This window comes from Lunatibacter salilacus, assembly GCF_009797935.1.
In the GTDB taxonomy this organism is placed as follows: domain Bacteria; phylum Bacteroidota; class Bacteroidia; order Cytophagales; family Cyclobacteriaceae; genus Lunatibacter; species Lunatibacter salilacus.
In genome coordinates, this window is the sequence record NZ_VOLC01000004.1 from 173,015 (window position 1) to 230,685 (window position 57,671).

40 protein-coding genes (2 of these 40 running past the window's edge) are annotated in these 57,671 nt (G+C 43.1%); 17 read left to right on the forward strand and 23 right to left on the reverse strand.

Going from position 1 to position 57,671, the window contains the following annotated elements:
- The 6 genes from FQ608_RS07445 to FQ608_RS07470 all read right to left on the reverse strand — a co-directional run.
- Nucleotides 1-1,461, reverse strand: the 5' portion of a protein-coding gene (locus tag FQ608_RS07445; RefSeq protein ID WP_317168902.1) for a carboxypeptidase-like regulatory domain-containing protein. 1,305 nt of this gene lie to the left of the window's left edge; the window shows 1,461 of its 2,766 coding nt (coding positions 1-1,461); it begins with the start codon at nucleotides 1,459-1,461; its stop codon lies beyond the left edge, outside the window.
- On the reverse strand, nucleotides 1,445-2,188 hold the full coding sequence (locus FQ608_RS07450) for a hypothetical protein (protein ID WP_158857196.1): 744 nt from the start codon (nucleotides 2,186-2,188) through the stop codon (nucleotides 1,445-1,447). The genes FQ608_RS07445 and FQ608_RS07450 overlap by 17 nt, the downstream gene beginning before the upstream one ends.
- A gap of 292 nt (nucleotides 2,189-2,480) precedes the next feature.
- Entirely contained in the window at nucleotides 2,481-4,571 is a 2,091-nt protein-coding gene (locus tag FQ608_RS07455; protein ID WP_158857197.1) for a DUF4230 domain-containing protein, read from the reverse strand.
- Entirely contained in the window at nucleotides 4,568-5,194 is a 627-nt protein-coding gene (locus FQ608_RS07460; RefSeq protein WP_158857198.1) for a DUF4230 domain-containing protein, read from the reverse strand. Before FQ608_RS07460 ends, FQ608_RS07455 begins: the two co-directional genes overlap by 4 nt.
- Nucleotides 5,191-6,939, reverse strand: a complete 1,749-nt coding sequence (locus tag FQ608_RS07465) for an N-acetylmuramidase family protein (protein WP_158857199.1) — start codon at nucleotides 6,937-6,939, stop codon at nucleotides 5,191-5,193. Before FQ608_RS07465 ends, FQ608_RS07460 begins: the two co-directional genes overlap by 4 nt.
- 37 nt (nucleotides 6,940-6,976) lie before the next feature.
- Nucleotides 6,977-7,804, reverse strand: a complete 828-nt coding sequence (locus FQ608_RS07470) for a DUF5675 family protein (protein ID WP_158857200.1) — start codon at nucleotides 7,802-7,804, stop codon at nucleotides 6,977-6,979.
- A 293-nt stretch (nucleotides 7,805-8,097) separates the two neighbouring features.
- Between FQ608_RS07470 and FQ608_RS07475 the strand changes: the two genes are divergently transcribed.
- On the forward strand, nucleotides 8,098-8,556 hold the full coding sequence (locus tag FQ608_RS07475) for a (2Fe-2S)-binding protein (RefSeq protein ID WP_158857201.1): 459 nt from the start codon (nucleotides 8,098-8,100) through the stop codon (nucleotides 8,554-8,556).
- Between the two features lie 2 nt (nucleotides 8,557-8,558).
- Nucleotides 8,559-10,721, forward strand: coding sequence for a xanthine dehydrogenase family protein molybdopterin-binding subunit (locus FQ608_RS07480; protein WP_158857202.1), 2,163 nt, complete (start codon nucleotides 8,559-8,561; stop codon nucleotides 10,719-10,721).
- Nucleotides 10,722-10,785: 64 nt separating this feature from the next.
- Here FQ608_RS07480 and FQ608_RS07485 read toward each other — a convergent pair whose 3' ends face one another.
- The 3 genes from FQ608_RS07485 to FQ608_RS07495 form a co-directional block, all read right to left on the reverse strand.
- Entirely contained in the window at nucleotides 10,786-12,165 is a 1,380-nt protein-coding gene (locus FQ608_RS07485; RefSeq protein WP_158857203.1) for an amidohydrolase family protein, read from the reverse strand.
- Between the two features lie 524 nt (nucleotides 12,166-12,689).
- The gene (locus tag FQ608_RS07490; protein WP_158857204.1) at nucleotides 12,690-13,727 is read right to left on the reverse strand and encodes a branched-chain amino acid aminotransferase; all 1,038 of its coding nucleotides are present in this window, start codon (nucleotides 13,725-13,727) and stop codon (nucleotides 12,690-12,692) included.
- Nucleotides 13,728-13,740: 13 nt separating this feature from the next.
- Complete coding sequence (locus FQ608_RS07495) at nucleotides 13,741-14,277, reverse strand: YfiT family bacillithiol transferase (protein WP_158857205.1); 537 nt, start codon at nucleotides 14,275-14,277, stop codon at nucleotides 13,741-13,743.
- Between the two features lie 101 nt (nucleotides 14,278-14,378).
- Here FQ608_RS07495 and FQ608_RS07500 point away from each other — a divergent pair, with 101 nt between their 5' ends.
- Complete coding sequence (locus tag FQ608_RS07500) at nucleotides 14,379-15,788, forward strand: aminotransferase-like domain-containing protein (protein ID WP_158857206.1); 1,410 nt, start codon at nucleotides 14,379-14,381, stop codon at nucleotides 15,786-15,788.
- A 75-nt stretch (nucleotides 15,789-15,863) separates the two neighbouring features.
- Nucleotides 15,864-16,052 (forward strand): hypothetical protein, encoded by a 189-nt coding sequence (locus tag FQ608_RS07505; RefSeq protein ID WP_158857207.1) that lies wholly within the window; start codon nucleotides 15,864-15,866, stop codon nucleotides 16,050-16,052.
- A gap of 71 nt (nucleotides 16,053-16,123) precedes the next feature.
- On the opposite strand, the gene FQ608_RS07510 is transcribed toward FQ608_RS07505, so the two are convergent.
- The 4 genes from FQ608_RS07510 to FQ608_RS07525 form a co-directional block, all read right to left on the reverse strand.
- Nucleotides 16,124-16,924, reverse strand: a complete 801-nt coding sequence (locus FQ608_RS07510) for a 3-keto-disaccharide hydrolase (RefSeq protein WP_158857208.1) — start codon at nucleotides 16,922-16,924, stop codon at nucleotides 16,124-16,126.
- Between the two features lie 201 nt (nucleotides 16,925-17,125).
- Complete coding sequence (locus FQ608_RS07515) at nucleotides 17,126-20,608, reverse strand: PVC-type heme-binding CxxCH protein (RefSeq protein ID WP_158857209.1); 3,483 nt, start codon at nucleotides 20,606-20,608, stop codon at nucleotides 17,126-17,128.
- A gap of 66 nt (nucleotides 20,609-20,674) precedes the next feature.
- Nucleotides 20,675-21,883, reverse strand: coding sequence for a GDSL-type esterase/lipase family protein (locus FQ608_RS07520; RefSeq protein WP_234364111.1), 1,209 nt, complete (start codon nucleotides 21,881-21,883; stop codon nucleotides 20,675-20,677).
- Nucleotides 21,884-22,153: 270 nt separating this feature from the next.
- Nucleotides 22,154-23,029 carry a glycoside hydrolase family 16 protein gene (locus tag FQ608_RS07525; protein ID WP_158857211.1) on the reverse strand — a complete coding sequence of 292 codons (876 nt, stop codon included), beginning with the start codon at nucleotides 23,027-23,029 and terminating at the stop codon, nucleotides 22,154-22,156.
- Nucleotides 23,030-23,365: 336 nt separating this feature from the next.
- Here FQ608_RS07525 and FQ608_RS07530 point away from each other — a divergent pair, with 336 nt between their 5' ends.
- Nucleotides 23,366-24,667, forward strand: a complete 1,302-nt coding sequence (locus tag FQ608_RS07530) for an alpha/beta hydrolase family protein (RefSeq protein ID WP_158857212.1) — start codon at nucleotides 23,366-23,368, stop codon at nucleotides 24,665-24,667.
- An 18-nt stretch (nucleotides 24,668-24,685) separates the two neighbouring features.
- Here FQ608_RS07530 and FQ608_RS07535 read toward each other — a convergent pair whose 3' ends face one another.
- Entirely contained in the window at nucleotides 24,686-25,423 is a 738-nt protein-coding gene (locus tag FQ608_RS07535) for a class I SAM-dependent methyltransferase (RefSeq protein ID WP_234364112.1), read from the reverse strand.
- A 303-nt stretch (nucleotides 25,424-25,726) separates the two neighbouring features.
- Between FQ608_RS07535 and FQ608_RS07540 the strand changes: the two genes are divergently transcribed.
- The 9 genes from FQ608_RS07540 to FQ608_RS07580 all read left to right on the forward strand — a co-directional run bounded on the left by FQ608_RS07540 (nucleotide 25,727) and on the right by FQ608_RS07580 (nucleotide 38,847).
- Nucleotides 25,727-27,814: a prolyl oligopeptidase family serine peptidase gene (locus FQ608_RS07540; RefSeq protein ID WP_234364113.1), complete on the forward strand. Its 2,088-nt coding sequence runs from the start codon at nucleotides 25,727-25,729 to the stop codon at nucleotides 27,812-27,814.
- 57 nt (nucleotides 27,815-27,871) lie between these two features.
- Complete coding sequence (locus FQ608_RS07545; protein ID WP_158857214.1) at nucleotides 27,872-28,330, forward strand: SgcJ/EcaC family oxidoreductase; 459 nt, start codon at nucleotides 27,872-27,874, stop codon at nucleotides 28,328-28,330.
- A gap of 43 nt (nucleotides 28,331-28,373) precedes the next feature.
- On the forward strand, nucleotides 28,374-29,144 hold the full coding sequence (locus tag FQ608_RS07550) for a class I SAM-dependent methyltransferase (RefSeq protein WP_158857215.1): 771 nt from the start codon (nucleotides 28,374-28,376) through the stop codon (nucleotides 29,142-29,144).
- A 290-nt stretch (nucleotides 29,145-29,434) separates the two neighbouring features.
- On the forward strand, nucleotides 29,435-29,782 hold the full coding sequence (locus FQ608_RS07555; RefSeq protein ID WP_158857216.1) for a hypothetical protein: 348 nt from the start codon (nucleotides 29,435-29,437) through the stop codon (nucleotides 29,780-29,782).
- A 275-nt stretch (nucleotides 29,783-30,057) separates the two neighbouring features.
- Nucleotides 30,058-30,666: an RNA polymerase sigma factor gene (locus FQ608_RS07560; protein ID WP_158857217.1), complete on the forward strand. Its 609-nt coding sequence runs from the start codon at nucleotides 30,058-30,060 to the stop codon at nucleotides 30,664-30,666.
- Nucleotides 30,667-30,818: 152 nt separating this feature from the next.
- Entirely contained in the window at nucleotides 30,819-31,910 is a 1,092-nt protein-coding gene (locus FQ608_RS07565; RefSeq protein WP_158857218.1) for a FecR family protein, read from the forward strand.
- Between the two features lie 168 nt (nucleotides 31,911-32,078).
- Nucleotides 32,079-35,576 (forward strand): SusC/RagA family TonB-linked outer membrane protein, encoded by a 3,498-nt coding sequence (locus tag FQ608_RS07570; RefSeq protein WP_199856334.1) that lies wholly within the window; start codon nucleotides 32,079-32,081, stop codon nucleotides 35,574-35,576.
- A gap of 17 nt (nucleotides 35,577-35,593) precedes the next feature.
- Nucleotides 35,594-37,312 (forward strand): RagB/SusD family nutrient uptake outer membrane protein, encoded by a 1,719-nt coding sequence (locus tag FQ608_RS07575; protein WP_158857219.1) that lies wholly within the window; start codon nucleotides 35,594-35,596, stop codon nucleotides 37,310-37,312.
- A gap of 56 nt (nucleotides 37,313-37,368) precedes the next feature.
- Nucleotides 37,369-38,847, forward strand: a complete 1,479-nt coding sequence (locus tag FQ608_RS07580; protein ID WP_234364114.1) for a PQQ-dependent sugar dehydrogenase — start codon at nucleotides 37,369-37,371, stop codon at nucleotides 38,845-38,847.
- Between the two features lie 352 nt (nucleotides 38,848-39,199).
- Here FQ608_RS07580 and pbfA read toward each other — a convergent pair whose 3' ends face one another.
- Both pbfA and FQ608_RS07590 read right to left on the reverse strand, forming a co-directional pair.
- Nucleotides 39,200-40,531 carry a (R)-1-hydroxy-2-aminoethylphosphonate ammonia-lyase gene (pbfA, locus tag FQ608_RS07585; RefSeq protein WP_158857221.1) on the reverse strand — a complete coding sequence of 444 codons (1,332 nt, stop codon included), beginning with the start codon at nucleotides 40,529-40,531 and terminating at the stop codon, nucleotides 39,200-39,202.
- A 118-nt stretch (nucleotides 40,532-40,649) separates the two neighbouring features.
- Nucleotides 40,650-41,747, reverse strand: coding sequence for a 2-aminoethylphosphonate--pyruvate transaminase (locus FQ608_RS07590; protein WP_158857222.1), 1,098 nt, complete (start codon nucleotides 41,745-41,747; stop codon nucleotides 40,650-40,652).
- 407 nt (nucleotides 41,748-42,154) lie between these two features.
- Here FQ608_RS07590 and FQ608_RS07595 point away from each other — a divergent pair, with 407 nt between their 5' ends.
- Both FQ608_RS07595 and FQ608_RS07600 read left to right on the forward strand, forming a co-directional pair.
- A complete protein-coding gene (locus FQ608_RS07595) occupies nucleotides 42,155-43,432 on the forward strand; it encodes a Gfo/Idh/MocA family protein (protein WP_158857223.1) in 1,278 nt (425 codons plus the stop codon).
- 33 nt (nucleotides 43,433-43,465) lie between these two features.
- Complete coding sequence (locus FQ608_RS07600) at nucleotides 43,466-45,619, forward strand: glycoside hydrolase family 31 protein (protein WP_158857224.1); 2,154 nt, start codon at nucleotides 43,466-43,468, stop codon at nucleotides 45,617-45,619.
- Nucleotides 45,620-45,848: 229 nt separating this feature from the next.
- Here FQ608_RS07600 and FQ608_RS07605 read toward each other — a convergent pair whose 3' ends face one another.
- The 5 genes from FQ608_RS07605 to FQ608_RS07625 all read right to left on the reverse strand — a co-directional run bounded on the left by FQ608_RS07605 (nucleotide 45,849) and on the right by FQ608_RS07625 (nucleotide 54,643).
- Entirely contained in the window at nucleotides 45,849-50,705 is a 4,857-nt protein-coding gene (locus FQ608_RS07605) for a DNA repair ATPase (protein WP_158857225.1), read from the reverse strand.
- A gap of 85 nt (nucleotides 50,706-50,790) precedes the next feature.
- Nucleotides 50,791-52,821: a flotillin family protein gene (locus FQ608_RS07610; RefSeq protein ID WP_158857226.1), complete on the reverse strand. Its 2,031-nt coding sequence runs from the start codon at nucleotides 52,819-52,821 to the stop codon at nucleotides 50,791-50,793.
- 12 nt (nucleotides 52,822-52,833) lie between these two features.
- A complete protein-coding gene (locus tag FQ608_RS07615; protein WP_158857227.1) occupies nucleotides 52,834-53,457 on the reverse strand; it encodes a hypothetical protein in 624 nt (207 codons plus the stop codon).
- Nucleotides 53,458-53,541: 84 nt separating this feature from the next.
- A complete protein-coding gene (locus FQ608_RS07620; RefSeq protein WP_158857228.1) occupies nucleotides 53,542-54,237 on the reverse strand; it encodes a PspA/IM30 family protein in 696 nt (231 codons plus the stop codon).
- A gap of 16 nt (nucleotides 54,238-54,253) precedes the next feature.
- Nucleotides 54,254-54,643 carry a type III secretion system chaperone family protein gene (locus FQ608_RS07625; RefSeq protein WP_158857229.1) on the reverse strand — a complete coding sequence of 130 codons (390 nt, stop codon included), beginning with the start codon at nucleotides 54,641-54,643 and terminating at the stop codon, nucleotides 54,254-54,256.
- A gap of 152 nt (nucleotides 54,644-54,795) precedes the next feature.
- Here FQ608_RS07625 and FQ608_RS07630 point away from each other — a divergent pair, with 152 nt between their 5' ends.
- Complete coding sequence (locus tag FQ608_RS07630; RefSeq protein ID WP_158857230.1) at nucleotides 54,796-55,431, forward strand: helix-turn-helix domain-containing protein; 636 nt, start codon at nucleotides 54,796-54,798, stop codon at nucleotides 55,429-55,431.
- Nucleotides 55,432-55,479: 48 nt separating this feature from the next.
- On the opposite strand, the gene FQ608_RS07635 is transcribed toward FQ608_RS07630, so the two are convergent.
- Together FQ608_RS07635 and FQ608_RS07640 are read right to left on the reverse strand one after the other, a co-directional pair.
- On the reverse strand, nucleotides 55,480-56,739 hold the full coding sequence (locus FQ608_RS07635; protein WP_234364115.1) for a lipase family protein: 1,260 nt from the start codon (nucleotides 56,737-56,739) through the stop codon (nucleotides 55,480-55,482).
- Nucleotides 56,740-56,756: 17 nt separating this feature from the next.
- Nucleotides 56,757-57,671 carry the 3' portion of a dipeptidase gene (locus FQ608_RS07640; RefSeq protein ID WP_158857231.1) on the reverse strand. 357 nt of this gene lie beyond the right edge of the window, so 915 of the gene's 1,272 nt are visible here — the last part of the coding sequence; its start codon lies off the right edge, out of view; the stop codon is at nucleotides 56,757-56,759.

Sequence of the window (57,671 nt, forward strand, 5' to 3'; positions counted from 1 at the left end):
TAGGGTAAACTCTCCTTCCAGACGGTCATTAAAATAATGTATCCATCGAATATTGGCATTTTGATTTTGGTAGGAAAATGAGGTATCCCGATCAAACCTGAAGAAATCCCTGCTTCCATAGAGCGAGAGTTGAAGCTCATTTTTTTCGTCTATGACGTGGCTTACATTCAGATTCAGGTCATAGAAAGATGCCCTGCTATCCCTAAATTCAGACTCTTCGTCCAAAAGCCCGAATAGCCAGTTGGAGTAAGTCGTCCTGCCTCCCATGGCAAACGAGGTCTTTTCTCCCAACGGACCTTCCAAATAAAGGCGACTGGTCATCGGCCCTATACCTCCGCCCCCTTCGATTTTTTCCTTATTGCCGTATTTTGCTTTCACATCCAGCACAGAGGACAACCTGCCCCCATATTCAACCGGAATACCGGCCTTATATAGATCCACACTCTCAATCATATCGGAGTTAAAAGCAGAAAATAGCCCGAATAAGTGGGAGGGATTGTAAATGGTTGCGTTGTTAAACAGGATAAGGTTTTGGTCGGCAGCGCCTCCGCGCACATTGAATCCCACACTTGCTTCGCCTACTGTTTTGACACCGGGAAGGGTGAGTATGGCTTTTAATACATCAACTTCACCCAACACAGCCGGAAGTTTCTTCATTGAGGTGACTGTGATGCTTTCCAGCCCCATTTCGGGTCTTTCTATGTTTGCGGATTTTTCGGAAGTGACGGTTACCTCCATCAGAGAGATGATATTGTCATCCATGGATACATCCAAGTTACCGTCACCAAGCAAATTTATTTGTCGCTGTTCCTGATACGCACCGAAGTTCTGAATAATAAGAGTATGTCGACCTTTTGATAAGCGTATGCTATAGTTGCCATTTTCATCCGTGATGCCTCTGACGTCATTTCCAGCGCTATAAACCAAGGCACCTATTATGGGATTTCCCGATTCTTCGCTAATTACTTTTCCTTGCAACAGCCCTTCCGAGGGGGACACACTCCGCTGTGGAGTGCCGATGTCCCAAAGTTTGTTTTTGGCAAAAACCCTGTCCTGAGAAAGCTGGGAGCTATCCCCGCTTGCTTGGGTAGTTTCGAAAATTTGCTGTTGGAAAAAGGATTTGGGAAACTGAACACGAAGTGGCTGGCCTTTTGTAATAAATACCCGCTTTTGGGAATCAATGCTAAATCTCAATTCCGTACCTGAGAAAATTCTCCTTAATATATCGTCAAGCGGATTACCAGTTGCGCTGATGTTGACTGTGAGACTATCCACCTCTGTGGATTTAAAATAGAACGTGAAATTGTATCTGTCTTCTATTTGCCGAGCGAACCGATCAAATGTCAGTCCAGAAAAAATTCCGCTGATTTTTTCTTCTTGAATCTCTTGTCCTAATGAAGGAAAAGCAAAACCAAAAACTAAGATCACTAAATAAAACCAGACCCTAATCAACATTGTCATAGGTTTTTAATGCGTTATTCACCACAACCTTTAAGTAAGCCTCTTTATTTTTCTTGAATTTCAAGTTGTTTCGTTTCAATTCTGGTCGAATTTCCCTCTTCGTAACCTGAAGTAGCCTAAAGGCATCTTTCTTTTTTCTGACAGGGTGGAATTCATTTTCCAATTCGATATAATATTTTTGGTTTTCAAAAAACTTGTTATAGGGAGTCATCGGTGAACTATCCTTGACAATTTCTTTATAATGCTTACAAAAGAGTCCAATATTTCCTTGGACGATTTCCCTGTAAAAACCGTTTCCGTGATAAAAAGAACTAATGTCTTTGTTAACTTTTATGAAAGTACTACTATCGCCCAATATAAACTTCTCTATTTTATCCGGATCCAAGATGGTCTTTTGGTTTTTTATTGGCGAAATGGTGATCACCAAATCATTTACTATATCATATTGTAATGGAGTCTCAGAATACCTGAATCCACTGATTGTGATTTTTCCGTTACCAAGGAGTTGATTGTTATAAAACGGGTGCCCATCCACATGCCGATCTTCTTGAATATATTGCGCGCCAACGTGGATTTCAGGAAAATAAGAGGAAATCTCCTGATAGGGAGCAACGAATTTAATTTCGCCGTCGAAAACTTGTCCGCATAGATTTGAGCCTGAACTAAAAAAAAGTAGAAAACTCGCAAACAACCACTTATTGCGTAAGAGCCAAACTATTCCATTCATTTAAATTTATTTCAAAAGTTGAATTTCCACTACTAAAAGAAATAGCAATAAACATATTTTTTTTAAAAAATCAGATTCATTTGATCAGGAATTTTTATTTTTCCCTAAACTTTTAATATTCCTTTCAGCCGCTAACCTTCCAGGTTTTGTCGATATTCTGTTATTTGTTCGAATTAAACTGTCGAAACCTAGAAGGTTTTACTTCTTTAGGAATACTTGATTACAGGAAACTAAGCATCCAGCTTCTAACGGAAAATTAAATTATCCAATTCAAATTATCCCTAATCCAAGTTTAGTCTCCAAAATTAAATTTGACAGCATTACGGGTCTGGAGTTTGGAATTGAACCATTCATTGGCCCGGGTTATTGGACTCCGATGGGTTCTTGAATATTGCTGGGAAAGCAGATGAGACAAATAACTTGTCATCTCTTCCCGTTGATCTTGGCTGAGCCAGTCTGGAAAACCCGTAATAGCTAAATCTTCCTGTAAGTTTTGACTTTCTCTGATGAGTATAAGGCTGTCCCTTTCCAGTAAAATAACGTTTTGTCCTTTGCTCAAATCCAACAAATTTTTGTTAAAAATATCCTCGAGTGTTATATCCACTTTTTTCCATGGATCATCTTCGCTGTTAATTTTTTCAAAAACCCAAAGAGCCGTAGATTCATTATTTAAAATCCGGGTTGAATCCATTCGTTGTGAAGACAGGATAATGGGACGTTTGGCCGTCAAAAAATTCCAGCGTTCGGCATTGTAGTTGAACGGAAAAAGTAATTCGTGGAGCAACTTAGCCGTGGTGTCTGTTTCCATTATGTGTTGGGCAGGCTGGATTATTTCCTCGTTTTGGCCAATTGAATCACTGGCTTCTGGGAGCGGCCTGATATTACCAACATGAATGGAAGGCTGCAAGAGTAAAGCGACACTCTGGCTAAACTGATCCATAAGACTAAGGGAATCACTGTCAGCCCAGAGAGTTAACAACGAATCTTTTGGAAGGGCCTCCAATTTCAACCAATTCCTCGTACGAGTAAGCGTGTCCAGTTCAGCCCTGCTGATCAAGGAGTCCAAACCCATTTGAAAGACCCAAGTGGAGTAATAGTTAAACTTAAGGTCATCAGATTCAAACGGGAGCTGCCGAACCTGTTTAGTCATCTGAATTAATGTTTCCCATTTTTTCCTGGCAAGTTGCTGGTTATTAAATCGGTTTTCTCTACTTCTGTTGAGCGAGTCAATAATCCTCCTTTCCTCAACTACCTGTTCTTCAAACAGCTTAGCCTCTTCGTAATTGATGAATTGGTCTTTTACGATCTGCTGGGTAAGTTGGATGATTTGATCATGGTGGAAAATCACCTTTTTTATTTCTTTTCCAGTAACAAGGGAAAATAGATGCATTAAAGTCTCTCCCCCAAATATTTCGGCATGTTTTAGTATATCTGCACGCTGTGCACTTACCTCCAATTTCTGTATGGCAATTTCTTTAACTTTCTTGGCATCCTTAAAATTTACTTTTCCGGAATAGGTCAGGATGTCAAAGCCGGGGATTCCCTTTTCCGGAATAAACCACGGATTGATATCCGTGTTGAGGATCTTTGGGGCAAGACCAAAAAAATGCAGTTCGGCAGCTTGCTCATTGATATAGAACATGCTGGGCCTGAGCTCACTTAGGTCAAAGCCAGCCTTTACGGTACCTCTTCCGATCATGGCTAATTTTTTTCTTGCCTCCTGCCTCGGAGCATCTTCTAATTTTCGCTGCCTGTAGGCGTTCTTGAAGTCTAAAGAATCCCAATGTCTATCTATCTGGTCTGGATATAATTCGAATAATAACTGTTTTGTCTGATTGTTAGATAGGTTGTTTCGGATAATTGCCGTTCCGTTATTTATTTTTTCATACAAAAAAGATAAAACCTGATCATGTAAGGGAAGCAGTTCAAAAGCCTCCCAATCCTCCCTGTAGTTGAGTTTATCCAGTATGTTATTTCTGGATACTGGGTCTAAAATAAGTCGATTTCTCTCTCTACGCTTGAGTGGAGAATCTTTTTCAAGCGTCTTTAACTTTTCCTCCCTCGTAAAGGAATCAAAATTAGCTAGACGTAACAGCATTTCTTTCAATTCCTCATAGGCGTCGATTGCCTGAAAGGTAATTTCAGGATTTTCCAATTCCTCAGTTCTTGCTTCCTGGATGGAAGAGATCACTTCTCCATAATACTCTGCGGTAATCAATTCCCCCATTTCAACGATTTCAGTTACCATATTTGCAGTGGGCTGAAGCCTCGCTTTTCCTCCGAAAATGCCTAGGGGGTTCCACCAATAAAGCAAAAAAATGGCAGCAGCTACCAAGGCAATATCAAAAATTAACCGGGCACTATGTATTATCTGACGAATCATGGTTTCTGAATAGAGTCTGGTTCATCCTGTATGATAACTTGAGGTATAAGCAGGTCGTCACTTTTGAACGTGATGTAGATCTCCTTGAAGCCAAGGGATTTAAGTAAAGTATGCATAAGCTTTCGTGTATGCTCCTGTCCACTCTTGACTAATCCCATAAAGGGCAGACTTTCTCTAATATCCATTTCAGCTTGGCGGAAAAACTCTTCCTGGTCTTCCAGCCGAATATTATTTAAAAATCGATTAGGTTGGGAAACGAGTGTATCCTCCATAAAACTTTCAGGAGGATATGAAAAATTAATAACTTCTATAGGTGGTAATTGTAGGGTAATTGTGGTCCCTTCGATTTTTATATCTTCTGCGGAAACGCTGTTCAGATCAATGCCAGTTTTGACTCTCGCTTGGGAATAAGCCAAAAAAGAAGCTTCATTGATGGGTACGAAGAAAACTTTTCGGGTTTTTTTTCCGAAGACTACCTTGTCGATTACTACCTCGGAAGTTACCAAATCATTTGCTTGTTGGATTTTTCCGACAACCAGGGCCCTTTCATCGTTAACGCATCCAGCTACAAGTATTACTAACACCGAGAGGATATAAACCCATATTTTACCAAGAAATTTCATAGGCCGTCCGCTTTGAATTTTTCGTAGGCGGCTTTCATTTTGGTGTCGTATTTATTTTGTTTGTACCCGCTTCCGTTATAGCCATAAGCAAAACTCTCCCAGTCATAATTCCCATTATTTTGCTCTGAAACAAAATCGATCAATGCTTTGCCGCGGATTTTTTTTGTTTTGATGAATTCCAAAAAATCAAGGAAATGAAAATACTCTGACTCATGCTGCTTTGCCTCAAATTCTTCGTGATCTTTATAATTTCTTCCCTTGATAAAGCCTGTTAAATTTTCACCTAAAATCTGAAACAGTCCCCAGGATGCGGAGTACACAGCTGCTTTTGGGTTTAGTTTCCGGGCTTTCTCTAGCCGTTCATATTCCCTAGCACCTCCTTTATAGTGGGCTTTTGTCCATTTTTGATATAGAATATCCTCATTTCCCTTTACAGATAGCTTGGGGTCCATTTTTTCTTTTTCCAGCCATTGCCAAAGCTTATGCCCCTCAAACAAAATTTTGGCACGACCGTCAGGTAAATGTCCCTTTCCTGCCGATTCAACGGTGACAATCGCCTTTACCACCGGAAGAGACAGATCAATGTTATCTCTGTCTTTCAATTCCTCTAAGGCAATACGGATATCCATGTCGCTTAGTACCTTTTGGAATGTGTTGTCTTTAAGCTGTACAAATTCTTCCCCAGGTGATTCAATGATTGGCTTTTCCAATGAGGTGGACAGTGTCTGCCTGACGTTGGTGATGAGGGGGGTAGCTGTAATAGATTTATTTTCTGTTAAGAAATCTCGGTCTTCTTCCATAAATTCCCGATCATCCTCATCTATGCTGTCTCCGACAATTTGCGGACTTGATGTCACTTCGCCCGACGTTGTTGTTGCGGGTCGGCCCGATGCCGTTGCTTGCTGGGCATTTGGATCGGTCCATCTTTTGCTGAGGTACTTCAACGACCGGTCCCCGAAGTAGAAAGCAATCATCATAAGGAATGCGGTTTCAAAAAATTCAAATTGCTGCCGTAATAACGCAATATCCACACCCGAATAACCTGACCCATAACTGGTGATTAAAAGAGACATTCCCCCCATTAGCAGAGTAAATGCAATCATGCCCCTGACTGTACCGGGTGGCAATCCAAATGTCTGGCTTCTGAAGGGATTGTGTTTTGGAACATCCAATTCCCCTTCTTGGGTGGATAGCCCTTCTATTTGACGGTCTTTGGCCTCGTAGATGCGGTTCCAGTCTTCATCTGTAAGACCGTAATTGATATTGTAGAAATATACAGACCACATGAAATAAACCAAAAACACGGAAATCCAGATAATTGCGGTGGCCAAACCTACGGCTTGGAACAAATTACCATGCTCCACATACACGAAAAATGAACCGAATATCCCAAATAGGGTAAGCAAACTGGTGAGGATTACAGTACCTCTAAAAAAGAAGGTGTGGTAGGGATTGTTGTATTTATTTTCATTTTTTGCCTTCGGATTCATTTGCCTGGCAGTAATCCCATAAAGAAAGGCAATTGACGTTAAAAGGATGATGGCTATTTCAAAACTTGTATTTGTAGCCTCTATACCGTTTTTTATTCCAATTAAAACAACCAGTGTAATCAAAATTACTGCCCCGAGCTGCAAAAAGAGATATCTTTTATTCTGAAAAAGGGGCGTTTTTTTCTCGGGTTCCAGGGTTGCGTAATTAGCTGCAACTTGTGTAGTTTCGGTGTTCGGTTTGTTACTTGTGGTCATAATATAAAAATTTGATAGTGCTATGGTTAAATTTTGGTCAGGTATTTATCTCGGCTACTTCTTCTAAAGGCATGAGATGGGATCTTTCAACCCAATCCTCATCCAGCAGCTGAATAGCCAACTTCCGGTTACTGTTAAGTAGGGGATGTATTGTCTTATAAAAGCGCTCAAATGCCATTCTGGAATGAGTTATCATTTTTTGTGGATCTGCTGCATTTACCCCATCAGCGATCAGGATACATCCCATGGTGTCTACATGCGTGTTTCCGATATGTATATATACAAGGTCGAAATTTGGGATTTCCTTGATCTCCACGTGAAAATCAAACCAGGAGAAGCGATTTCGATAGGTTTGGGTTAGCCCTGTCACATTCCTGTTCAGTTCGAGCGGATATACTCCCTGTGGTATTCGGGTATTACCTCTAATTTTTTCATCCTGATGGGTGTCCTCCAGAGTATATGCGAAAAATTTTCCTTGCAAAAACATCAATCCGAGAGTAGTTTGTCCATCATCTATATATCTTAATACCGTGATGTAATGGTGAGCCAGACGTGTTCCGGTAGGCCTCTGGTTTCTTATCTTCTCTTCAATTTCTTTAATTTTCTCTTCCAAATTATAAGCAGGGGTTGTTGGGACGGGAGAAGTCGGATTAGTACGTTCAATGGGAGGGGGAGAGCCAACTGTGGGGCTTTTGGAAAACAATTCTTTTAAGCCTTCGGCACCTTTACGGATTAGAAGAAGAATATATCCGATGAATCCTATCAACCAAAGCCATATTTTATCCAACAGTTGAGGTTGGCTGAAAAACAAGATTGCGAGAACCACTAGTAGTATAATTCCAAAAATTACTAAATACCGCTTCATGAGACTTATGTTCAGGTTAGGTTTAGAATGAACTGCTCTATTCAAGATTCATCCTTATAAAGTATGGGGATATTTAAAATTAGCAAAAGATAATTATTATTTGCATAAATTCAAAAATTGATAATTATTTTTTTAAAGCAGCAACAAAAAGAATTTCAATCAGTTGCTTTTATAGAGGTAAATTTTTTAGTATTTATAAAGATCAAAATTAAATAGCGTAAAAAAGACTTTATTTATTTGAAATCAATTTGAGAAATCTCTAACTTAACAGTTTAACAATAGAATTTGGAAAAATGGCTAAATACAACTTGAAAATTAACGGAAAAAGTCACCAAGTCGATGTGGATGATGATACCCCATTATTATGGGTGTTGAGGGATCACTTGGGATTGGTAGGAACCAAATACTCGTGTGGTATTGCCCAATGCGGGACGTGTATGGTACATGTCAATGACGAGGCGGTAAAATCTTGCGTATTTCCAGTATCTGCGATCGGTGAAGACAAAATAACAACCATCGAAGGGCTTTCTGCTGATGGAGATCATCCCGTACAGAAAGCTTGGGAAGAGATCGACGTCGCCCAATGTGGCTACTGTCAGGCTGGTCAGATCATGACTGCCGCAGCATTGCTTAAGAAATCCCCCAATCCCAGTGAAGAAGATGTTGTCGAAGCAATGAACGGCAATATTTGCCGATGCGGAACTTATCATAGAATTAAAGAAGCGGTAATGCTTGCTTCCAAAACAAAATAACCATGACTACACAACTTAAAACGAATAGAAGAGACTTCTTAAAAATAGCGGCAACTGCCAGTGGAGGGTTATTGTTGGGTTTTCACTTTACCGGGTGCGAATCATCTCAAATGAAAGTGATTACCGATGAGGAGTTACTCTCCCAAGCCATACCCTACAACAATTTTTTATCCATTGCTCCAGATGGCCATGTCGTGATTTTCTCACCAAACCCGGAATTGGGACAAAATATTAAAACCTCGTTCCCCATGATTGTCGCTGAGGAACTTGATGCGGACTGGTCTAAGGTCCGAGTAATGCAGGCCTTTTTGGACGGTGAAAAATATGACCGCCAGGTAACTGGAGGATCCGGTGCCATGCCCCATTCTTGGGAAAGGCTACGCAAAGCCGGAGCCACGGCACGCAGAATGCTGATGGAAGCAGCCGCAAAGAGGCTGGATGTGGGGATTAACTCCCTAAGCACGTCTAATGGAGAAGTCATTCACAAGGAAAGTGGAAAAAAACTTGCCTATGGAGAGCTTGCGAATGAAGCAGCAAGTATCCCTGTTCCTGAAGATGTAGCCTTAAAAAACACCAAGGATTTTAAAATCATCGGAACACCTGTAAAAAACGTGGACAACAAAGCCATGTTTACAGGAAAGCCCCTATTTGGATTGGATATCTATCGGGAAGGTATGCGCCACGCCATGGTTCAGCGTCCCCCGTTTGGAATGAAGCTAAAGTCAGTAGATGATCAAGAGGCAAAAGCCGTTGCGGGAATAACAGATGTGGTTACTTTCAACGACAATGTTGCCGTAGTAGGAAACTCTACCTGGCAGGTGATGAAGGCCAAGCGTAAGTTGAAGATTGAATACGAACCGATAAATGGGGAACTAGAAAGTACGGAATTTCATAATAAGAAATTTGATGAGTTGCTGAATGGTAGTGATGCCAAGGTAATGCGGGAAGATGGCAATGTTCAAACTGCTTTTCGAAATGCAGCCAAGGTGATCAAAAGTGAATACCAGTGCCCTTTTCTTTCCCATTCACCAATGGAGCCCATGAATTTCTTTGCCCATGTACGGGCAGATGGCGTGGAACTCGTGGGTCCAACGCAGACACCCGACAGGGCAAAAGCCGCCGCAGCTGAGATTGCAGGAGTGGCACCTGAACTGGTAACCGTTGAAATGACCCGATTGGGAGGAGGATTTGGAAGAAGATTGCGGGCAGACTTTGTTGAAGAGGCAGTACATGTGTCCAAATTGGTCAACGCTCCCGTTAAGCTAATCTGGTCGAGGGAAGATGATAACACTGGAGGGGCTTACCGTCCCGCTGTAAAGTATCGGTTCGAGGCAGCTTTAGATGCCAACAATACCCTTATAGGATACAAATTGAAGGGTGTAGGTATGAATGCCGGAAATACTACCCGGGAAAATAACTTCCCTTCGGGGTCGGTAGAAAACCTTTTAATCGAATCAATAGACTACAAATCGGACATTACCACCAATGCGTGGAGAGCGCCGATTACTAATTTTCTCGCTTTTGCTGAACAGTCATTTATCGATGAGGTGGCAGAGGCAGCGGGAAAGGATCCGGTTCAATTTAGACTGGAACTTTTAGACCGGGCCAAATCGAATCCGGTGGGTAGCATCCATTATGATGTGGACCGTATGCGTATTGTTGTGGAAATGGCCGCCGAAAAATCCGGTTGGGGCAAAAAAGATGGGGTCGCCCAAGGGTTCTCCGTTTATTTTTCCCATAGATCTTATGTCGCCCAAGTGGCACAGGTCCGCATGCATCAGGGAAATCCGGTATTGGAGAAAATCTACGCAGTCACTGATTGCGGTATCGTAGTCAATCCGACTGGAGCAGACCAGCAAGTGAGAGGTGGTATGGTAGATGGTATGGGTCATGCCATGTTCACTAATATGACTTTCAAACAGGGTATGGCTGAGCAGAAAAATTTCGATAGCTACAGACTTATCCGTATGAGGGAGGTACCCGAAATTGAAACGCATTTTGTGGACAATGGAATTGATCCAACAGGGCTTGGAGAGCCTGCTTTGCCACCTACTGGCGGGGCAATTTCCAACGCCATCTATTGGGCTACCGGAAAGCGGCTTAGAAATCAACCTTTTATCGAGCAGGAAGAACTCAAGGAGTTCAAGCTGGGTCAAAGGGCCTAAAGAATCATTTCAAAAAAAAAGCTGTCTTGGAAAAGGCAGCTTTTTTGTATTTCAGGTTTCCTCATTATTTGTATTTAGCGGCAATTTCACCCAGCTTTTGTTGGATCAACTCCCTATCCATCCACTGACCACGTGCCATTACCCCAGCAGGGTTTTTTAGATGGGTTAGGTCTTCTAGGGGGTTTTTATCCGTCATTATCAGATCCGCTTCCATTCCTTCCTTTATCTGGCCAAAATTTCCTTCATAGAAAGTGGCGGGATTTATCGTGCCGATTTGCAGTGCTTCCAATGGGGTTAAGCCGGCATCAAGCATTCCTTTAAGTTCATGGTGTATGGAGAAGCCAGGCACATTAAATACCTGTGGGGCATCAGATCCCAATAAAAGGCCTTGGCCGTGTTCGTGTAAAGATTTGATCAGTTGATGTCTGATCTGATTATACCTTTCCCATTGGGTAGAATCATAATTTGATGTATTTGTCAGATTGTTTTTGCTGTCCACCCAGTTTTTTCGGGTTTCGCCAGACATGTATTTCATTTCATCTTCACCTACAAGACTTTCAGCAGGAGTTGGTGAAAACCATCGATCAAACAAGGCTTGGGTAGGAACAATCCAAACTCCGTTGTCTTTACTCAGTTGAACCAATTCCCCAATTCTGGAAGTGTCCGCCAAATCAGTGAAATTATATCCAAAAAAACCATTTTCAATCGGGTTGACACCAGCTTCTTCAGGGACCAGTCCTTCCATAAATCCATCCACGTGGTCAATGGTCTGGTATTTATTTTCAAGTGCGTGACGCACCCTTACCAGGTTGGACACATGTCCGGCAAAGGGAATTCCGGATTCATTGGCAGTTTTTACAATTTCATCAAAGACGTGGAGGCGAATTCCGGGGTGAAGCTTGAGAAAATCATATCCAGCCGCCGCGAAGGCCTGCACCTGGCTTCTGGCTTCCTCTGGAGTTCTCACCGTATTCCCGTTTAGAGAAGGGCTGGAAGTGAAAATCCTAGGACTGATGATTTCCCTGTTGTTGGCTTTTTCACGAAGTTCCAAATGCACCGGATTTCCAAGCATTCCCCTTATGGTCGTGACACCGTTTGAGAGATACAGAAAAAGTGTCTCTTCTATAATGGGGTCATCCCATTCCATGGAAGGAATATGGGCATGCATTTCAGCCAATCCGGGAAGTATAAACTTACCGGATGCCGGAATAACAGTGGCATTTCCCCATGTATAGGGCTCATCTGATTTAATAATTTTACTAATTTTGTAATCCTCTACTACCACGTGGGCCTTGATAAGGTTGCCGTCTGTCACATCAATGACATTGGCGTTTTCAAAAACAAAGTCCTCCTCAGAAAGATCAATGTTGTTGACTCCGGGTTGGCAGGACCATAGAATTAATCCCATCAAAAGCAGATACAAAAAAGAGGGTATTTTTCTCATGGTTTAAAATTTTTTGATTGACAAAGGTAATTTACCATATTTCAGGGAATTTGAGGCTAGTTTGCCTGTTAAATTTTGGCGTGAGAGGTAGAAAATTGAAAGGTGGTTGAAAGCGGTTACAGCTTGTTAGGGGCATTTTTAAGGTTGAATAAAGCCTTTAGTTGTCAGATATTTTTGCTATTTCTAATAAGGTTATTTATGTCAATTTGAATAAAAGAAATTAAATCGCCTTGAAATTCCCCTATGTGAACTATGTTAAGTGGTAAATAAGTTAGGTTTGAAATACCACATATTACACATAGAAAAAAGGCCTTTCTATGACTGAAGCAGCCCTTTAATTTTTAGACATTTTTGGAGTCTTTAAATTAGATTAATTTATCCGACTTGAATAAACAGAACTAATTCGTCTTGAAAAAAACCTATGTGAACTATGCAACTATGTGGTAAAACACATTTTAGTTATAGATACATCATGGGAAATAAAAAAACTTAAATGCCCTTATATGTTTCAAATGGTTAATTTTTTATACTCTAAAATTCCATTCAAACTTGTCTTCGCTGATCCCTCTTCGGATATCACTCAGCTCCTGTTTTAAACCGTACATGCAGGCATCCTTTCCGGTATAGGTAGGATATGATTTCCCCAGGTAGGAGATTTCTTCGAAGGGGGAAATTACAGCTGCGGTACCGACTCCAAAAGCTTCAACCCGGACTCCAGCGTCGATCCAGTCAATAAGCTCACTGACCGATACCCGGATCTCTTCAACTTCCAATCCCTGTAAGGGTGCAAGTCGAAGAAGGGAATCCCGGGTGATTCCATCTAGAATAGTGTCACCAGTAGGCGGGGTGATAAGCGTTTTACCGTCAAGTATGAACATAATGTTCATGGTTCCGGATTCTTCGACATACTTCCGTTCCGCAGCATCCAGCCATAAGATCTGATCAAATCCGGCCTTTTTTGCCAGTCGTTGTGGCAGCATGGAAGCACCGTAGTTTCCACCGTTTTTGGCAGAACCTGCTCCACCATGCGCTGCTCGAATATATTCGGTTTCTACTTTTACTCTTAAATTTTTGGAGTAATAGGATTTCAGAGGGGAGAGGACGATCATAAATAAATATTCCTCCGCGGCATCTACCCCCAATCTGGGCTCTGTAGCTATTACAAACGGTCTTATATACAGGGAATAGTCGGGATTATCGATGATCCACTTTTCCTCCTGACGGATCAGTTCGGTCAAACCCTCAATAAATAATGAAGCCGGAACTTCAGGCATGGCCATTCGGCGAAGAGACCGGTTAAGCCGTTCATGGTGCTTGCCCATTCGGAACAAGTTGATTCCCCCGTCTACCATCCTATAGGCTTTCATACCTTCAAATACAGTCTGCCCATAATGAAAACACATGGCTAGCGGTGACAGTGTGATCTCACCAAAGGGAACGATCTTATAATCCTGCCAGGCTGATTGGCCATAATGGGCAACTAGCATTCGGTCGGTTGCTTGTACGCCAAATGTAAAATTATCAAAGTCAAAAGAAGGCTTGGGAGATAGAATAGTTTGCATGTTGAAAATGTTTTCAAATTTTAACAGAAGATGTAGGGGAGGTACTAATCAGGTGCAAATGCCCGAGGTGATGGTTGCCGTGCCATTGATAGAGGAGTGTGTTACGCCTAAGTGTTGTACTTAATTTGTTTTCGGGATGGTAAAAGGTTCTTGCCCATTGATCATCCGATAGGGAAGTCATTAAGAGATGCCATCTATAGTGAACGGATGTAATAAGCTGCAAGCTTTGCTCTATTGGTGCTGCGTAATCTGCCAATGCTGCCCAAAGATCTTCTCTATACGGTTTTATAGTCGGATTTTCCTCTGTCAAAGCCAGCTTAAATCGAATCATTGCATTAAGATGACTGTCAGCTACATGATGTATCACCTGACGGCCGTTCCAACCTCCCGGGCGGTAAGGACGGGCTAATCTTTCAGATCCAAGAAGTTTGGCTGCAGCTTGTATTTTTTCTGGAAAAGCACCAATATCGGCTATGGCTTCTTGGAGTCGTTCATCAGAAATACTTTCTGGAGCCTCAAACTTGCCAATGGGATATTTTAATTTGTCCATATTATAAATGGTATAATAATGTAGGTGCAAATTAAATTGCACCACATTTATGGTTACAGATACATTTTTTATATTTTTGTAGGGTACAGTTAAAATTGGTTATGAAAGATCACACGCTTTACCTTGGGCTGGCGGACACACTGGATCGGTTGATTGTAAACGGAACCCTTAAGGTTGGGGAGAAGTTACCTTCTATACGTAGGGTAAGTAAGGAATATGGAGTTAGCAAAAACACCGTCATTCAGGCATATTTGGTTTTGGAGAGCCGCTCTTTAATTCATTCCAAGCCACAATCGGGCTTTTTTGTCAGTAGGGAAGCGACGAGAATATTGCCTGTGCCCACGGTAAGTAATCCGGGCCAAAAGTCCCAACCCAAAGAGGCTGATGGCTTGATAGGTAAGGTTTTTGAAAATCTGAACAACAAAGCGATTACCCAACTCTCCCTTAGCGTGCCCGAGGAGTCTTTTCTGCCTGTAGCTAAATTAAACAAAAGCATGGTGGAAGCTATGCGCTCACTTCAGGGTTCAGGAACTGCCTATGGAGATATTCAAGGAAATTTAAAGCTGCGAAAGTACATTGCAAAATGGTCGTTTACTTGGGGGGGGGATTTAGGTGTTGATGATATTGTCACCACTGCGGGCACCATGAACGCCATCTCGTTTGGCCTAATGGCTCTGACCAAACCGGGGGATGCCATTGCGGTAGAGAGTCCAGTATACTACGGAATATTGCAACTTGCCAAACATCTGGGGCTCAAGGTTCTCGAAATGCCTACCCATCCAGTAACAGGCATGGATCTTACTGCGCTTCGGGAAGTGGTGGCTTCTATAAAGCTGTGTTTGGTAGTCAGTAATTTCAACAACCCTCTCGGAAGCTGTATGCCCGATGAAAATAAGATGCAGATGGTGGAACTCCTGACATCATACCAGGTACCGCTTATAGAGGATGATTTGTACGGGGACGTGTATTTTGGTGAAAGGCGGCCCAAACCCTGCAAAGCATTCGATAAGGAAGGAATTGTCCTGTGGTGTGGTTCGTTTTCCAAAACCCTAGCCCCTGGCTACAGGGTAGGGTGGGTAGCCCCCGGAAAGTATATCAAGACTATTTTACGCCAAAAGGCTTTTCATTCCATATCAAGTACGGCATTGACCCAGGAGGCCATTGCCCATTTTTTGGAAAAGGGCTGGTATGAAAAGCACTTGAGCCTTTTACGCAAGAAACTATATGGAAACAGCCTGCAATTTATCCGAAGCGTGGGAGAATACTTTCCCGAGGGGACCAAGGTAAGCCGGCCACAGGGAGGATTTGTGCTTTGGGTGGAATTGGGTAATAAAACCAATACTGCGGAACTGTATGAAAAAGCCATGGCCCAGGGCATTAGCATTGCTCCCGGAAGAATGTTTACCTTACAGGACCAGTTTCATCATTGCATGCGGTTGAGTTATGGGCTGGAATGGAACGAGGCACTGGATGATAAGTTGAGGGTATTGGGAAAACTGGTTGCCAACTAAAACTTGGTTATGAGTTATGAATGGTCTGGTTATGAGTTATGAGTTAAACATCTTGAACCCATAATTCATACCTCATTGGGAAATAAAATTAATACGGCGGAACTGTATGAAAGAGCCATGGTCCAAGGAATTAGCATCGCACTCGGACGAATGTTTACCCTACAGGTTCAGTTCCACCGTTGCATGAGACTAAGCTATGGACTGGAATGGAATGAGACGCGGGAAAATAAGCTTAAGGTATTGGGAAGATTGGTTGCCAACTAAAACTTGGTTATGAGTTATGCATTGACCATAACCCATAACCCCATAATTCAAAAACCAACCCATCAACAAACTTACCTCCTAAGCTCCTTAATCCGAATCTCCCGAAACTCCACACCCTGACCCTCTGCCTGCAGTCCGATATATCCTTCGGTCAGGGCCTTACCATCTACTTTAATGGCGGGATCATATCCGTTGGCAACACCTCCCCCGATTTGGGGTTTGGTGTATTCCAATACATTTACTCCATTCACCTTGTGGATCACCAGCGAATCCCCGTAGACGATTAAGTCTGCCTCGACCCATTCGTTCCATGGAAAGGTAGGGGAAGAGGAATTGATGCAATGCCTTGGATCCATTTCCCCTTTGTAAAAAACCTCCGTACCTGGGGAACACATGTTTCCCGTAGGCCGAGCCTTTCCGGGTTCCTCCTCGGCAAGCATTTGATATTCCACTGATATGGGCCAGTCCTGTTCTTTCAAAATAGTTTCAGGTGCTTGGGAATGAAACATTACTCCACTGTTCCGGTAAGTATAGCTTGGGGCATCTTTCATCCATTGATCCGTAAACCGGTATTCAAACCTCAGGTGGTAATAAGAGAAGGGCTGTTCGTAAAATAAATGCCCATATCGCTCATCAAAGGTATTGTATTCGTCATAATTGACTTGTATGACACCGTTCTTTACCCGAAAGGTATCGCCGTAGTTTTCACCCACCTCATGGTGGTGGATCTTAGGTATCCACCCATCCAGATTTTGGCCGTTAAAAAGTACTTGCCATTCGTCGTCCTGTTTTGAACCGTTAGAAGTACAGGAACTAAAAGCAGCAAGAAAACAAATTAAAACAGGTAATACCAGAAGATTTTTTACTGTCATTTTGGTTAGTTTATTACTAAATGAACTAAGAGATTAAATTACATATATTGAAACTAAAGCAACCCTCATATTTAGTTGTTCCAAAGAGGCAAAAGCAATTTTTAAAACTGAATTTGGCTTAATAAATTTTTTAACTTACTATATATAAAGTACTTAAAATGAATCATTTATGCATTATTTATAAACGAACTCATTAAACCTTCAACGACCCATGATAAGACGGGTTTGGGCAGGGGATTCGGGTAAGTCAATAAGTTCAATTTTTAAGCCACTTTCCGGATGGATTTCTCTGTCCACAGCGACAGTTATCTGATGCTTGCCTTGGGTCAAACTGGCATTTGCGGCCTGTTCAACAAGTGAAAGGGTTTTATCCCCAGCCCAAGCCTGTATGCCCTGACTGCTGTTAAATGTAAACTGAACCTCTCCAGGAGTCAACACCTCAATTTCGAACTGTACCACGCTGACTGATTTTCCGTTATCGAGTTCGATGGCAGCGATTTCGCTTAAGGGTAAATCTCCCGCCACTTGGCTGTAGACTGGTTGGAGGCGAAGTCGGGTATCGGTTTTAACCACTGCGGCCAACCCTTCCTCGTTGATTCTCTGGATAAGTTCGGCATTGCCGGATACTGCTCTCCACCTTCTGACTAACCGCTGATTAGATACCCGGAAATTGCCTGATTCACCCAATTTGGAGAGGTAGCTGATCAGATCTACAAATTCCTTCCGGTCCAGACTTGCCGTCAATCCTGGAGGCATCAGGGAGCCCGGTACATTCTCATGGGAAGTAATCTGGCTTTTTGGTATGGACTCCTCCATACCTGCTACATTGCGCAGAACCAAATCATTCGCACCGTCTCCTACCATATATCCCATAATCACACTGCCGTCGGATTTGGTGATTTTCTGAAGTTCGTAGCCCTCCTTGATCGATTCGGTAGGATCAACCACTGATTTGATGATGTTGTCTATAGGTGAACTGGTTCCCAAACTACTCATGTCAGGTCCGATCAAGCCTCCGGCTCCTCCCAGTGCATGACAGGTTTGGCACATTAGGGAAGATCTTCGATAAATTGATTCACCCAGCACCGGATCTCCACTGTTTTTTACCTCTTGAACCAGTGCATAAATTTGATTCTCGGACAACTGCTGTGGCATCCGCTCAGGAGGTAAAATGCCTCCAGAAGCTTCCAAAGCCTTTTTCAAAGCCTGAGAAGCATGGTTATTTTGCCTGAACCATGAAATTTGCCTCATGGATTGCCTTCCGATTTTTGCCTTTTCTTCCGGTATCTGATTTTCTGTGAGGGTGGCGGCCAAAATGGTGACCGATTCGTCGCTGGCTAAAAAAGCAGCAAACAACTCTTCGGCATCCTCTGCTTCAAGGGGTTGTCTAAGAAGGGAAACTGCCAACTCCGAAGCTTTCCCAGCATCTAGGCGGACAAGTTCAGAAGTGGCCAGCAACTGAATTTCCGGAGATTGGGTTTTAGCCGTCATTTCCAGTAGCAAACGATGGCTTTTGGTATCGTCCATGCGGGCCAGAGTTCCGAGTGCTGCCCGCTTGATGGGACGGTCCCCTTCTTGAATCAAAGCAATCAGACGGGGTGTTAATTCGGTACGATTCCATATCCCAGCAAGTTGCAAAGCAGCAATGGCTAGCCTTTCGTCCTCATGGTCTATGAAAGAGCCAATTCTACCGGGATTTTTATCGGGTTTAAGGCCCCGCTGGGATGCACTCATCCGTAGTGCCAATAGCTGGGCAGTTTTTTCTGTGGCGTTACCCCGACCCTCAACAGCCAAATCCAAAAGGGTATTTAGGGATGAAACAGACCCGTACTTGGCAATAGCACTCAACACGTCCGTATGATAGGCTTCGGGGACTTCGCCTTTTTGGTATAAATCAACCAGCAGTTCTATTGCCGAAGGGTTATTTACAGACTTGAGCGCAAAAGATGTTTTTCTGGCATCACCGAGATAGGAGGGGTTGGCTGCTACTTCTTTCATCCATAAGGATTCCTGCCCCTTAACCGTCTGCCAAAGGGCATAGTCCAAAAATTCATCCATGGTCTGATCCAAGACGTTCAGCGCAGCACGTGATGCGACTGCTTCCGGTATAGACCCCAAAGCAATGACTGCTTCCAAACGGACCCTTGGATTTGGGTCCTGAGCGGCTGTGGTCAATAAATCCATCGGTTCTTGAATTTCTTTGAGCCAATAACCCAATACCCGTACCGCCGCAGCCCTTGCGTTGGGGTTCTTGGCAGATAGCAACTGGCGAAGCAATTCCTCATTCGTTTCACCCAATGCCTGAGTGACCCAAAGGCCTTCAAGTAGCTGGTGCTCGTAGTTGGGATCGTTTTTTTCCAAGGATTGGATCCAAGTGTTCAGAACTGGAATAACTTGGGAAGCACCCTTGTTTTTCAACACTTGCTTGGCCTGAATTCTTGTCCAATCTTCGGGTAACTTAAGGGTATTCAAGAGTTCCAGCACAGATAACTGGGTTAACTTGGGAATGGCGACGGTGGGGCTGTTTTTTGCCGCTATGCGCCAGATTCTTCCATGCTGCTGATCCCTTCTGGGATCATGAAAATCAACTTCACCGTGTTGGATGATGGGGTTGTACCAATCAGCCACATAGATCGCACCATCTGGACCGACACTAATATCCACCGGACGAAAAGCAATGTGGTCAGTCCAAAGAAGGTCTTCCGCCTGCTTGGAGACAAATCCACTTCCCTGATCCTCAAGTACAAACCGATTTACTCTATTTGCCCGGAAATCGTTGGTGATCAGGCTTCCTTCCCATGACGCAGGCAAATGCCTACCAGAAACCCGATCCAATCCGCTATGTTTTGGCTGACCTGGATTCAAGCCCCGAACGATCCGCTCGGCCCCCGGGGCTGTGACGAAAGTCGCTCCGGGAAAAGCAAAGTTGATCCCTTCGCCTCCTGCGCCGTCCGTCAGGAAGGACTGACCCCATCGGTCAAACTGCAAGCCCCATGGATTGATCAATCCCTTGGCATATACTTCAAGCTGTAATGTGCTGGGCCGCAATTGCCAAACGCCGCCTCCTTCAAGCCTACGTATGCCCCATGGGGTTTCCACATGACTGTATATATAAATAGACTGTGCAAAATACATCAAGCCATCCGGGCCCCATCGGAAGGTATGGATGAGGTGGTGCGTATCACCGGTACCAAACCCGGTAAGGATTCTCCTGCGCTGGTCACCTTTTCCATCTCCGTTTGTATCTTTAAAATGTAGAATCTCGGTTGAGTTCGCCACATATACCCCTCCGTCACCAGGTAGGATGCCAGTCGGGGTTATCAATCCCTCTGCAAAAACGGTAGATTTGTCCACTTTTCCATCGCCATTGGTGTCCTCCAAAACAAAAATTTTATCGTTGGCGGTTTCGCCTGGCTTTAGGTGGGGATAGACGGTACTGCTCACCACCCATAGTCTTCCCTCGGCATCCCAGTTCATTTGAATAGGCTTAATAACAAATGGATCAGCCGCATATAGGGTTACCTCCAACCCCTCAGCCACCTGAAAGGATTCCAATTGCCGCTGTACATCTGGTGAGGGGATATCCCTAAGGCTGTTTTGTGACCAAGAGGGTAAATACACCAGCCATAAACCGATTAAAATCAGCGTTCGTAACGAACGGAATTTGTTATGTGTTGAATTCATTACCATTAATTTTTTTTGGGCTTGTCTTTTAATTGGGGGAAGCTGTGATTAATTTCCATAGCTGAACTAGGGCGTGGGATATAATTTATAGTGAGTCCTTATCGGTGATTTAGTCGCAGTGATTTGACCCTGAAGCCATGTTAATACAACGTCGTAATCCCGCAAATCACTGGCATGTCTGCCCTGCTCATATTCTCTAAACCCAATAATATAGGTTCTGTTTAAAGGTCTGTACTGGTAAAAAAACACTTCATCTTTCTTGTTTAGCAGGCGTTTTAGGTGGTCAGCTTGGTCCAATGTACCTCCCTGTTTAAGGGAAACTCCCTCAGCCCAGGCCTTGGCTGATGCACTGGCTACCAGTTTTCCGTTAATTTCCAAGGAATAAAAGCCCTTTTTCAACCCCTTTATGGCAATGGGACGCTCACTTTCCCTGTTTAAAGAATTTGGTATTGCAACGGGAAGAATTTTCTCATCTACAGTAAATTCGAGTCTTTTATTTTTGGGATCACTAATCACCATGTTGGTGATTAGGCTACTCTCGATTTCACCGGATTTTGCGTCAACCGATATCATCCACGGTTCAGTATCCAGTCCCAAAGAATTTTCTACGAACTCCGCTAGCTTATAATACCCATATTCTGTTAGGTGCAAGCCATTCTCCGAAATCAATTCGCTTTCAGCCAATTTTTCGAACGGACTAATGAGATCTATATAGCGTTTCTGTTTCTCTTGGGCAATCTTAGCAATCGTCTTTGCATAAAGTTTTAGATTACTGTTCCTTTCCTCTAAAAGGGACGGGGTTCCTCCAGCAAATTGAGGAATAGGAGACAGGAGAATTGCCTCGGCTCCAAGTTCCTGGATCTTCGCAAGTAATTTTTCAAGTCCCTGGGCGAACTTTTCAAGTCCACCTTCACCTTCCTGCGCTTCTACACTTCCATAGGCAACCAATACATGTGTGGCTTTTGAATCCGTCAATTGGGAAATTAATAGATCATAGGCACTGGGAGGGCTTGTGTAATAACTTCTGGCCTCACCGAATACATTGTCGCCAGACCAGCCCAGATTTCTGAATGTAATGTTTCGTTCTGGCCAATGTCTAGTTAATCGAAATTCCAGGTAATTATACACCTGCTCATTTTCCATCAGTGCATTCCCCAGAAATACTACCCGGTCCCCATTTTTCAGCTCAAAGGGTAAATCATCCCGGACTTGAGCGTGTGTGGTGTAGGGAAGAAAAATGGAAAAAATACAAATTAGCTGTAAAAAACGTATCAAACTGGACCATTGAGTTATTATCAGTCCGAAGGGGCACTTTGGGTTAAGGGTTTGCTTCACGGGTATATTTTTAAAACATTTTTTTTTCAATTTGGAAATCACTCTCTCAGTTACAGTTAATCATTTCGGTTTCAATCGAACTATTTAACCCAGCATATACAAAGCGATCGGATATATCGAACACGCAATATACTCCAGCAATTAATTTCAAAATAAATATTTGGAGGATTTTTTATAAGAGGGAGCTAGGCAGGGATTACGGCAAAGGTTTTAATCCCGCTGGTATATTCTTACGTAATCTACTTCGTAGATTCTCGGAAATGGAGTTTGTGATGGATCTCCTCCATTGCCGCCAATGGCCAGATTTAGTAACAGATAATGGGGTTGGTGGAAAGGGTTGAACCCATCGGGATTTAAGGTCTTTGATAGGTCCACTTCGTTTACCAATTCCCCATCTATATACAGTTTGATGTAATTCTCCGTCCAATCCATGGACCAGATATGATACTTGTTGGGCCACTCAGGATCATTTTCCAAAAAGTCTGCAAAAGGAATTTTGACCTCATCCCAAGCTGCACGTAGATTCTCATGTGCCCATGCTGCATTGGCCAAAATAGTAGGTACACCGGCTACAAGGTAGTATTCCATGATATCTATTTCGCCGTTTGCCGGCCATCCCCTGCTAGTTCCAAGCGTCCAAATGGCCGGCCACATTCCTTTAGCGGTGTCAATTTTTGCCCTTACGTCCACCCAACCGTATTGGAATGTCACTTTTCCCCGGGTATGTATACTGGATGCGGTATAATCTGCAAATTCCCTGCCCCTTCTCCAATCGGAACTGTTGGCTTCGTAATTGGTGTTTTTTACCTTTTCCCGTTTCCCACTAATTACTAACCTTCCGTCCTTGATTTGAGCATTCTGCGGTTGATACCATTGCAGTTCCTGATTTCGCTGAAATCCCCGTTCATGTGACCAATACTTTTCGCTTGGTTTTCCATCCATATTAAATTCATCTGCCCACAGCAGGTTATACCCCGCTTTTTCAGGAGTAGATTCCATCGTAGGCTTTTCGGCCGATTGGGCAAAAACATAACTGGTAACCAGAAGCATTCCGATGGATAAAAGAAGATTTCGTAAACTTTTCATATTTGTAAGGTATTGTAATTTAAAGTAATAGAAATTTTAAATAAAGGTCAATAGTGTTAAATTTGATTTAACTCTTTTATTTTTGAATACCGTTTAATCATATTGACTATTGATTAAAATTAACCTTTGTTTAACGTACTTAAACAGGAGTCATGCCCATCCTTCATGCCAAGATTAGTATGAAAGAAAATTGTAGTACAAAGTTAAATTTACAACTATTCTCCCTAATGCGCTTAAATTTCGGTTTTCAATGTTAAAGATATTTCGGAAACAGTTATAAAATCCTTTTATTTGCTTTTCATAACAAGCTACCATCTTAAATATTCTTCTTTTTTTATGAGAAATATCTATTTGTCCCTCTACTTGATTCTGATTGGATCCCTGCTTGGTAATTTTGAAGTAAAGGGTCAAGAGTCAACTTTTGTATATGGCGATGCATTGCCGGATGCACCAGAATTGGCATTAAGGGGTGATTTAACAGTGGGAGTGAGGACGTTGGAGTTTGTAAATAAAGACCAGCTGGATATTAACAATATCCAGGGGGGAACCCCACTGATTTATGACCGCACAATGGTAGTGGAAGTTTGGTACCCGGCCAAGTCAACAGAAGTTGATAGTTTGACAATTTATGACGATGTGCTAGGCGTGCCGGGGAATCCGAATAGACCTGTGGTTCCATTTTCATTTTCTGGAAGGGCATCACGGGATGCGGAACCTGATTTGGCCGATGGACCATACCCCTTGTTGATCGTTTCCCATGGTTATTTGGGATCAAGGTTTTTAATGACGTACCTCACTGAAAATTTAGCTTCCAAAGGGTATGTTGTCGTAGCCATTGACCATCCGGAATCCACCCACCGTAATCCGGGTAAATTTTCAAGCACCCTATATTATCGCGCACTTGATGATCTCTTTGTTTTAAATCAAATGGCTGCATTGGGAATGCAGGGTACGGACAGCTTTTTGTCGGGTTTAGTAAACGCCGATATCACCGCATTGATTGGGTATTCGATGGGGGGATACGGGGTACTTAATGCTGCCGGGGCTGGTTACAGTTCACAAACAATGCAAATGTTTGGTCAACTCACCGGAGGCAGTAAAGTTATTGAGTCTAGAGTCAGCGGTAACGCAGCGTATCAAACCTCTATGGACGAACGGATAAAGGCTATTGTTGCTTTGGCCCCTTGGGGGATGCAACGTGGCGCATGGGATGCTGAAGGTCTAAAAGGAATCAGAATACCCACTTTTATAGTTGCCGGCGATCAGGATGACGTATCCGGCTATGAGGATGGGGTAAAGGCAATATATGAGGGGATAAGCAATGCCGAAAAATATATGCTGGTCTATCAAAATGCCCGCCATAATGTGGCTCCAAACCCACCTCCATCTGCTTCCTATGCCCCGGATTTGGATTTGAATGAATACTATCACTATGCGGAGCCCGTTTGGGATCAGCGAAGAATCAACAATATCAACCAACATTTCCTGACGGCATTCTTGGGGATAAAGTTGAAAGGGCTCGACTATGGTTCTTTTCTTGACCTCACGAAAGAATCAACGGAAGAAAGCTGGAAAGGCTTCAAACCAAGAACGTCCATCGGATTGCAGCTTTGGAGAGGCGAACCGGAAAATGATTAGAAACTAAATGCCTGTAAGTCACTTTGCCTTTTCGAAAACCAAGAAATGCTGGATTCGCATAAATTGACCGTTTTGGGTTAATTCAAAGCCGTTGGCGCTCAACTCTTTTTCTATCTGCTCCACTGTCATCTTGTGAAGGGGTTTTATGGCAACTTGTGGATCTTCGCCACGGTATTCAATTAGCAGGAGTTTGCCGTTCGGTTTTAATGCGGCTTTAATTTCCTCAAGCATTTCTTGGGGATGAAATAGCTCATGGTATACGTCGACCATAATTACAAGGTCGGTAGAATTCTCGGGAAGGTTGGGGGAGGCATCATCCCCTTTGATAGTCTTCACATTATCAAAACCCAACGCTTGAGCCTGTTCATTGATATAATCTATGGCCTCATCCTGTATTTCTACGGCCAGCACTTTTCCCTGAGGTACGAGAGGGGCTATCCGAAACGTATAATATCCTGAACCAGCACCAATGTCAGCAACAACGCTTTCCGGTGTAATGGGTAGGTTCTCCAAAGCCAAGGAAATGCTTTCTTCCTGTTCGCGGGTTTCCCGTTCCAGCCAATCCTTCCCGTGAAAACCCATGATATGCGAAATTTCCCTTCCTAAATATACCTTGCCAGTACCGTCCCGGTCCGGAGTTTTATAGGTGTATGGAGAATCTTCCGCGGTGCTCCCCTGTTGAGCTTGACAGCCTATCCCTATAAGTGAAAACAAAATCAAAAGATGGGTTAACCCAATACGTATCATAATTTCCATATTATGGTAACAAGTTACCCTCAATCTTGTTGGATTCCAAAAAGGATTAATGAAGACTGTCGATCAAATACACCTGAATTTGATTTGTGGTTTGTTTTCAGATCCAATAAAGTTAAGCATCTCGCCCACATCTCATAAAATCGGTCTTAGGTCGAATTCCATGAGAGAATTATCCTATATTTGGCCTATCAAATCTTAAATTTTTCTTGAAAATCCCAGTAGAATCCGAGCAAAATGAGCTGTTATACACCTACGTCTTTCTTTCGATTATGCTTAATTTTCATATTGGTAGCACTAAGCCTTATGTCCTGTTCAACTGAAAAAAACTTCCAAATCATACCCGTGAATTATCCTGAGAGCAAACACAGTGACCAAGTGGACACCTATTGGGGCCAAGAAGTGGGCGATCCATATCGATGGATGGAAGATGATTATGCCGAGGAGACGAAAGCTTGGGTAGGGTCCCAAAATGAAGTTACGTTCGGTTATCTGGAAAAGATCCCATTCAGGGAACAAGTACGAAAACGGCTGGAGGATGTGTGGAACTTTGAGCGGATTTCTGCACCCACCAGATATGGAGATTACCTTTATTTCTCCAAAAATGACGGATTACAAAATCAAGCGGTGATATACCGCAAAATTGACGATGAGGGGGAAGCCGAACTTTTTCTGGACCCGAATAAACTCTCTGAGGATGGATCGACCAGTTTGGGAGGATTCGCTTTTACGAAGAATGGAAAGTTTTTTGCCTATGCTTTATCAGTGGCTGGGTCTGATTGGAGGGATATATACGTGATGGATACCGAAACGAAAGAGCTCTTGACTGATAAGATACTTGATGCAAAATTTACAGGGATAGCCTGGAACGGTGAGGAGGGGTTTTACTACAGCACCTACGATAAACCGGGAGGATCCAAGCTTTCTGCATTGACCAATAACCATAAACTTTATTATCATGCTCTCGGCACACCTCAAGAGGAAGATGTTCTTGTTTTCGGTTCTGACGAAGATCCTAGAAGGTACGTTGGTGCAGATGTGACCGAAGACGGGGAGTATTTGATTATTTCTGCAGCGAACAGCACCTCCGGCAACGCACTTTACATTCAGTCGCTAAAGCGGCCCAGTGAACCCATCAGGCCCATTGTCACATCGATGGAAAGCAACAATTGGTTAGTGGAACATAAACAAGGAGAACTGTTCATCACCACCAATCAAAATGCTCCCAACAATCGTTTGGTTAAAACAGCAGTTACCAATCTTGATTCCACCCATTGGGAGGAGGTGATTCCGGAGAGTGAATTTGTATTAGAGGTATCCAAAGGGGGAGGAAAATTTTTCGCTTCCTATCTGAAAGACGCAATAACTGAGATCCAACAGATGGCATACTCCGGCGAGATCGAACGAATTATAGAATTACCCGGAGTGGGCACGGCCAGTGGTTTCAGCGCCAAAATGGAAGAAACTGAATTATATTACACCTTCACTTCTTACATATCACCTGCAAGCTCCTACAAGTATAATATGAGTACCGGAGAGAGTGAGTTATATTTCCGTCCCGAACTGGATTTTAACCCTGAAGCCTATGAAAGTACACAGGTTTTCTATCCGTCAAAGGATGGGACAAAAATTCCAATGATTATCACGTACAGGAAGGGATTGCAACTGAACGGTAATAACCCGACCATTCTTTACGGTTATGGCGGGTTTAATGTAAGTCTTACCCCATCATTTAGTGTTGCCAATACAGTTTGGCTGGAAAATGGTGGAGTCTATGCCGTGCCGAATATCCGGGGTGGGGGAGAGTATGGTGAGGCATGGCACTTGGCGGGAACCAAGGAAAACAAACAAAATGTCTTTGACGATTTTATTGCTGCAGCTGAATACCTAATAGCGGAAGGGTATACTTCTTCTAATTATCTTGCACTTAGGGGTGGAAGTAACGGAGGCCTTCTTGTCGGTGCGGTGATGACACAACGGCCCAATTTGGCAAAAGTGGCATTGCCTGCGGTTGGCGTGCTGGATATGCTCAGGTATCATCAATTCACTGCGGGCGCTGGTTGGGGATACGATTATGGCACTGCTGATGACAGTGAAGAAATGTTCAATTACCTTAAAGGCTATTCCCCACTTCACAATCTTCAACCCGGAACATCCTATCCGTCTACGCTAATCACAACTGCCGACCACGATGATCGGGTTGTGCCTGCACATTCATTCAAATTTGCGGCAGCTCTCCAGCAAGCTCATGCCGGAGAAAACCCGGTTCTCATCCGAATCGAAACCAACGCTGGCCACGGTGCGGGAAAGCCAACGACAAAAATAATAGAAGAAATTGCGGATATCTTCGCATTTACCTGGTACCAAATGGGAATATACTTTCCCAATAGGTAGTTGAAAGTTTTGAGGTAACTTGCAGTTCTAAATAACCCCATAACCCTTCAAAATAAGATGAAAAAGACGTTTTTATTCTTGTCAATTTGCTTATTGCTGAAATTTCTTCCGGCAACTGCCCAACAAAAGATTGTTCCTGCAGCAGTGGTCCATGAATTAACAGCACTGATCGACAGCTATTCTATGGCGAGGGAAAATCAGGATACGGTATTGCTCAAAGCTATATTAACCCCAGATATTGACCAGTTGGTCTCCTCAGGGGAATGGCGCCTGGGCCTAGCCACGGCGGTAGAAGGAATGAAACGCAGCTCGCAGGTCAATGAGGGCAAGCGGACTTTAAAGGTAGAGAGGGTTAGGCTCCTTGATCCTAATACAGCTTTGATAGATGCCCGATATACGATTGAACCTGCGGATGGCAGCTCTGCCAGAAATATGTGGAGTACTTTTATTGCTGTCTATCAGGATGACCGCTGGAAGATTACCGCCATCCGAAATATGCTTCCAACGGGGAAGTGATTGAAATTATATATTTAAATTGAAGAAATTGAATTAAAATCGAATGAAAGACGATATTGGCAATCCTATTTTTACGGATTTTAAAGTGGATGAATCGTTGGAATGGCAAATGTCAAGGGCGGAGAAATATTGCTTGATGGGTCTAATGAAGGAATTAACTCCTGATGTGGCGATTGAAATCGGTACCTATAAAGGAGGAAGCTTGCAGGTGATTAGCTCCTATTCTCAGCAGGTGTACTCCATAGATATTAGTGATTCACCCAGTAAATTTTTGTCGCCCAAATTTGCCAATGTAGAATTTGTGGTCGGTGATTCTGTACATTGTCTTACTAATATTTTTCAGAAAATCGAAGATGATGGGAAAAGACTGGATTTCATTTTAGTGGATGGTGACCATACCCGGAGGGGCGTTTACCGGGATTTGGAGGCTATTTTCAACTTTCCCCACAAACATTCCATCACCATATTAATGCATGACAGTTTCAATCCCGAATGCAGGAAAGGTATCCGGACATTTTTGGAAAGCCATCCCCAGTTTGTCGCTTATGCGGAGTTGGACTATGTCACTGGCTCCTATTGGCACAACGGTACATATCGGGAAATGTGGGGAGGGCTGGCATTAGTCAAGTATGATCCGAAAAACCAAGGACAGGAGTTATATATCAACCAGAGTCAGCGGCAACTTTTCGAAAGTACCTACCTCCATTCCGCCCATTTGGTGAAGGACCGGATGGCATTTCTTTTCCCACTTAAAAGAAAGATATTCAGATCGTTGGGGTTAAAGAACAAGGGGGATATTTATCATGATTTTTGATTGAAATCAATTATATTAAATAGAATTTAAAAATATTGACCGCTGTTTAATTCCCTTTTTTTCTATTGATTGGTTTCGGCGGGAAGTGAAGGTATACATATTGAAAGAATAAAACATTCAATGTTTGGATTTTTGGGCTGTTTATCGGAAAAGTCTTAAATAGCAGATATTTTGTGTTAATACCTTTTTCATAATGCCTAAAATTGGGAATGGAATGTGGAATTCAATCGATTGGGTCAAAACCTTTGGCATCGACTTTGTTGTAATTCAGCGGAATAAAACTATCTAATATGGAAATTTTTATAGGTATTGCTATTGTAGGTTTTCTAATTGCGCTGGTGTTTTTACCTTTGCTATTTTTCACCAGGAGAAGTTCAGATATCCGGCTGTTGGGAGACAACATGGAGTTTCATTATCCAATGCGGAAGAAAGAAATAAACCTAAATCAAGACCTGAAAAGCTGGAATATGCAGGAAGCGAACTTTCTTTGGATAGGTAAGGTATATTCCATTAATATTGAGCTTGAAAGTGGCAAGTGGCACCATGTGAATACCAGATTCAATAGAGAAACATTTGAGAAAATTTATGCCTATTTAGATTCTACTTATTCTGATAGAAGAAAAAAGGACTTGAAATAGCGTTATTTTCGATTTTTTATTTTTATATTTATATACTATGCTGAGGGCCGCGGAGAACGGTAGAATATTGTTCTTCATTCAAGGTGCATAAGGTGGCCGGTTCTGAGATTGCAAATAAGCAGCATTCAGAAATTTTAGGCTAAAAATAAAGTTTTGTTCCTTATTGACATGTAGGCAAACGGTTTTTTCTCGACCTTTTATGTAATGTAAATTGTGGTAAAGACTTTTTTTTATAAATTTAGAAGATTGTTTTAATTAACCGCAACTTTCCGAATATGAATCGCAAAACGGCTGAAAACGCTGTGAATCTTGAGAAAACACCTGAGGAGTTATGGGTTGAACTTACGTTGGGGGATAAAAAAGCCTTTGAACAGCTTTACAGAAGGTACATCAACGGTTTGTTCCAACTTGGGATATCTCTTTGTGGAAATCCGGATTTTGTCCAGGACTGTATTCAAGAGCTTTTTATAGATCTGTGGAAATATAGGCGCAGCATAAAAGAAACTGACAATGTCAAAAGTTATTTATTCCGGTCACTTTCGAATAAAATGAATGCTGAAAGGAAAAAGGAGGGAAGGTGGCTCAAAAGGCAGTCCTCTACAGCATTTGCATTATCCAGCCATTTGGAGAGTATAGAAACTGAGCTGGTTCATCTGCAACGGGACGAGCAGCTTCAAAAAAAATTAGCATTAGCCCTTAAAAAGCTTCCGGTTAGGCAAAACGAAATCATCCAATATCTTTTTTTTGAAAACCAGAGTTATGAGGATACGGCCAAGTTGATGGATATAAACCTTCGGTCGGTTTATACGCTTGCTTGGAAAGCACTATCAAGTCTTAGGAAAACCATTTATGCGTTGTGTGCCTTTGGTTTTTCAAATTTTTGATCCCTGGCAAATTCATTTTTACTTTAGCATGTTATTAATTGAGAATAAGATTTGACCACATTTACGTTTTGCCAATAATTTTTTGAAGAAAACTTTTTGAATAAGGATAACTTTTGGAATCGGTGTTCTTATATATATGAAAACCGTCACGAATGAGCAAGACAGAATACAAGGCAGAAGATTTTATGCTGGATCCCGAGTTTCGACACTGGGTATTTACCCCTGATGAGGAATCTAAAATCTATTGGGAAGATTTTTTATTAAAAAATCCAGAAAAGTACGAAGCTATACAGCAAGCTAGGAAATTATTACTCAACCTTTCCCGGGATGTGGTGCAGGTGGAGGAGAGCCGGATAGATGAAACTTGGGAAAATATTGCGAAATCGATGATGGACATTTCGGATGATCGCATTGGAGGTAAAATTGTGCCATTAAGTTCAGGTAGTACAATTGAGCGTTTATCGTATCTTTCCAGAGAAGCAAAATACCACAGCCGCCAACTTCACCGGATTGCTGGCATTTTGGTTGTTGCCTTTTTGTTTGGATTACTTTTCAGTCTGACCCATCAAAATGAGGTAATCATAAAGGAGGTTCTTTTGGTCTATGAAGAACATGAAGCTCCTCCGGGAGTAAAATCTAATCTTACCTTGCAGGATGGCACAAAAATCATTCTAAATTCCGGTAGTCGACTGAAGTACCTGAAAAATTTTGAGCTTGAAAGGCGGGAAGTTTTTTTGATTGGGGAAGCCTATTTTGATGTAGCAAAAGATAGCCTTAGACCATTTTCAGTGAGGACAGGACCCGTGGTCACAACAGCGATAGGTACTTCTTTCAATATTTCTGCCTATGGAAACGAGCGTAATGACATATCACTTATTTCGGGAAAAGTAAAAGTGAAAATTGCAATAGATACCACGCACCACGTTGACCTTTTACCCGGTGAAACTTTAGAAGTTGAAGTGTTAAAAAACACCCACAAGGTAGTTGGTTTTGAAAGTGACCGGGTGCTGGGATGGACAAAGAAGACTATACTGTTTGACCGTACACCGCTAGAGAGAGCGATCAGAGTGTTGGAGAATTGGTACGGGGTAGAAATACAGGTAAAAAATCAACCCGATAACGGTGTGCTGCTATCCGGGAAATTTGTAGACCAAACCCTCAAAGGGGTTTTGGAAGGCCTGAGTTTCTCCACCAGGTTTGATTTTAGAATTGAAAATGATCAAGTTATGATAAACTTTAATTAACCCCTCAACCCAAAATGCCTATGTAACATCGCCAGTGACTAATAAAAAGGCCATGGATGGTTGAAGCACCCATGGCCAATAATAACCGGTTTCCGAGAGTCCAATCTCATGACCGGCAAAAATGTCTGTTTAAACAATTGGCTTAGCCTAAACAAACTATTCAAAGATATGAAAAAAGAAATACTTAAACATGTTCTACACATGACCAAGTTATTCACTATTGCTTTTCTGATTCAGTGCATGACCATGACTATTCTCCTGGCATGGAACGGAAACGCCCAAATCAAGGATATTGAAGACGTAAAATTGTCTCTTGCCGTTGATAATATGAAGATTGAATCAGTTTTTAAAAAACTGGAAAAAAGCTCCGGGTACAATTTTGTTTACACCAATAAAGAGCTGAAAGATGTTCCGCTAGTGAGTTTTATGTCGGAAAGCGAAAGCCTTTATGACATTCTTTCATCCCTATCCCAGCAACTGGATCTCAACTTCAAGCAGGTAGACTACAACATTCATGTGAAAAAAAACATAATAGACCCTAACGCAACTACAACGGTTACGACGGCAGCTGAGATTTCGGGTACAGTCACAGACGCTAATGGAGAGCCGATTCCAGGTGCTACTGTTTTTGTGGAAGGAACTAATACCGGGACGGTAACTGATGTCGATGGAAGGTTTGTCCTTGAGGTAGGCGAGGAGAGTGTGATTGTCATTTCTTTTATCGGATATAAGACTAACCGACTGTCTGTCTCAGGTCGGTCGGTATTTGATATTGTATTGGAAGAGGACCAGTCATCATTGGATGAAGTGGTAGTGGTCGGTTACGGCACGCAAAAACGAGTAAACTTAACAGGTGCAGTGGACGTCGTAAGCGGGGAGCGTTTGGCAAACCGGGCTGCCAACAATGTAGCTGATTTAATACAAGGCACAACGCCCAACTTAAACATAACGATGAACATGCGGGGAGGAGAACCTGGTTCTACTAGCTCCTGGAACCTTCGTGGAATGGGATCCTTGGCGGGGAATGCATCTCCCTTGATTCTGGTAGATGGCGTGGAGATGAATATCAACAATGTGGATCCGGAATCCATCGAGACTATTTCTGTACTCAAAGACGCATCGGCTTCTGCCATTTACGGTGCCCGTGCACCCTTTGGCGTTATTTTGATCACTACCAAGAAAGGGGGCAAGGGTGAAAAAGTAACTGTACAATACTCCAATAACTTATCATTTAATACGCCTATCCGAGTTCCCAGTTTTGTCGATTCGTATACTTGGGCAACTGCTTACAATCAAGCCAACGCTAATGCAGGCCTTACACCTGTGTATAGCGATGAGCAAATGAACCGCATTAAAGGCCATATTGACGGCACCTTTCCTTATGAATACGATCCTGAAAATCCCATAGACAATATTTGGGCGGGCAGGCGTAACGGAAATGCAAATAATGATTGGCCCCATATGTTACTTCGGGACTATTCAGTAAACCAAAAACATAATCTAAGCGTGTCCGGAGGAAATGAGAAAAATCAATATTTCCTTTCTGGCGGATATATCCACCAAAACGGAATGTATCAATGGGGGAACGACCATTACAAGCGATACAATTTCATGTCTAATTTCAGCTCCCAAGTTACTTCATGGCTTTCAATAAACACAAGTGTTAAATATGCTGACGGAGAAACAAATTATCCCATTGGACAAACCACTGTAGATCGGGAACATTTTTTTAGAGAAATACTGATGTTTGCTCCTATGATGCCATATCGCAATATCAATGGCACAGTACAAAGTCCTTTAGTACGCTTGCTACAGGGAACGGGTCGCAATGTTACCAACGTCAATGATTTTTTTATAACGCTTGCCGGTGAACTTGAGCCTGTCAAAGGATGGAAAACTAGATTTTCCTACAATTATAACAATCAAAGCAGTAGAAATACTCGAAATCCCAGACCGGTAATGGTGGAATTAGGTACGGGTGGTTTTGGTAATGTGGGTAAGCCGAATACCGGATATAGTTCGGTATTTTCCCAAAACATATATAAGTTGGTCAACGCAGTCACCTCCTATGAGAAATCAATTGGAGGACATTATGTCCAAGGAACTGTAGGATATGAGCAGGAGTACCGCTTTTTTACCGGCTTAAGTGCGTCAGGAACGAATTTAATTTCTACTGAGGTCCCGTCTATAAGTACGTCTATTGGTGACAGGATCGTGGGAGATCAAATCTATCATTGGGCCACACAGGGTGTGTTTGGGCGTTTTAACTATAATTTTGATGAAAAGTACCTTTTAGAATTTAGTGCCCGCTACAATGGATCTTCTAGATTTGACAGGGATAGCCGTTGGGGATTTTTTCCTTCCGCTTCAGCAGGCTATAATATTTCCCAAGAGTCATTTTGGGATAACCTTCGCTCCCATGTAGGATTATTTAAGATACGGGTTTCCTATGGTTCATTAGGAAATCAAAATGTCAGTAACTACCTCTATCTTCCTACCATTCCGGTGGCTGTTGAGGCCCCGTGGATCATTGATGGAACCCGGCCTCCTGTTGCGTCAACACCTAATCTAGTTAGTGATGATTTGACATGGGAAACCATCACCACCCTAAATACAGGTGTTGATTTGGCTATGATGAATAATAAATTAAACCTAACCTTCGATTGGTTTAACCGCGTTACCTCAAATATGCTTGGGCCCTCGGTTGTATTGCCGTATCCGCTTGGAGCTACTACACCGCGTGCAAATAATGCCAAACTATCTACAAAGGGATTTGAATTAGGTATCGCATGGGAAGACCAGTTATCTCCCAGCTTCTCCTATAATGCAGGAATAAATATCGGTGACAGTCGGACCACCATCTTGGAGTATATCAATGAAAACGGCCTGATTGATACCTGGTATGCTGGACAGACCGTAGGGGAGATCTGGGGACATGTTAGCGATGGTTTGATACAGACCGAAGGGGAAAACATGGCCGATCAATCCAGATATTTCCCCAGATGGGGACCTGGTGACATGAAATACAAGGACTTGAACGGAGACGGCGTAATTAATGATGGCGAGCGGACACTTGATAACCATGGTGATCTTACTGTCATCGGAAATAGTCTGCCACGCTATAACCTTGGGATAACAGGCGGATTCAGATGGGGCCAATTTGATTTTACCATGTTCTGGCAGGGAATCGGGAAACGGGACCATTTCCCCCATTTAGGTTCCTCTCCCTTCTGGGGAATGACCAGCTCTTGGGCGGCTTCCGGACTTTACAAAAATTCCCCAACATTGGATTATTGGCGTCCTGAAAATGAAACTAACTTATTGGGACCAAATACAGACAGCTATTTTCCAAAGCCCTATTTCACCGCCGAAACCAATAAAAACAGACAGGTACAGTCAGCATATTTGTTAAATGCTGCCTACCTCCGACTGAAGAACCTACAAATAGGGTATACTCTGCCAGCAGCTATATTAAATAAGTTTGCTCTTACAAATGCACGGCTGTATTTCTCAGGGGAGAATTTGATTCTGCTTACCAAGCTCCCCGGAACCTATGATCCAGAGACCATGATGGCTTCCGATCCAGGGCAAGGTGGGTATCTCACCAGCGGTGTGATTTATCCAATTCACAGGTCCTTTTCAGCTGGATTGAATATCAGTTTTTAATTTAAATAATGGAACTTATGAAACGTTTGACTCCTATATTCTTAATTCTGGTCATCTTGAATTTTAGCTCCTGCGATGACGATTTCCTACAACGTACGCCATTGGATGCTGTCTCTGCGTTGGATTATTTCAATTCTCCCGATGAATTGAAAACTTATCTCAACCAATTTTACAATGCGGCCAATTTCCCCAAATATGCCAACCATGGAAGTGATTTTGAAAGTGACAACCAAGTTGCGCTAATTCCTAATCGGCGTCTAGAAGGCTCCCGTATTGTCAGGCCTAGCGGCGGCATGGGTTTTAACAGTGTTAGAAGTATTAATTATTTCTTTGACAACTATAAAAGGGTTGAAGCAAACCACAGTTTTGAGAGTTTCCAGCAATATCTTGGAGAGGCTTATTTCTTCCGTGGGCTCATATATTTTGACCTTATGCGTACCTATGGAGATATGCAGATCATCACCTCAGAATTGGGAACCAGCTCTCCGGAGCTTTATAATCCCAGAAACCCCAGAAATGAGGTTGCCGATTTCATTATCGGCCAGCTTGATTCCGCGGCGATGTATCTTACCAGTGATAAAACAGGTGGTGCTGGAAGAGTGAACCGATGGATGGCTCTACTCATCCAAAGCCGTGCAGCTCTATATGAGGGTACTTGGGAAAAATACCATGCCAACAGTGCTTTTGGTGTATCAAATCCCAATTCTGAAAAATATTTTAATAAGGCTGCGGATGCCGCGTTAGAAATCATGGAGTCCGGGGTATATGAGGTATATCAGACTGGCAATCCCCAGCGGGACTATAAGGATCTTTTTGCCTTGCAGGATTTTACCTCCAACAGTGAAGTTATGTTCTGGCGTAGGTATGATAATGAGTTGACCAGAGGGGGAGTAGGTTTTACAAACGACCGGAATTTTCGGATGGAAACTCCTCTTGGAAACACCATCACCAAGCAATTGGCTGATTCCTATCTATGTATAGACGGAAAGCCCATCACGGGCAGCCCTTTGTTCGGTGGCCACAGTACACTTCTGGAGGAAGCAGAAAACAGGGATCCAAGGTTTTACCAAACCATCGCCACACCGAAGGAGACTTGGAAAATTTTCGCAGACGGAACGATCCAGTTGTGGGAGGAAGCCTATGATCGACTTAATGCAACGAACGATTTCAACGCACCAAGCGGATATATTATCCAAAAAGGGTACAATCCAAATATGATATATCATGTTCAGCAATACGAGGAATCTCCAGGTCTAATATATAGGTATGCTGAGGCGTTGCTCAACTATGCTGAAGCCAAAGCTGAATTGGGAACTATCACCCAACAAGACATAGATATCTCCATCAAACCGCTGAGAGACAGGGTGGGGATGCCGAATCTAAATTTGGCTGATATCATCACCGATCCAGATTGGAATTTTCCTGCATTATCCCCAATAATAAATGAGGTACGCAGGGAAAGAAGAGTGGAGTTGGCAGCAGAGGGTTTCCGATGGGATGATATCGCAAGGTGGGCCGCTGCGGATGAGCTCGTCGTCGGTACTCGCCCGAAGGGAATGCATGCCGGACAGATTAATGTGAATCCTTTCCCAGTAGACGAAAATGGATTTCTAGATCCATTGAGGACTGCATTGCCTAATGGTTATGCGTTTAAACTGGATAGGGATTATCTGAATTCTCTCCCAATCTCTGAACTGGTTTTGAATCCAAACCTCACTCAAAATCCAGGTTGGTGATATTGAAAATTCCGTCTGATGTTATTCATCGAAATGTAAATCGAATTCTAGTTTTAGTGAGTTTGCTTCCTTTTTATTTGGCTTGCGAAAAACCTAAAATAAATGAATTTGAAACTGTGTATAGTTTCGGCGAAAGTATATTGGGAATCACTACCGTGGCGGACGGTCTGGATTGGGATATAGTATGGGGCCCTGACGGAAATCTATGGTTTACAGAGCAAGCCGGGCGCATAAGCAGCTTAAATGTATCTACAAATGAGATTACCCAGCATTTGGTATTGGAGGATACTTATCGGATGCGGACCTCTGGCTTGTTGGGAATAGCTCTTCATGTCAGTAATGAAGGGCAGTTCTTTGTATTTGTAGCGTATACAGCAAAGAAGGATGAAGAAACTCGGGTGTCAAGGGTAATGAGATATACCAAAAAGGGAGATAGTTTGGATGATCCGCACCTTATCTTGGAATATCCGGCTTGGTCTGGCCATTTCGGCGCTCGGGTAGTTGTCTCACCGGATGGGAAATTGTTGGTAGCTACCGGTGACGGTGCCCAACATGAAAATGCCCAGAATTGGCAGTCACCCAATGGTAAAATCCTTCGGTTCAATTTGGACGGCACTATTCCGGATGACAACCCTGAATTGGGAAGTCCGGTCTGGGCTAGCGGCCTTAGAAATCCCCAGGGACTGGACTATTCGGATAAAGGCATATTGTACGTGTCTGATCACGGAGACGCCACTGACGATGAGGTGAACCTTATAGGAAGACAGGGTAACTATGGTTGGCCGAATGTAGAAGGCTTTATTGATAGGGAGGATGAAATTGACTTTGCATCTGAAAAAAGAATCACAGAGCCCCTAGTCGCTTGGACACCAACTATCGCCCCGGCTGGAATTGCCTTTTACGGATCTGGTCCCATTTCGGTATTTAACAATAGCCTGTTATTGGCCACACTTAAGGGAAGTAGCTTGAGAGTACTTAAGCTAAACGCTCTTGGAAATGAGGTTGTTGCTGATTCCGTATTGTTTACGCAGGCTTTTGGTAGATTGCGTTCAGTATGCGTGGCTCCCAATGGTGACGTTTACGTAGGTACCAGCAATAGGGATTGGAACCCTTTCGGATTTGCCAAAGAAAATGACGACAGAATCATTCGTATATCCCATGTAGACAGATTAGATGATCGCACCATTAAACCAGCGGTGACAATCAATTCATCTGATGATGTTGTGAGTAGGGGAGAATCCTTGTATCTTGATTACTGTTCGTCCTGCCACAAGCCGAATGGTACAGGCGTGGAAAACATTTTTCCATCGTTACTAAAGGCACCTTTAGTGAATTCGCCGGACAAGATCTCGTTGATAGATTTGGTACTAAAGGGAAAGGGTGAAATGCCCTCTTTCGGATTTCTATCCAATGAGGACTTAGCTATCGTCATGACATATATTAGAAAAAGGTTTGGGCCGCAAGCTAGTCCACTAACCGAGAATGAGGTCCAGCATCAAAGGCAAAATGCTTCCACTTCTCACATTGAAAATTGACTGGGTTTAGAGAACCTAAAAAAACTATACACAAAGGCTTGGTGAATATCTCTTCATCAAGCCTTTATTTTAAAAGAGGACAGTCTTTTTTAGTTATTGTTAGGATGTTGGTCTTATCGACAAAAGACCGGATATTATATTTTCGTTCCGTAATATCCACATCCCTAACCTTTCATTTGATACGCCATCTTTCAGCAGATAATCAAATTGAAGGCTGTCTTTTTCAATATTCGCATTCATACATTTGAATAAAAAATCCTGATCCGGCAAAGCTGTATTACCAAGATCTGAAATATGGGTCGAGATAAAAAAGAAGCATTTCAAATTAAAAGTTTAGGATTAAAATTCTTTCTCATTGACGTGCAATAGCCCGATCCAAAATATCCAAAGCTTTGTCCAATTCCGCATAGGAAATCGTGAGGGCGGGAGTGAGGGTAAGTACATTTCCCATGGAAATTTTAAAGCTTAGACCCAATTCCAGACAGGAATACATTACTTTTTCTGCCAAGTCCAAGGCCCGACTCCCGTCCGGAAGTACTAATTCCACTCCTATCAGCAACCCCAATCCCCTGATATCCCCGATGCAGGCATGTTTTTCACGCAGTTTTTCCAATCCTGTTCTTAGATAAGATCCTTTTTCAATCACCTTATTTAGGAGGTCATTTTCATCAATAAACCGGATCACAGCCAAACCTACCGCCATGGCTATGGGGTTTTTCTCATGGGTGTAGTGGCCGATTGAGCGGCTTTTCACTGATTCATTTAGCCCTTCTCGGGCGATCATGGCAGCCAGCGGAAGCATTCCTCCTCCTATACTTTTGCCAATAACCACAATGTCGGGTACGATATCATACTGCTCAAACGTAAAGAAGGTCCCTGTTCTCCCCACACCATGGGGTATTTCATCCAGGATTAATAATGCGCCATATTTATCACAGGAATTGCGGATTCTTTTCCAATAATCCTTCGGAGGTATATAGGGCGTACTGCGAACGGTCTCTGCTATTACCGCACACACATCCTGTTCCTTTTCCAGCACATATTCGATATAATCCGCACATTTCAGCGAACAGCTTTCACCGCAATCGAAGGGACAATGTGTGGGATCCGAAGGGGGAACATGATTTGTCCCAGAAAGCAGTGGCCCTGCATCCTTGCGGAACACGGCTTCCCCACCTATAGAAATCATATCTAAGGATGCGCCATGAAATGAATCCCAAAGACTGATGGTTTTGTGCCTGCCAGTAGCCGCCCTTGCAAGTTTCAACGCCATCCCCATGGCAACCGTGCCTCCGGGGGCGAACAGTACCCGGTTTAGGTCTCCCGGTGCAAGTTCGGTCAGTTTTTTGGCAAAGGCAATGGCCGTATCATTAGTATAGCGGCGGGGACTGAAAGGCAATTTTTCCATTTGCTCGATGATAGCTTGCTTGACAGCCGGGTTGCCGTACCCAACATGGTGGGCACTGTTGCCGTGAAAGTCCAAATAGGCCTTATCCTGATGATCATAAATATAAGAACCCTCAGCTCTCGTTATGACGTTCAGACAGGGCGTTGACAAAGTCTGATGCATAAAGTACTTTTCATCCTCCCTCAGAATTTCCTTGGTGGATTCATCCAGTTTATCGTACCACTTGGCCCGTTCTTCCCCAAGATTAATATCGCCTTCTGACTTTAACTCCTTCATTTTACAGACTTTTCATTAATATTAAAGATCAAATCGATAAACCTTTCTTTGACTGGATTTATCAAATTTAACCCATTTTTTGAGATGTTTGATTCGAGATGTCAGAAAGTAAATGACCTTACCAAAATTTGATTTTTTCTACGGCCCTGCAAAGCCGCTCAATATCCGCGGGAAAAACATTTCCGATATGGCCGATCCGAAAAGTCGGTGCTTGGGAAACCTTTCCCGGGTATATAACAAAGCCCTCCTTTTTCAACCCATCGTACAGGTTCTTGAAATCAAACGCATCTGACTGTGGTTCCAGAAATGCAGTGATAATGGGGGACTGCAACTCAGGAGAAAGAAAGGGTTTAAAACCGATTTTTTCCATTCCGCTGACTAAAATTTGGTAGTTTTCCCGGTATCGTTTATTTCGTGCAATAACCCCGCCTTCAGCCTCTAATTCAGTCATGGCTTGAAGAAATGCCCGTACAGTATGGGTAGGGGAGGTGAACCTCCATTTTCCAGCCTGGGTTTCCATACTGTACCATTGGTCATAGAGATCTAATGAATGGCTTTTGGAATTCCCTTTGCAGGATTCCAATGCATCCCGTTTGGCAATTACAAATCCAAATCCAGGAACGCCCTGTATGCATTTGTTGGCACTGCTTATAAGAAAATCAACGCTACCGTCAGACAAATCGATGGGGATACCTCCGAAGCTGCTCATGGCATCTAAAATAACTTTTTTTCCCAACGATTTTGCCATTTGGGCAATGGGGAGGTAGTCATTTAAAATTCCCGTAGTTGTCTCACAATGAACCATACCCACATGGGTGATACTTTTATTTGCGGAAATAGCTTCTTCCACGGCATCCACGGTCGGTCGGGTGGTTTCTGCAAAGGATAGAACGGTAGATTTAGCTCCCATCATGCTGGCCATTTTGGCCATTCGCTGACCATATGCACCGTTGGAAACAATCAGCAAGTGGCTATCGGGTGCTAAACCAGTCCACAACACCGACTCTACCGAAAAGCTACCACTTCCTTGCATAAGCACTGCGGTATATTCCTCCGAAGCGTTTCCTATTGTCAATAAACCAGACCGGATCTTTTGGACAATATTGTTGTAATCAGTATCCCAGGTGCACCAATCCCGCAACATGGACTGTCTTACCGTAGGGGTAGTACTTAGTGGCCCGGGAGTTAGGAGTAGGTAGGGATTATCTAAGTTCATTGAGGTCATGATTTAGGTTTTTTTAAAGATAAAATATCTTGGATATTATTTCAATTAAATGGAAGATCCTTCTATCATAAGTTGGCTTCATGCAGACTGCGCAGAGAAACGAAATTTGGAATGAAGATCGTATAACAGGAATCTCTGTTTGTTTGGTAAATGTAAACATTGTTTACAATCTCTTAATAGTCGGAATGAAAAAAAGTAGTTGCATATCCTAATTCCTTTTGTGGAATATTAGTCCTCTGATAATGGAAAATTAATTAATTACCTATAAATTGGGACGCTGATTATGTTTCACCAAAGAATCAATTAGCAGTTTATCTCGATTTGAAAATTAAAATTTGTCATTCGTTGATTTTGTGAATAGTGTTTTTTCAAATAACCCATCAAGTAAACAAAAAACTATGATTTTAACTGACCGAAGATCCTTCATTAAAGGTGCCGCCGCACTTTCGGCTTTTACCGTATTAAATCCAACTACCGTATTCGGTACCCGAGCCAATTCTGCCATACGCGTCGGAATTATCGGCTGTGGCAATAGAGGCACATCAGTGATAACAGCCATGTCAAAGCATGCTGGCATTCAGATTGTTGCAATGGCTGACTTGTTTTTGGACAAGTTAGAGCAAGCTAAGCCTAAGTTGGATGCTTTAAACGAAGCCAATGGATTTGCAGCTATCCCTGCTGCAAATTCATATCAAGGCTCCAAGGCATATATGAAGCTTTTGGAAAATAAGGACGTTGATGCGGTTCTCATATCTTCTCCGGCTTATACCCATCCTGAATTTGTTGAAGCAGCCATAGCGGCAAACAAGCATTTTTATTGCGAAAAACCCGCCGCAATGGATGTTGCCGGATGCAAACGGATATCAGCAGCTGCAAAGTCGATCAAAGACTGCAGTGCTGTTTTTGGGTTTCAAATTCGCTATGCAACTCCCTATGTTGAGTTGATAAAGCGCATTCATGAGGGAGCCATAGGAGATGTTGTCAATGCCCAGCTATATTATTTTTCCTCCGGCCTTCCTGTAAATCAGACACCGGAGATGTCACATGATGAAGTACGAATACGGAACCAATTTTTCTTCAGGGACCTTTCCGGAGGTATCTTACTTGATCAGGGGGTACATATGCTGGATGTGTGCAATTGGGCACTTCGGATCCAGCCTATCAGTGCCATCGGAATGGGGGGGTATAACGGAGGAGATGGATTCGGGGATGCCTTCAAAAATTACCAGGTTATCTATAAATACCCTCAGGATATTAGTGTCAGCTTTCATTCTACCCAGTTTGGCGGGACTTTCGGCGATGTCTGTGCGCGGTTTATCGGCAAAAAGGGCATTGCTGTTGCGACCTACAGTGGTGGGGTTTATATCAATGGGGAAAATACCTGGGATTCAGGAGTACTAAGAGAAACTACCAGTGAAGCCAGCCGGGAACAGCAGGCCGCAGGCGTATTTACCTCTTCCCTACATGATTCCAATGAGAATAAGGTAAAAAGCTTCATCCAGAGTATTGAAACCGGTAAATTTATAAATGAAATAGAACCTGCCGTTAACTCAACACTTACAGCGATTCTGGGAAGACAAGCCGCCACAACACAAAAGGCGGTAAGTTGGAATGAAATGCTTTTCTCCAATGAAAGTATTGACCCCAAGTTGGATCTGGGGCAATTTGATTCCTAGATTTAAAACACGAACACCCTTAACTTGTAACAAATGCCCCGTAAAATTTTGCTTGGGTTCATCGTTGGTTTTTTAATTTCAGCAACTTTATCTGCCCAGCAAGCCTGGGAAGAAGTGGCACCTGGAATCTGGAAGACGATCGTTGGAAATCCGGATGATTTTAATCTGTTAACTGCCGCTGGAGTTTCCCCGAAGCTGGATGGTCTCAAGAAAATGCCCGCAGGGGTTTTTCCTTTAGACCCATCCCAAATCGTTCTCGAAGTGACGGAAAATCAAACGCAACTTCGTTTTCCCCTACAGCGGGATGAACAGCTTTTTGGGTTTGGTTTAAATTTTAAAACTGTCCATCAACGGGGAAGGATCCTCCGACTACATGTCGATCATTATGGGGACGGCGATAATGGGCGAACCCATGCGCCGGTGCCTTTTTACGTGTCATCTGCAGGCTATGGGGTATTTGTCAATGCTGCACGCTATATTGATGTCTATGCAGGGACAGGATCCAGAAAGGACAGTCCAAATCCTCCCGAAGCAAGAGACCGAAATACGGATAATGCCTGGACCTCCCGGCCCTATTCGGATGCCGTGGAAATGCGCATTCCTGCCCAAGGGGCAGAAGTGTACCTATTTGCAGGCCCCACGTCTTTGGATGCTGTCCGTAGATACAATCTATTTACCGGAGGTGGCCCTTTGCCTCCCCGGTGGGGGCTTGGATTTACCCAGCGGGTTCACAGGCTATTTACTGACGATCAAGTGCGGGAAGAAGTCAGGGAATTTGAACAACGAGGATTTCCCCTTGATTTTGTTGGATTGGAGCCGGGATGGCAAAGTAAATCCTACCCAAATACCTTTGTTTGGGATTCGGGGAGATTTCCGGATCCGGAGGGATTTATGGCTGACATGATGGACAAGGGAATCCGGATTAATCTATGGGTCAATCCCTTTGTTTCCCCCGATTCCCCGATTTATAAAGATATTCTTCCCCTTACCGGCTCCCATACAGTTTGGGCTGGGGTGGTTCCGGATTTTACTCTTCCCGCAGCCCAAGAGATATTTTGGAAACTATTTGAATCAGAACACATCGCCAAAGGAGTAAGTGGGTACAAAGTGGATGAGGTAGACGGATACGATCAATGGCTGTGGCCGGATGTTGCCAGATTTCCATCCGGGATTTCTGCAGAACAAATCCGGCAGACCTATGGACTACTAGTTCAAAAGCAAAGTGCAGCGCTTTTTAGAAACAAAAATCAACGTACCTATGGCTTGGTACGGGCATCTAATGGTGGTGGAACCTCTTTTCCTTATGTGATTTATAACGATTATTACAACCATCGGGATTTTATCACCGCACTGATAAACAGCGGATATGCGGGTGTTCTATGGACTCCCGAGGCAAGGGCTTCCAAAACTGCCGAAGAATGGCTTCGGCGGATGCAAACAGTGGTTTTTTCTCCTATGGCCATGATCAATGCCTGGGCAAGTGGCACCAAGCCATGGTCTTACCCGGAGGTAGAAGAGGAAGTTAAAAGTATGGCCTTGCTCCGTATGCAGATGATGCCTTACTGGTATTCTGAATTTGCCAAATACCATGCTGATGGAACACCGCCATTTCGGGGAATGAACTTGGAAGAAGGTTTTTCAAGTAGTAATCAGCAACTAACAATTGCGGACGAAGAAGCCGATTTGGAGGCAAACCCCTATGCTGAAGCCATCCGAAAGGAAGTGAAAGATCAGTATATGGCTGGCGAATATTTACTTGTTGCGCCGATGTTTGAAGGTGAAACCACCCGCAGCGTTGTATTGCCAAGTGGAAAGTGGTTTGATTTTTATACCGGAGAATTGGTAGGCGAAGGAGAGGTAATTTCGGTAACTCCGGGGTTGGAAAGGATTCCAGTGTTTGTCAAAGACGGTGGAATTATCCCGATGACTGAAGCTAGACTCCATGCCCCTGCCAAAGGAGAAAAATACAACTTGGAAATAAGACATTATGGCGAAAAGCCTGGTAATTACCTGCTCTATGACGATGATGGAGAGTCTTTTGACTATGAGAAGGGTGATTATTCCTGGAGGAAGTTGTCAGTTTCTGATCAGAGAAATGGTAAATTAACCGGGAGCGTATCAAAGGCTGAAAAGGATAAACCCGACAACCTGGATCAGATCACATGGAGATTTATGACTAATCAATGAGTTGATAGGTCTATGGGTTGATAAGTTGATGAACTCTCTTAGTCTCTCAGTCCCTAAGTCCCTCCGTCCCTCAGTCTCCAAGTAGGTTGATAGGTTGATAGGTCACAGTCCCTCCGTCCCCATCTCTCAGTCACTGCCGCCTCCCGTCTTCAAACTTCCGTCTCCAAGTAAGATGATGGGTTGATTAACTCAATAACCTAATAACCTAATAACTTAACTCCCTTAGTCTCTAAGTCCCTCCGTCTCTCATACCATTACTCAACACCTTCTTAATCCCTTCCAGCCCTTCTACAAAAAGGGACATCTGTCCGATCACCTGAGCCATTCGATCGGAATCGCCAAGTCCGCGGATCCGGTTGTTTTTCACGAAAGTTTCCTTGATGGTTGTCCATCGATTGGATCGGGTTTCGTCCAGCAGGTTCATCATCTCGAAAAGCTTCAATAAGTTGGACTCTGCATCCGAGGTCAGGGTTTGGGATTCGTTTTGGTAATGATCTAAAACTAACTGCATAACTTCCTTATCATTCAAAATAGGGACCACTTGGCTGATTAGTTTGTTCATGTCCCGGTACGAACCCTGAAGCTTAAAGGGTGGCTCAACCCGGTAATCGTCGGCCATTGCCGCGGAGGCAATATATTGGGCATTCACTTGAAGCACCACATCCCTGACCATTATACATTTCCTAAGGACAGAAAGGCAATCCTGTATTTCCTGCGAAGATAGGTTTCCTTCCAGATTGGGATAGTTGGGATCTTCATTTTCAATAAACTGTACCAATTTGTACAAATTTTCAATTCCATATTGCGTGAGCGATTTGAGGATAGGGTTGGAGGTAAGGCCATTTTCGATCAAGCTGAGTTTAAATAGGTCTGCCCGGTTGTTAACCATATCCCCCAAATTGTAAATATCCGCCCTGTTGGAGAGCATATCCGGAATTTGGAACTTGTCACCGCTTTCGGTGTACGGATTTCCAGCCATTACCACACAAAAGCGCTTTCCCCGAAAGTCATAGGTTTTGGATTGTCCATTAAATACACCTTCTATTTTTCGCTGTCCATCTGCTAGTGAAATGAATTTTTGTAAAAATTCGGGATTACAGTGCTGAATGTCATCCAGGTAGAGCATGACATTGTCACCCATTTCCAAGGCGAGGTTGAGCTTCTGAAGTTCCTGCCGGGTAGCGGCATTACGGGCTTCAGCGGGATCCACAGAAGTGATTTCGTGACCAATGGAAGGTCCATTAATTTTCATAAAGATCAAACCGAGTCTGTCAGCCACATATTCCATCAGGGTGGTTTTTCCATAGCCGGGAGGGGAAATCAGCAATAGCATGCCTGATCGGTCAGTGCGTTTGTCGGCGCCAAATGCCCCCATTTGTTTGGCAAAATTGGTTCCGATAAGCGGCAAATACACTTGGTTAATAAGTTTGTTACGGACAAAAGAAGTCAATACCTGAGTTTGAAATTCATGAAGCCTTAATTCGCTTTTCTTTTGTTCGATCAGTTGGTGCTTTAATGCCTGAAGCCGTAGATATTTCGGGTGTACTTCTCCTACGAATCGCCTAAGACGAGAGGTGAATTCGTGGTAGTCGAAATGGTATTTTCCTTCCCCGTCTTCTGAATGTATACCAATGGATTTGACAGATTTTATTTCTTGTTGCGAGGAAATATGCTGCACGTAGTGCGTATCCGGGCTTTCCATAATCAGGCAAGAAGCGGCTTCTTCAATTATTTCTTCCCTGACTCCTGGCCGCTTTTTAGCTGCTGATGCCTGCATCCATTGTTTGCACAGGTGCCACTCTGCCGCGGGAAAGTCAGCGAGCCCTTTTTGGGCCTCTAAAAAAGTGGATTCTGAATTTTTCTCCCTTAAGTTTTTTCGAAAATCCTCCAGAAGTTCCTTTGCTGACCTTTCCAAGATAAATCCATCCGTGGCTTGTTCTACCGCTAAATACTTTGCGGCTTCCAAGGAATCTATTCCTTCCATTAATTTATTTTGGACGGAAAATTCCTTTATAGCCTCACTTAAACTTTGGATAAGATGTGTGTATTCTTGGGTATGCTCGAATACCTGCCGCATCAAATTGACAAAGACAAATTGCTTTTTGAAATATGCTTTTTTGTCAACATCAACATAATGCCAGAATAATTTAGCCAAGATACGGGTCTTTGCGGGAAATTGTAACAGGCCTAAATCTTTGGTTTTTTCAATCAGGGTTTGTAAAAGCAGTAGGGCATCCTGATCGTGAACACCTTTAACATACCCCTCGCCATAGTGGTTGGTCATGTATTCACTTATTTTCTCTACGAGATCATCTTCGGTGGGAAGATCATTGGGATTCAGCTCTTGAAATACCTTCCATGCAAGATATTCGGCCCGTTGAACATCTTTGTTTTCGGATGGGAGTTCCTGCTCCCAAACTTCCCGAAGATCATCGATGGCTGCCGCATCCATGGCTTCATAGTATGAAGTGCCAGTAAGATGGTAATAATATTGCCTGTCCCTGATTAGAAGGGTAAGGTCCAGTTTTTGGTTATTTACGGCGAAACGAACATCCCCCATCCGAATAATGTTATTTCCATCTTCGTAGAGTTCTTTTTTATCTTTAAGTGCACGGATTGCCTCCTGCTGCAGCACTTGAAGCTGATTGAGCAAGTCTTCTGATTTTCCGGCGTCATCCAACTGCTGTAGGTTCTTGGCGGAGTCACGAACTTTGTCAATCATCAGATCTGAGGCAAAGTATCCGTTGATTTCAATTTCAGACTCGAAGGTCGCCGCCTTGGATTGAATACCCTTTAGAATTCGCTGACCAGCCGCAAAAAGTGAATTCGTCCTCCTGTTTCGTGCTTCTGTTAGGGAAACTTTTTTGGATTCAAAAGCCGCATATACTGCTTCTCTTTTTTCCGTGATCTTATCGATGAACTCATCGAAATCGACAAAACGGCTTTCGAGTTCTTCCAACTGTATGGAGAGTTTTGTCAGGTACTCGTCACATTTGACGGGATCATTGGCCAGGTCCAGGTAGTTGACTATAGCCTGCTCAAAGAGTGTCAACTGGGCGGAAAAATCGGCCCGAGCCTCCCGTTCCCCCAGTTGCCGCCGTTTATTGTTAAGTGCTACCCGCTTTTGGTTGAGTTGCGCAAAAATGACCGATATGTTTTCTATGATCTGAGTGCTGTGGGAGGTATCTTCTACTTTTAGGTTGTTAACAATTTCTATCAACAGCTCCAACTGACGGGAAAGTTCGTCAAAGTCCTTTTCAAGATTTTTTACATCAATTACTTTAGTAAGTTTTTGGACTTCGGTTCCCAGATAGTCCATACGCTCCTGATAGTAGGAAAGTGCATTTTCCTGCAATAAAAACTGCACACAAGCATCCGCCAAATCGTCTGCTCGGCTAGCTATACTTTCTTCCAGTTTGGCCACGGCCTCCATGTCAATGTACCGGAGGCTTTTCAGCCCAATAATCTCCCCACGGAGCTTGCGTAACTTGGAAAGCAAAGAAACATATTCCTCTAATGTGTCATAACTAGCTCTACGGGTATCAAACAAAATTTTATTCACATCAGTGGTAGCCTTTTCAAGGTTTTCCGTTGTGTTTTTTCGAATTTGAACTACCTTTTCAAACTCATCTATTGCCGACAGGGCAATTTCTTTTACCTGCTGCAAGGGCTCATGGAGACTGCCAGCCCGCTGGTTATTGAGCCAGAAGTAGCCGTCCGTAATGCTTTGGCTCTTTCGTTGGATATCCTCATACAACCCATCGTAACTGTCCTCTTTGGTAAGCAAAACAATCAATTCCTGTATTTCAGCCATGGCCCTTACAATGGGCCTATTACCTATTTTATACAGTTCATGGTTTTTGAATGCCTCATTGGGGATTAATTCCTTGGAATAAGGCGTTTGCCAGATTTGGATAAGATGGTGTTTACTCGGTGCGATTTCCGTATTGAAATAGCACAGCTCCCCATTTCCAAATAACGTGTATCCATTGCAGAAAATCGGAGTCTTTACAGTCTGCTCAATAACGTTATAAGAAAGTATGACGAAATCATGATTCTTTTCTTCATAAAAAACAAACAAAAAATCCTCCCCATTGGGAGATTGGATTTTCCGAAGGAATTTTACGCCTTCAATTTTCCTGTCAAATAGTTTGTATTCACCTGTCTGCAGGTAATAGCCATTCGAAAGGATAATTCCCTGATCATCGGGTAGCAGAATTCCCGCATCCTTAAGGGTATCTACGCGGATCACATTTTTGATGCGGTGGTTGAATATAAAAAAACGGTCGCTTTCCAAATAGGGACGGATCTTCAGAAGAACTAAATTTCCCAAATCACAAAAGTGGATTTCCGCATCATCCAGCGATTGATCCCTTTGGTCCACTTCTTCTTGGTAGATCCCCTGACCGTTATCTGTGTTATCTTCCACTTTGATGGTGAGGTCACCTCCCAATGTCTCTACGAAGACTTTGTCCGCAATGGAAACGTGTGGATTCTTGCCGACTCGCTGCATATCCCGTGTGGCTTTAGTCCAAGTAAATTCATGTTGAGGGGGAAATCGTACGTCGGCAGCACTTCTGGAATCAACATAGATTAGTTTTTCACCGTCAATAAGCCACTTAAATGCTTTGATATCAGACGGGCTGTCTGAAAGCTGAAAAACAAAGTACAGGTAATTCAGATGGATGGTAAATCTGGAAAATTGCGTGTTCCTGTAGAATTTATACAGGTTTTGAAGTTCGTTGGCAAACTCAGAATCTGATAGGATATCGATAGGAGCATGGTGAAACTCGTGGTCTTGGAAATGATACACACTGAAGACATCGGGAATTTCCAAGGTGGACTTGAGCCCCAGCCTTACATTGTATCCTAAAAGGCAAATGTTTCCAACCGACACAATGTCCCTGGCTACGCAGTTATGGTCGGTACTGATCCGTACATTGGAAAGCAGCTTAAAATCCACAGCCCCGAAAATCTGCTGACGTTCCTTGTTCAGGGTTTGAATCCTCGTGAGAAGTTCTTGGCGTTGGTGCTGAAGCCGTTGTTGAATGATTTCATAAGTACCCCTTTCGATCGTATTATCCATAGCAGATTAAACGTGAAAATGAAAAAAACTCTTTAAAGTGGGAGAGGATTAAATTCCCTCCCCCGGAAAATTCCTATTTAAAATTTTAGGACAATTTCCTGTTTTCTATTCCCATGGATTTGGCCATATCCATCAACCCTGCCAAAAAACCTCGGTCCTCCTCCGAAGCGGTTATTTGGAGCTGACCAATCAATGCGGCAATGGATAGATTTTTGACATCAGAGGTGGTGATGCCATACTTATCTGCAACTCGTTTGACCTTTGCAATAAGGTCGCTATTTTCTCCAGATTCTCCATTGCCATTACTGAGCAGTGCTCCTTTAAACTGGCTAATAGTATTGGAATTCTCTACCAATTTATCGATTCCCTTTCCATTTGAAACCTGACGAATCACATTTTCAAAGAAGGTATTATCACCACCCACAATATCGATTTTCGCTGATTTGAAGGCTTCTGCCAATACCTTGGCCTGAGCGTCGGCGATGTCTTTTTGTATTCCAATTTGGGCTAATTCCACTTCTTTTTCCTTTTGCAAATGAAGACGGAATTCCTCGTGTTCTTTGCCCGCATCATTTAGCTGCTTCATGGCAGTTGCCTTTTCCTGAATTCCCTTGGCCTCCGCAACGGCTTTTTCTTGAATGACCTCTGCCTCTGCCAAGCCTTCCTTTCGTTTGGCCTCTGCTATTCGTTCAATCACAACAGCATCAACTGTGCCTTGTCTTTCGAGGGCATCTGCTTTCGCATGCATCACTTGCGCCTCCGAAAGCCCTATGGCAGCCTCTTCCTTGGCTATAGCTTCAGCTATGATTTTCCGAGCTTCGGCATCTTTATCAGCCGCATCTTTTCGTGCTCCAGCTTCAATGATGATTTTTTGAGCTTCAAATTTGGCAGATTTCTCCTTGGCTTCTGCGGATTTGACCTCTTCGATCAGGTTCACCTCCGCAGCTTTGGAAGCGATTATCAAAGCCACTTCTTTTTGTCTTCCCGCCTCTTTTAAGGCTTCTACATCTTTTATCTTTTCTTTTTCCTCGACCACGGTTTTTTCCATGGCTACCCGTTCCCTAATGGCATCCTGGATGTTTTTCTTCTCCAATTCTACCGCTTTCTCTTTTTCAATTTGTGCAAGTTCTACTACCCGCTCTCTTTCAGTGGCCTCGATGTCCCTATCCTTCTGTACCCGCTCGGTTTCCACCGCTTCTGCGCGCTCTTTATTCTTGAGTGCGATAATAACCTGCCGCTGCTTATTCTCCTCCTGTATCTGTAGCTGCTCTTCCGTGCGTATCCTAACTTCCTCTGATTTCAGTCGCTCCAAAGAAGAAACCTTGTCTATTTCAGCCTGCTCTCGTGCTTTTATGGTTTCTATCTCACGACGTTGAGACTCTTCTTTCTCTTTGAGTTGCTTCTCCAGTTCCAGAATGGCTTCCCGGGCTTCGACATCCTGTTTCTTTATAATCTTTTCTTCATCCCTGCGGATTAGATTGGCCTTGATGTTTTGGGCTGCGGTAAGTTCAGTGATTTTTTTGATGCCTTCTGCATCCAGAATATTATTTGAATCCAAGTTTTCTACCTTGGTTTGCTCCAGGTAATCAATGGCACAATCATCCAGCACGTACCCATTTAAGTCAGTTCCGATAATGTCAATGATTTCATTCCTGAATTCCCTTCGGGCTTCATAGAGTTCGATAAATTCAAATTTTTTCCCAACGGTTTTGAGTGCTTCAGAGAATTTGGCCTCAAACAAGCTTTCCAAGGTTTCATGGTCTGATGCACGGGCACAACCTATGGTTTGGGCTACATTGATGATATCCTGTACGGATTTGTTTACCCGTACAAAGAAGGCTACCTTGATGTCCGCCCGCATATTGTCCTTGCAGATCAGACCGTCTTTGGCCATTCTGGAAATATCCAGCTTCTTAACTGAAATATCCATGATTTCCTGTTTGTGAAGAATAGGGACTACAAGTCCCGCATTAAAAAAGATCTTTACTCCGCCTTGCCCGGTCCGCACCAGAACCCGGCCTTGGCTCACTTTTTTGTACATGGAGATGAGCCACATGAGCAGCCCTAGCAGCACAATCATTCCGAATATGGCCACTGTGTAAAAAGATTCCGTCATTTTTTCCTTGGTTTATGGTTGATACTTTTGTGCAAAATAAAATTTCTTATCCGGCGATTCCTCAAGTATGATCACCGTGTCTCCGTATGCAATCGCATCGTCGTCGATCGATTTGGCATATACTTTTAGTACATCGTCCCCGAAGAGTATATCGATCTGACCCATTTTATCCTTACTCATGGGAATGACTACCCGGCCCACTTTTCCAATAAAGTCAATAGGTAGTTCTCCCTTGTGATTAAAAACCGCATACAGCTTCACAAAGGGCTTGGCGACTACTTTGGTGATGAGCATGCTGACGACAAATCCCGGAAGATATACCAAGAACCCCAGAATATTGTCTGAAATGCCAAGTAGGGCAGTAACGTTCACATTGATAAGCCACATACTAAATACGACTAGGGTGATGATGAACATCACAGGCAACTCCCCAATGTAGAAAAACTCCCAAACCGCTGACCAAAAGCCCTGACCTTCCACATTTCCCACATCGGCACTATTGACGTCTGCGTCTGCATCCAGATCCAGGTCAAGCCCGGTAAAGATGATGACAATCCAATATAATACCACCACTAACATTAATAGCGTAAGGATAAAGTTTGCAGGCGCAAAAGAGATGTCTATTAATTTTTCCATGGAAATACCAATTTGAAAGGGTAAGAGATGGGAGAGTTACACCGATACCAGGTTTGTTCAGGTGTGGGATTACGATAAATTAGCCTATTCCATACCCATCTGCTTTTTTAGTTGGGCCAGTTCATCTTCTACGGTCAAGTCCTCTAGCGTTTTCTTGAGTTTCTCATCGTGGGATTGGTTGGCATTGGCCATTTCACCGTATGCTTCCGCCAATGCTTCATCTTGAACCACTTTTTCTTTCATACGTTCCAGCATTGCCACCACCCCAGTGCTGTCCATATTGGTCATCTGTTTGTTGATTTTTTCTGTGGCACTGCTTACTTTGATTCGCGCCTTCAGAGTCCGAAGTTCGTTCTCCCACTGCTGTATGCCCGCTTTAATTCTACTGAGATTTTGTTCCAGAGTGCCTACCTGCTTCTCCAAATTTGACACTTCGTCCCTGATTAGAAGAATTTCCTGGGCCACTTGGGCTTTGCGTTTGAGATTTCCTTTGACAAGGTTTTCAGCTTCTTGGGTCTCAAGTTCTCCTTGTTGGGATTTTTTAAGAAGCAAAACCGATTTGTTTTGAAGGTCCTCTTCAAGTATTTCATTTTCTTTAAGATCCTTTGACCTACGGATATGCATTGCTTTTACTTCAGCCAGAGCCCTGAGGGCTTTGTCCTGATTGTCCCTCATATCCCGGAGTCCCTGTTCGATCATATTGATGGGGTCTTCCAGTTTGTCGATGGCCGAATGGGTTTCAGCCTGACCTATTTTGAATAATCTTTTCAGCACGTTCATATCTTTTGTGTTTTAATTATTTTGAAAAGGATAATATTTCATTGGAATATTCGGATAGCAAGAGACCCAGGGAATTGATCGTTCCTTCCAACTCCTTCAAGTCCAGTGTCTCTACCTGTAATGTGTTTCGGAAAATGACCTTTTCTCCTTTCTCGTCCAGAACGAAGGCACCATGTACAATGTCTCTGTTTTTTATCAACAGGTGTCTGAAAATATCGGGATCATCGGTGACATCGAAGAGGTACTGTTCTATAATGACAATGGGTGTTGCCACTCCAATGACCATGTTTTTTACGCCCATTTCCTCATTGTCGATGACCAATAAATTGTCTGAGGTGTTTTCATATAATAACCCATAGCCCAGTTCCATGACAAAATCTCTGACTTTCTTAAAATAATGATCCATATGCGGGATAATTTAAAGTTGTTAAAAGTTAGGATACTGCGATTAATCACTTCACAAGTATAAAAAAAGAAGAAATAAAATGCAAATAAAATTAGCATTTATTTTGCTAATTTTATTTGCAAAGCCTAATTTTGTTTCAAATAGTAACGGTTATGTCAAAATTCGGGAAAAATATAAAGAAGATCAGAAATGTGCGCGGCTTGACTCAAGCGCAGTTGGCCGAAATGATTGAAGTAAATAGGGGTGTTGTTTCTTCTTACGAGGAGGGCAGGGCTGAACCTAAAATTGAGACCATTATAAAAACCGCGGAGGTATTTCAACTATCGATTGATCTTTTGCTCAAGAGTAGCGTCACTGTAAATCAGTTAAGTGGGTTTGCCCTGCCGGAGATTGCCAAGGGTAAAGGAGAAGTTCAAAAGCTACCGGAAAATAGGCAGACGGTATTTGATTTTTTACCAAAAGGCACTGTGGGAATTTCATGCAGGGACATAGAACCTAGCACTTATATAAAGAAAGCCGAGACCATTTTAGCGGCCCCGGCAAAAGCTGTAGTGGGAAAGCTTATGCTGATTCAATCCGAAGGGAAGAAGTATTTGGGCAAAGTCACGGCGGTAAATGCCAATGAAATTAGCTTGGATAATTTAGATAGGATATTACATCAGCCAAGCTTGATGTTGGAGGTTATGGGGATTTATTCTCCAATCCAACAGATAAGCCCTTTGGAAGAAAGGGTACTTCAGCTAGAGAATCGATTGGATCAGCTAGAAGTAAAGCTGCGGGAAATCTAATCTCATTTCAATTTTTGATCAAAAGTTCACGGTATCCCTGTTATTTTCTCATTCAGGTAGTTGAGACGTCAACATTAAGTAAGGGGCATGAAAATGATGTGGAAATAGTACTTTAGGATTATCAGGGAATTCCTCCATGTATGCATCATCCGGGGATAATACGATGATATCTCCAGTTCTCACATAGTGATTGCTGTCGTAAAACGGCGGGGCAACGTATCCCGGTATATTTTTTACCACCGATTTGGACGTCATTTTGCCCAAGTATTTTTGATAATTGCGACGGGCCTTTTTAGTCGGTTTGTCAAGTTGGTTGTAGACGCTTTTCATAATTAGCCGTTTTGGAAATTTCTCCTTTCGGATCATGGCCTCCGCATTCAAAAACGGATTAATGGTATTAAAGTCTGCGGTAGTCTGAATGGACATGGGAACCTCCGGAACCCAGTCTTTGGCGTTAACCACATTATACGCCCAGCCATCGTAAGCCAGGTCCTCGTAGGTATAGGCAAAATAAAGATTCCCAGGCTTGGGGGCCGCACTGCAATAGGTCTTGATCTTCAAATCTGCAGGAAGATTCCCAGACTTCTGAAGTGCTCTTAGGTGGGCGGTCAGCAGATAGGCGATTCCCCCGCCTTGACTGTGCCCAATGATTAAAAATTCCTTTGTTCCCTGCTGATAGGCTGAGTCTATTTTTGGAAGTAAATCCCGTACTATAAACCCAGAGCCTATCAACCAACCAATATGTACTGCAGCTTGGGGATTTTCTGAGAGTGCGTACTTAAATTCAAAGTCATCTGCTAACGTCAAAGATCCTTTGGCGGGCACCATGGCTGCATAGAAATTTTCCAGCCAACTGACCGCATTCGGCGTGGTACCCCGGATACTTATGGCCGCCACCGGCTTTTCCGAGTGCTTCCAAAGATCCCATTGATTGTCCAATCCCAGCACTCCGGACTGATACACCATTTCAAAGTTCTGCGGTTTCTCAATGGTATTAAAATAGGAAGAATCCCCAGTGGATCGCGCTGAAATTTTCAGTGCTTCCATATATTCGTACTTGTCAAAACTAGGTTTTAAGTATTGGCATTCAGCTTTCCAGACAAATCCAAAAAAAGCCGAGAAGAGGAGAATCAATGCTTTTTTTTCCATAATTTCCCGATATTTCCGCATGTTTATTGTGAACAAACTCATAGAACTGGAACCATCATCTACGGCGTAAGTTTTAAATATAACCCAACTTTCGGATAATTCTATATTAAGGTAAAAAGACAAAACCCCGGGACCATGCTGTACCGGGGTTTTGGTCATTATATAGGAAAGGTGGTTTAATTCAACCGCATGTCCGAGGTTCCTTTGTCAATCACCTCGCTAAATACCCGCATAAAGTTTCCGCTCCAAATCTTAACGATATCTTCTTCGGTATAGCCTCTTTTAACCAGTTCTACGGTAATATTTTTTATCTCACTGATGTCGTAGCAATCCGCCAATCCTCCGCCACCATCGAGATCCATTCCTATGCCTACATATTCGACGCCGACAAGGTCCACGATATGGTCAATATGATCAACGTAGTCCGCTACTGTTGCCAAGTCATTTTTATACTTTTCGCGAATTACCATCATCTCTGACCGATATTCATCCCTTTTTTCGGAAGTCATTTCTTGCATAGGCCCATATTTCGCCCGCAACGAATCCATTTCGGCTTCCCGTTCCGGGTTTGGGGTAGGGGTTTTCACATAGCTACTTAGAGCATTTACCTGTACCACGCCACCATTTTTTGCCAATTTGACAATCATGTCATCGGTTAGATTTCTTGGATGCTCACAGAGTGCCCTGGCGGAAGAATGTGTGGCTACTATTGGGGCATTGGTCACTTCCAAAACATCATAGAAGGCATCGTCCGAAATGTGCGATACGTCTATCATCATTCCAAGGCGGTTCATTTCCTGAACGACCTCTTTTCCAAATTCGCTGAGACCGCCATGTTCCGGGCCGTTAGGATCGGTGGAGGAATCGCAGATTTCGTTGTTTCCACCATGACTAAGGGTGATGTAACGGGCACCGAGGTCGTAGAACTTTTTCACCTTCGTGATGTCGGTTCCCAGGGGATACCCATTTTCAAGTCCGATATAGATAGCAATTTTGTTTTCTTCGGCAATCGTTTCCAAATCCTTAGGTTCCAGCGCGAGGGCAAGTTTGTCCGAATTGTCGGCTACCGATTGATGGATCAGTGTGAAATA

Coding starts and splice junctions, on each gene's coding strand:
- FQ608_RS07495 (WP_158857205.1), bottom strand. CDS start 14,277: ATGGACAAATTAAAATATCCCATTGGCAAGTTTGAGGCTCCAGAAAGT.
- FQ608_RS07530 (WP_158857212.1), top strand. CDS start 23,366: ATGAGAAATATCTATTTGTCCCTCTACTTGATTCTGATTGGATCCCTG.
- FQ608_RS07515 (WP_158857209.1), bottom strand. CDS start 20,608: ATGAATTCAACACATAACAAATTCCGTTCGTTACGAACGCTGATTTTA.
- FQ608_RS07470 (WP_158857200.1), bottom strand. CDS start 7,804: ATGAAGCGGTATTTAGTAATTTTTGGAATTATACTACTAGTGGTTCTC.
- FQ608_RS07575 (WP_158857219.1), top strand. CDS start 35,594: ATGAAACGTTTGACTCCTATATTCTTAATTCTGGTCATCTTGAATTTT.
- FQ608_RS07635 (WP_234364115.1), bottom strand. CDS start 56,739: ATGACCAAAACCCCGGTACAGCATGGTCCCGGGGTTTTGTCTTTTTAC.
- FQ608_RS07510 (WP_158857208.1), bottom strand. CDS start 16,924: ATGACAGTAAAAAATCTTCTGGTATTACCTGTTTTAATTTGTTTTCTT.
- FQ608_RS07625 (WP_158857229.1), bottom strand. CDS start 54,643: ATGGATCATTATTTTAAGAAAGTCAGAGATTTTGTCATGGAACTGGGC.
- FQ608_RS07550 (WP_158857215.1), top strand. CDS start 28,374: ATGAAAGACGATATTGGCAATCCTATTTTTACGGATTTTAAAGTGGAT.
- FQ608_RS07450 (WP_158857196.1), bottom strand. CDS start 2,188: ATGAATGGAATAGTTTGGCTCTTACGCAATAAGTGGTTGTTTGCGAGT.
- FQ608_RS07490 (WP_158857204.1), bottom strand. CDS start 13,727: ATGCAAACTATTCTATCTCCCAAGCCTTCTTTTGACTTTGATAATTTT.
- pbfA (WP_158857221.1), bottom strand. CDS start 40,531: ATGAAGGAGTTAAAGTCAGAAGGCGATATTAATCTTGGGGAAGAACGG.
- FQ608_RS07560 (WP_158857217.1), top strand. CDS start 30,058: ATGAATCGCAAAACGGCTGAAAACGCTGTGAATCTTGAGAAAACACCT.
- FQ608_RS07630 (WP_158857230.1), top strand. CDS start 54,796: ATGTCAAAATTCGGGAAAAATATAAAGAAGATCAGAAATGTGCGCGGC.
- FQ608_RS07590 (WP_158857222.1), bottom strand. CDS start 41,747: ATGAACTTAGATAATCCCTACCTACTCCTAACTCCCGGGCCACTAAGT.
- FQ608_RS07610 (WP_158857226.1), bottom strand. CDS start 52,821: ATGACGGAATCTTTTTACACAGTGGCCATATTCGGAATGATTGTGCTG.
- FQ608_RS07540 (WP_234364113.1), top strand. CDS start 25,727: ATGTCCTGTTCAACTGAAAAAAACTTCCAAATCATACCCGTGAATTAT.
- FQ608_RS07460 (WP_158857198.1), bottom strand. CDS start 5,194: ATGAAATTTCTTGGTAAAATATGGGTTTATATCCTCTCGGTGTTAGTA.
- FQ608_RS07555 (WP_158857216.1), top strand. CDS start 29,435: ATGGAAATTTTTATAGGTATTGCTATTGTAGGTTTTCTAATTGCGCTG.
- FQ608_RS07455 (WP_158857197.1), bottom strand. CDS start 4,571: ATGATTCGTCAGATAATACATAGTGCCCGGTTAATTTTTGATATTGCC.
- FQ608_RS07475 (WP_158857201.1), top strand. CDS start 8,098: ATGGCTAAATACAACTTGAAAATTAACGGAAAAAGTCACCAAGTCGAT.
- FQ608_RS07545 (WP_158857214.1), top strand. CDS start 27,872: ATGAAAAAGACGTTTTTATTCTTGTCAATTTGCTTATTGCTGAAATTT.
- FQ608_RS07485 (WP_158857203.1), bottom strand. CDS start 12,165: ATGAGAAAAATACCCTCTTTTTTGTATCTGCTTTTGATGGGATTAATT.
- FQ608_RS07570 (WP_199856334.1), top strand. CDS start 32,079: ATGAAAAAAGAAATACTTAAACATGTTCTACACATGACCAAGTTATTC.
- FQ608_RS07480 (WP_158857202.1), top strand. CDS start 8,559: ATGACTACACAACTTAAAACGAATAGAAGAGACTTCTTAAAAATAGCG.
- FQ608_RS07525 (WP_158857211.1), bottom strand. CDS start 23,029: ATGAAAAGTTTACGAAATCTTCTTTTATCCATCGGAATGCTTCTGGTT.
- FQ608_RS07535 (WP_234364112.1), bottom strand. CDS start 25,423: ATGGAAATTATGATACGTATTGGGTTAACCCATCTTTTGATTTTGTTT.
- FQ608_RS07615 (WP_158857227.1), bottom strand. CDS start 53,457: ATGGAAAAATTAATAGACATCTCTTTTGCGCCTGCAAACTTTATCCTT.
- FQ608_RS07620 (WP_158857228.1), bottom strand. CDS start 54,237: ATGAACGTGCTGAAAAGATTATTCAAAATAGGTCAGGCTGAAACCCAT.
- FQ608_RS07465 (WP_158857199.1), bottom strand. CDS start 6,939: ATGACCACAAGTAACAAACCGAACACCGAAACTACACAAGTTGCAGCT.
- FQ608_RS07565 (WP_158857218.1), top strand. CDS start 30,819: ATGAGCAAGACAGAATACAAGGCAGAAGATTTTATGCTGGATCCCGAG.
- FQ608_RS07605 (WP_158857225.1), bottom strand. CDS start 50,705: ATGGATAATACGATCGAAAGGGGTACTTATGAAATCATTCAACAACGG.
- FQ608_RS07500 (WP_158857206.1), top strand. CDS start 14,379: ATGAAAGATCACACGCTTTACCTTGGGCTGGCGGACACACTGGATCGG.
- FQ608_RS07595 (WP_158857223.1), top strand. CDS start 42,155: ATGATTTTAACTGACCGAAGATCCTTCATTAAAGGTGCCGCCGCACTT.
- FQ608_RS07600 (WP_158857224.1), top strand. CDS start 43,466: ATGCCCCGTAAAATTTTGCTTGGGTTCATCGTTGGTTTTTTAATTTCA.